At 43.3% G+C, this 57,671-nt stretch carries 51 protein-coding genes and 1 other RNA gene (2 of these 52 only partly in view); 33 read left to right on the forward strand and 19 right to left on the reverse strand.

Translation table 11 applies throughout. The annotated features are described in order from the left end of the window. From PNC201_RS06200 to PNC201_RS06245, 10 genes are all read left to right on the forward strand, one after another. A protein-coding gene (locus tag PNC201_RS06200; RefSeq protein ID WP_102056508.1) for a fumarate hydratase crosses the window boundary here: on the forward strand, positions 1-223 show its 3' end. The gene continues 1,304 nt to the left of window position 1, outside the view; 223 of the gene's 1,527 nt are visible here — the last part of the coding sequence; the start codon falls outside the window, past its left edge; its stop codon occupies positions 221-223. 428 nt (positions 224-651) lie between these two features. Continuing rightward, complete coding sequence (locus PNC201_RS06205) at positions 652-1,692, forward strand: Leu/Phe/Val dehydrogenase (RefSeq protein ID WP_102056509.1); 1,041 nt, start codon at positions 652-654, stop codon at positions 1,690-1,692. Positions 1,693-1,741: 49 nt separating this feature from the next. Continuing rightward, positions 1,742-2,386 (forward strand): CatA-like O-acetyltransferase, encoded by a 645-nt coding sequence (locus PNC201_RS06210; RefSeq protein WP_102056510.1) that lies wholly within the window; start codon positions 1,742-1,744, stop codon positions 2,384-2,386. Positions 2,387-2,789: 403 nt separating this feature from the next. Next, a complete protein-coding gene (locus PNC201_RS06215; RefSeq protein WP_010606401.1) occupies positions 2,790-3,560 on the forward strand; it encodes a DUF3450 domain-containing protein in 771 nt (256 codons plus the stop codon). Between the two features lie 6 nt (positions 3,561-3,566). Further along, positions 3,567-4,928, forward strand: coding sequence for a MotA/TolQ/ExbB proton channel family protein (locus tag PNC201_RS06220; RefSeq protein ID WP_029215858.1), 1,362 nt, complete (start codon positions 3,567-3,569; stop codon positions 4,926-4,928). After that, positions 4,928-5,452: a MotA/TolQ/ExbB proton channel family protein gene (locus PNC201_RS06225; protein ID WP_010606403.1), complete on the forward strand. Its 525-nt coding sequence runs from the start codon at positions 4,928-4,930 to the stop codon at positions 5,450-5,452. The genes PNC201_RS06220 and PNC201_RS06225 overlap by 1 nt, the downstream gene beginning before the upstream one ends. 14 nt (positions 5,453-5,466) lie before the next feature. Then, entirely contained in the window at positions 5,467-5,871 is a 405-nt protein-coding gene (locus PNC201_RS06230; protein ID WP_010606404.1) for an ExbD/TolR family protein, read from the forward strand. Next, a complete protein-coding gene (locus tag PNC201_RS06235; RefSeq protein ID WP_010606405.1) occupies positions 5,871-6,485 on the forward strand; it encodes an energy transducer TonB in 615 nt (204 codons plus the stop codon). Before PNC201_RS06230 ends, PNC201_RS06235 begins: the two co-directional genes overlap by 1 nt. 11 nt (positions 6,486-6,496) lie before the next feature. After that, positions 6,497-7,756, forward strand: a complete 1,260-nt coding sequence (locus PNC201_RS06240) for a tetratricopeptide repeat protein (protein WP_102056511.1) — start codon at positions 6,497-6,499, stop codon at positions 7,754-7,756. A gap of 51 nt (positions 7,757-7,807) precedes the next feature. Beyond that, a complete protein-coding gene (locus tag PNC201_RS06245; protein ID WP_199539687.1) occupies positions 7,808-8,812 on the forward strand; it encodes a hypothetical protein in 1,005 nt (334 codons plus the stop codon). Here PNC201_RS06245 and PNC201_RS06250 read toward each other — a convergent pair. After that, the gene (locus PNC201_RS06250) at positions 8,775-9,149 is read right to left on the reverse strand and encodes a TraR/DksA family transcriptional regulator (RefSeq protein WP_102056512.1); all 375 of its coding nucleotides are present in this window, start codon (positions 9,147-9,149) and stop codon (positions 8,775-8,777) included. The two genes, PNC201_RS06245 and PNC201_RS06250, sit on opposite strands and share 38 nt — an antisense overlap. 37 nt (positions 9,150-9,186) lie before the next feature. Beyond that, positions 9,187-10,173 carry a tRNA-dihydrouridine synthase gene (locus tag PNC201_RS06255; protein ID WP_102056513.1) on the reverse strand — a complete coding sequence of 329 codons (987 nt, stop codon included), beginning with the start codon at positions 10,171-10,173 and terminating at the stop codon, positions 9,187-9,189. A gap of 268 nt (positions 10,174-10,441) precedes the next feature. Here PNC201_RS06255 and PNC201_RS06260 point away from each other — a divergent pair, with 268 nt between their 5' ends. The 9 genes from PNC201_RS06260 (at position 10,442) to PNC201_RS06300 (ending at position 19,158) form a co-directional block, all read left to right on the forward strand. Next, positions 10,442-10,981: an HvfA family oxazolone/thioamide-modified RiPP metallophore gene (locus PNC201_RS06260; RefSeq protein ID WP_039492461.1), complete on the forward strand. Its 540-nt coding sequence runs from the start codon at positions 10,442-10,444 to the stop codon at positions 10,979-10,981. Positions 10,982-11,136: 155 nt separating this feature from the next. After that, positions 11,137-11,973, forward strand: coding sequence for an HvfB family MNIO-type RiPP peptide maturase (locus tag PNC201_RS06265; protein WP_102056514.1), 837 nt, complete (start codon positions 11,137-11,139; stop codon positions 11,971-11,973). A 2-nt stretch (positions 11,974-11,975) separates the two neighbouring features. After that, complete coding sequence (locus PNC201_RS06270; protein ID WP_102056515.1) at positions 11,976-12,725, forward strand: HvfC family RiPP maturation protein; 750 nt, start codon at positions 11,976-11,978, stop codon at positions 12,723-12,725. Positions 12,726-13,367: 642 nt separating this feature from the next. Next, positions 13,368-13,913 (forward strand): adenine phosphoribosyltransferase, encoded by a 546-nt coding sequence (gene apt / locus PNC201_RS06275; protein ID WP_010606415.1) that lies wholly within the window; start codon positions 13,368-13,370, stop codon positions 13,911-13,913. Between the two features lie 2 nt (positions 13,914-13,915). Beyond that, positions 13,916-16,243 (forward strand): DNA polymerase III subunit gamma/tau, encoded by a 2,328-nt coding sequence (gene dnaX / locus PNC201_RS06280; RefSeq protein ID WP_102056516.1) that lies wholly within the window; start codon positions 13,916-13,918, stop codon positions 16,241-16,243. A gap of 63 nt (positions 16,244-16,306) precedes the next feature. After that, positions 16,307-16,633, forward strand: a complete 327-nt coding sequence (locus PNC201_RS06285) for a YbaB/EbfC family nucleoid-associated protein (protein WP_010368987.1) — start codon at positions 16,307-16,309, stop codon at positions 16,631-16,633. A gap of 309 nt (positions 16,634-16,942) precedes the next feature. Then, positions 16,943-17,485 (forward strand): hypothetical protein, encoded by a 543-nt coding sequence (locus PNC201_RS06290; protein ID WP_102056517.1) that lies wholly within the window; start codon positions 16,943-16,945, stop codon positions 17,483-17,485. A 12-nt stretch (positions 17,486-17,497) separates the two neighbouring features. Continuing rightward, positions 17,498-18,478 (forward strand): restriction endonuclease, encoded by a 981-nt coding sequence (locus PNC201_RS06295; protein ID WP_102056518.1) that lies wholly within the window; start codon positions 17,498-17,500, stop codon positions 18,476-18,478. Between the two features lie 104 nt (positions 18,479-18,582). Next, positions 18,583-19,158, forward strand: a complete 576-nt coding sequence (locus PNC201_RS06300; RefSeq protein WP_102056519.1) for a rhomboid family intramembrane serine protease — start codon at positions 18,583-18,585, stop codon at positions 19,156-19,158. Between the two features lie 50 nt (positions 19,159-19,208). Here the strand turns inward: PNC201_RS06300 and PNC201_RS06305 are convergent, their stop codons facing one another. Continuing rightward, positions 19,209-21,284: a M13 family metallopeptidase gene (locus PNC201_RS06305; protein ID WP_102056520.1), complete on the reverse strand. Its 2,076-nt coding sequence runs from the start codon at positions 21,282-21,284 to the stop codon at positions 19,209-19,211. Positions 21,285-21,554: 270 nt separating this feature from the next. Here PNC201_RS06305 and recR point away from each other — a divergent pair, with 270 nt between their 5' ends. Continuing rightward, positions 21,555-22,154, forward strand: coding sequence for a recombination mediator RecR (recR, locus tag PNC201_RS06310; protein WP_010606421.1), 600 nt, complete (start codon positions 21,555-21,557; stop codon positions 22,152-22,154). Positions 22,155-22,320: 166 nt separating this feature from the next. Next, positions 22,321-24,234 (forward strand): molecular chaperone HtpG, encoded by a 1,914-nt coding sequence (htpG, locus tag PNC201_RS06315; RefSeq protein ID WP_010606422.1) that lies wholly within the window; start codon positions 22,321-22,323, stop codon positions 24,232-24,234. Positions 24,235-24,329: 95 nt separating this feature from the next. On the opposite strand, the gene tpx is transcribed toward htpG, so the two are convergent. Beyond that, positions 24,330-24,911 (reverse strand): thiol peroxidase, encoded by a 582-nt coding sequence (tpx, locus tag PNC201_RS06320; protein ID WP_102056521.1) that lies wholly within the window; start codon positions 24,909-24,911, stop codon positions 24,330-24,332. A gap of 201 nt (positions 24,912-25,112) precedes the next feature. Here tpx and PNC201_RS06325 point away from each other — a divergent pair, with 201 nt between their 5' ends. Further along, on the forward strand, positions 25,113-26,117 hold the full coding sequence (locus PNC201_RS06325) for a response regulator (protein ID WP_010606424.1): 1,005 nt from the start codon (positions 25,113-25,115) through the stop codon (positions 26,115-26,117). Positions 26,118-26,119: 2 nt separating this feature from the next. After that, the gene (locus tag PNC201_RS06330) at positions 26,120-27,094 is read left to right on the forward strand and encodes a sensor domain-containing diguanylate cyclase (RefSeq protein ID WP_010375394.1); all 975 of its coding nucleotides are present in this window, start codon (positions 26,120-26,122) and stop codon (positions 27,092-27,094) included. Between the two features lie 148 nt (positions 27,095-27,242). Here the strand turns inward: PNC201_RS06330 and PNC201_RS06335 are convergent, their stop codons facing one another. Beyond that, complete coding sequence (locus PNC201_RS06335; protein ID WP_102056522.1) at positions 27,243-27,728, reverse strand: DUF2269 family protein; 486 nt, start codon at positions 27,726-27,728, stop codon at positions 27,243-27,245. Next, positions 27,710-28,369, reverse strand: coding sequence for a hypothetical protein (locus tag PNC201_RS06340; protein ID WP_102056523.1), 660 nt, complete (start codon positions 28,367-28,369; stop codon positions 27,710-27,712). The genes PNC201_RS06335 and PNC201_RS06340 overlap by 19 nt, the downstream gene beginning before the upstream one ends. Before the next feature lie 537 nt (positions 28,370-28,906). Between PNC201_RS06340 and tnpA the strand changes: the two genes are divergently transcribed. The 4 genes from tnpA (at position 28,907) to PNC201_RS06360 (ending at position 31,439) form a co-directional block, all read left to right on the forward strand. Further along, positions 28,907-29,209 carry an IS66 family insertion sequence element accessory protein TnpA gene (tnpA, locus tag PNC201_RS06345; protein WP_102056524.1) on the forward strand — a complete coding sequence of 101 codons (303 nt, stop codon included), beginning with the start codon at positions 28,907-28,909 and terminating at the stop codon, positions 29,207-29,209. After that, positions 29,206-29,550 (forward strand): IS66 family insertion sequence element accessory protein TnpB, encoded by a 345-nt coding sequence (tnpB, locus tag PNC201_RS06350; RefSeq protein ID WP_102056525.1) that lies wholly within the window; start codon positions 29,206-29,208, stop codon positions 29,548-29,550. Before tnpA ends, tnpB begins: the two co-directional genes overlap by 4 nt. An 89-nt stretch (positions 29,551-29,639) precedes the next feature. Beyond that, positions 29,640-31,115, forward strand: a complete 1,476-nt coding sequence (tnpC, locus tag PNC201_RS06355) for an IS66 family transposase (RefSeq protein WP_102057852.1) — start codon at positions 29,640-29,642, stop codon at positions 31,113-31,115. Positions 31,116-31,139: 24 nt separating this feature from the next. Then, positions 31,140-31,439 (forward strand): DUF4870 domain-containing protein, encoded by a 300-nt coding sequence (locus PNC201_RS06360; protein WP_102056526.1) that lies wholly within the window; start codon positions 31,140-31,142, stop codon positions 31,437-31,439. A gap of 166 nt (positions 31,440-31,605) precedes the next feature. Here PNC201_RS06360 and PNC201_RS06365 read toward each other — a convergent pair whose 3' ends face one another. From PNC201_RS06365 to PNC201_RS06380, 4 genes are all read right to left on the reverse strand, one after another. Beyond that, positions 31,606-33,111, reverse strand: a complete 1,506-nt coding sequence (locus tag PNC201_RS06365; protein WP_010606429.1) for a SpoVR family protein — start codon at positions 33,109-33,111, stop codon at positions 31,606-31,608. Positions 33,112-33,129: 18 nt separating this feature from the next. Continuing rightward, positions 33,130-34,413 (reverse strand): YeaH/YhbH family protein, encoded by a 1,284-nt coding sequence (locus PNC201_RS06370; RefSeq protein ID WP_102056527.1) that lies wholly within the window; start codon positions 34,411-34,413, stop codon positions 33,130-33,132. A 25-nt stretch (positions 34,414-34,438) separates the two neighbouring features. Further along, entirely contained in the window at positions 34,439-36,361 is a 1,923-nt protein-coding gene (locus PNC201_RS06375) for a PrkA family serine protein kinase (RefSeq protein WP_010606431.1), read from the reverse strand. Positions 36,362-36,546: 185 nt separating this feature from the next. Then, entirely contained in the window at positions 36,547-37,128 is a 582-nt protein-coding gene (locus tag PNC201_RS06380) for a Fe-Mn family superoxide dismutase (protein ID WP_010375405.1), read from the reverse strand. Positions 37,129-37,514: 386 nt separating this feature from the next. Here PNC201_RS06380 and PNC201_RS06385 point away from each other — a divergent pair, with 386 nt between their 5' ends. The 4 genes from PNC201_RS06385 (at position 37,515) to PNC201_RS06400 (ending at position 45,142) form a co-directional block, all read left to right on the forward strand. After that, positions 37,515-37,859 (forward strand): Grx4 family monothiol glutaredoxin, encoded by a 345-nt coding sequence (locus tag PNC201_RS06385; RefSeq protein ID WP_010375406.1) that lies wholly within the window; start codon positions 37,515-37,517, stop codon positions 37,857-37,859. Between the two features lie 612 nt (positions 37,860-38,471). Then, a complete protein-coding gene (gltB, locus tag PNC201_RS06390; RefSeq protein WP_102056528.1) occupies positions 38,472-42,929 on the forward strand; it encodes a glutamate synthase large subunit in 4,458 nt (1,485 codons plus the stop codon). 9 nt (positions 42,930-42,938) lie between these two features. Continuing rightward, positions 42,939-44,354 (forward strand): FAD-dependent oxidoreductase, encoded by a 1,416-nt coding sequence (locus tag PNC201_RS06395; protein ID WP_102056529.1) that lies wholly within the window; start codon positions 42,939-42,941, stop codon positions 44,352-44,354. Positions 44,355-44,746: 392 nt separating this feature from the next. Next, positions 44,747-45,142 (forward strand): DUF1801 domain-containing protein, encoded by a 396-nt coding sequence (locus tag PNC201_RS06400; protein WP_102056530.1) that lies wholly within the window; start codon positions 44,747-44,749, stop codon positions 45,140-45,142. A 28-nt stretch (positions 45,143-45,170) separates the two neighbouring features. Here PNC201_RS06400 and recN read toward each other — a convergent pair whose 3' ends face one another. From recN to nadK, 3 genes are all read right to left on the reverse strand, one after another. Further along, positions 45,171-46,847, reverse strand: coding sequence for a DNA repair protein RecN (gene recN, locus PNC201_RS06405; protein ID WP_102056531.1), 1,677 nt, complete (start codon positions 46,845-46,847; stop codon positions 45,171-45,173). Positions 46,848-46,942: 95 nt separating this feature from the next. Then, the gene (locus PNC201_RS06410; protein ID WP_102056532.1) at positions 46,943-47,524 is read right to left on the reverse strand and encodes a hypothetical protein; all 582 of its coding nucleotides are present in this window, start codon (positions 47,522-47,524) and stop codon (positions 46,943-46,945) included. 62 nt (positions 47,525-47,586) lie between these two features. Beyond that, positions 47,587-48,471, reverse strand: coding sequence for an NAD(+) kinase (gene nadK / locus PNC201_RS06415; RefSeq protein WP_045990546.1), 885 nt, complete (start codon positions 48,469-48,471; stop codon positions 47,587-47,589). A gap of 90 nt (positions 48,472-48,561) precedes the next feature. Here nadK and PNC201_RS06420 point away from each other — a divergent pair, with 90 nt between their 5' ends. Next, positions 48,562-49,497, forward strand: coding sequence for an HrcA family transcriptional regulator (locus PNC201_RS06420; RefSeq protein WP_171039494.1), 936 nt, complete (start codon positions 48,562-48,564; stop codon positions 49,495-49,497). Positions 49,498-49,562: 65 nt separating this feature from the next. Further along, the gene (grpE, locus tag PNC201_RS06425; RefSeq protein WP_102056533.1) at positions 49,563-50,180 is read left to right on the forward strand and encodes a nucleotide exchange factor GrpE; all 618 of its coding nucleotides are present in this window, start codon (positions 49,563-49,565) and stop codon (positions 50,178-50,180) included. Between the two features lie 73 nt (positions 50,181-50,253). Here grpE and PNC201_RS06430 read toward each other — a convergent pair whose 3' ends face one another. The 6 genes from PNC201_RS06430 to PNC201_RS06455 form a co-directional block, all read right to left on the reverse strand. After that, entirely contained in the window at positions 50,254-51,294 is a 1,041-nt protein-coding gene (locus PNC201_RS06430) for a tetratricopeptide repeat protein (protein WP_102056534.1), read from the reverse strand. 97 nt (positions 51,295-51,391) lie between these two features. Then, a complete protein-coding gene (locus PNC201_RS06435; RefSeq protein WP_227387232.1) occupies positions 51,392-52,072 on the reverse strand; it encodes a substrate-binding periplasmic protein in 681 nt (226 codons plus the stop codon). 221 nt (positions 52,073-52,293) lie between these two features. After that, positions 52,294-55,002 carry a CHASE domain-containing protein gene (locus tag PNC201_RS06440; protein ID WP_102056536.1) on the reverse strand — a complete coding sequence of 903 codons (2,709 nt, stop codon included), beginning with the start codon at positions 55,000-55,002 and terminating at the stop codon, positions 52,294-52,296. A 329-nt stretch (positions 55,003-55,331) separates the two neighbouring features. After that, positions 55,332-55,688: a transfer-messenger RNA gene (gene ssrA, locus PNC201_RS06445) on the reverse strand. A 204-nt stretch (positions 55,689-55,892) separates the two neighbouring features. Beyond that, a complete protein-coding gene (locus tag PNC201_RS06450; RefSeq protein WP_102056537.1) occupies positions 55,893-56,360 on the reverse strand; it encodes a hypothetical protein in 468 nt (155 codons plus the stop codon). Between the two features lie 328 nt (positions 56,361-56,688). Then, positions 56,689-57,671, reverse strand: the 3' portion of a protein-coding gene (locus PNC201_RS06455) for a Card1-like endonuclease domain-containing protein (RefSeq protein ID WP_102056538.1). The gene runs 169 nt beyond the window's last position; the window shows 983 of its 1,152 coding nt (coding positions 170-1,152); its start codon lies off the right edge, out of view; it ends in the stop codon at positions 56,689-56,691.

Below are 57,671 nucleotides of genomic sequence, written 5' to 3' on the forward strand. Positions count from 1 at the left end.
ATACCTTATGGCTGTAGGTGGCGCAGCGTACTTAGTGGCTAAGGCAATTAAGAAATCTCGTGTTGTGGCGTTTGAAGACTTAGGTATGGAAGCTATTTATGAATTTGAAGTAGAAGACATGCCGGTGACGGTTGCCGTTGATAGCAATGGTGAGAATGCGCATACCCAAGGCCCTGCAATTTGGAAAGCACGAATTGAAGAGTTAGATAGCAAACTTAGTTGATCAGTTTTGCGTTAGTGGAGAGCATATAGGTACTTTCCACTTAAATATTTGTCTTCGGTGTTAAAGTGACGATCCGAAGCATTATTGAGGAGGCTAGCAGCCTCCTTTTTTGTACTGATATGTTTACAATGCTTACTAGCCTTCCGTTTACGTAAACAGTAACTTCAGAAAAGCTCAATAAGTTAAATTAAAATTCCTTTAAGTTTTTTATTTTTGGTTTGTTTTTTCTTTCTTTTCTTTCCTTTTGAATTAAATATTTGTATTTGCTTTGAATTGGGTTTATATCATCTCAATTTGTGGAATGGTGCTAGAGTTAGTGATAGAGTCTTGCCAATTTCAGCGCTATTTGCCCTTAGTGTGGTATTGAACGCAAAGTCACACCTAAGAGCTTACCCGTATGGGATAGATAATTTTTGGAGAAGAAGAAAGTGGCTGTATTTAACCAAGTTGAATTTGATAACCATGAACAAGTCGTATTCTGTTCAGACGAAGCATCAGGCCTTAAAGCTATTATCGCGGTACATAACACTAAGCTAGGTCCAGCTGTAGGTGGCTGTCGTCTATGGAATTATGCCTCTGATGAAGACGCAGTATATGATGTACTGCGTCTGTCTAAAGGGATGACATATAAGAATGCGGTTGCACGTTTACCATTTGGTGGTGGCAAATCTGTCATTATTGGCGATGCTAAGACTATCAAGTCAGAAGCGCTATTCAGAGCATTTGGTAAACACCTAGACCGCCTAGGTGGTAGTTACTATTCAGCTGAAGATGTAAACATCACAACCGGTGATGTAATGGTAATGCATAAAGAAACTAACTACGTAATGGGCCTCGAAGGTAAAAGCGGTAACCCTTCTCCATATACTGCGTTAGGCACATTCCTTGGAATTAAAGCAGCTTACCAACACAAGTATGGTCATCAAGATTTGGCTGGTATCAAAGTTGCCGTGCAGGGCTTGGGTGCAGTTGCTTACACTTTATGTAAGCACCTCCATGAAGCGGGTGCAGAGCTATTTGTTACTGATATCAACGAAGAGTCAGTACAAAGAGTGGTCAATGATTTCAATGCTACTGCTGTTGGTATTGATGAAATCTATGATCTAGATGTTGATGTATATGCGCCGTGTGCACTAGGTGCTACGGTAAATGACGATACTATTCCACGTATCAAAGCCACAATTATTGCAGGATGTGCAAACAACCAGCTTGCAGAGTCTCGTCATGGTGAGATTATTCGTGAAAAAGGTGTTCTTTATGCGCCAGATTACGTGATCAACGCTGGTGGAATCATCAATGTTTACTATGAAACAAAACCTGAAGGTTATGATGAGGCTGCAGCGACTAAACACGTAGAAGGCATCTACGACACGCTAACTGAAATCTTTAAGCGTTCTGAAGATGAGAAAGTTTCAACGCATATTATTGCTGATAAATTAGCTCAAGAGATTATTGAAAACGGTCTATAATAAAAGCGCCGTTTAATTACCAGAGAGGGGCATGAGCCCCTTTTTTTGTATGAAAAAGAAATTATCTCTTGATACTTGGCCCCGCCAAGAACATTTTTCCTTCTTCAATGATTTTACCCAGCCATATTTTACAGTCACCGTCAGCTTACAAATGGAAAGAGTTTATGAAATGAGTAAGCGTAATACAGTGCCGTTTTCTCTTAGCTGCCTGTATGCACTGCAGTTGGCTTTGCAAAGCTATGCGCCCATTCGTTACCGAATCGAAGCGGGGACAGTAGTCGAATATGATGTGGTAGAAATTAGCAGTGTTTTTCTGCGGAAGGATGAAACCTTCAGATTTGTAAGGCTTGCCCCTGAAACCGATTTCAAGCGCTTTATTAGTGCCAATTTGCATAGTAAAACTGAGCAATTAAATGGGCCGCTTGTCAGCGAGCAATTTTTAACGGAAAGTCAGGTGCCAAATTGCGTTCATGTATCTATACTTCCATGGCTATCTTTTTCCAGTTTTGGTCATGCAAGGCACAGTAGAGATGACTTCGGTATCCCAAAATTTGTGTTCGGAAAATACAATAAAGCAGATGGTACGATGCCATTTTGTATCGAAGTCCACCACGCCTTAATGGATGGCCTACACGTCGCTGAATTCGTTCAAATTCTACAGGAAAAAATAGATCAAGCGATTTGGGACAGATAAACAAATTTTGCGTTAGTTCGCAGAAGATGAAATAATTTGCGTTCTGTGCAATGAGTAATTTTGACTATACTACTGTTTTTATAGATTATTCATAAGTTCTATTTGGAATATCTATTCAATTTATTGGAATAAATCCGATGTAAAATATTGTAAACAGCGTATGCAAAAGGTTGGTTTTGCGAGGGTTGTGTATATTTTGCTGTGTTTTTGATGTTAATTTTTTGTTTTGTATATAATTATTACTTATTTATAGACAAAAAATGTTTTCACAGTGAAGTTGACACATCGTGTTGCATTTAGCATTATTGGACAGTTGATATCTGTCAAATGATATCAGGGTTGCTCTTACGTTGGTGAGAGCGCGAAAATTATAAAAGTAACATTACTTAATTGGTTGGGAACTATGTCTGTTAAAATCAGAAAGAGCCTTGTAGCTACGGCGCTTTTAGGCGCGACAGCTTTTGCAAGCAGCAATGTGATTGCAGATCCTTTGAATGACATACAAAAAGTAGGTCAACAAACTCAAACGGCTGCTAAAAAGTCTCAAGAAAAGATTGATAACCTTTACGGTCAGTCTCAAGAAATGATCGCGGAATACCGTGGTCTAGTTGAAGAAGCAGAACTGCTTAAAGTGTATAACGATCACGTTGCACGTCTTGTAGCGGATCAAAATGCAAGTATTGAGTCTCTTGAGCGTCAAATTGGTACTATTGACAAGACAAAACAGGACGTTGTGCCTTTGATGTATCGCATGATCGATACGCTTGAGCAATTCATCAAAGCGGACGTTCCGTTTAATCAAGAAACACGTCTAGATCGCGTTGAGAAACTTCGCAGCATCATGACTAACTCATCTGTAACTACTTCTGAGAAGTTCCGTCAAGTGCTTGAAGCTTACACGATTGAAACTGACTACAGTGCAACAATGATTGCGAGCCAAGGTTCTCTTGAACAAAACGGCAAAAACATCAATGTTGACTTCGCACGCCTTGGCCGTATCGCATACGTAGCTCAGTCGTTCGACCAAAAACATGCTTGGGTTTGGAACAACAACACTAAGCAGTGGGATCAACTTGGCGAAGAATATCTTAAGCCAGTTAAGAGCATGATCCGTATTGCACGTAAGCAAGCGGCTCCTGAACTTGTAAACCTACCTATCTTTGGCGCGGAGTAATTAATGATGAAGAAACTATTTAAAGGTTTTGCAGTTGCTGCAGCGTTAACAGTTTCTGCTGGTGCCGCGCTAAATGCACACGCAAACACTGAAGCCTTAGACAAAATCCTAGAACAGGTTAAACAAAACCGTATCTCTGAAGGCAAAATCAACAAACAACGTGAGCAAGAGTTTTTAAACGACCGTGCTGACAAACAAGCATTGTTGAACAAAGCGAAGCGTGAATTGGCTGCTGAGAAAGCACGTGGTGAGCGTTTAAATGAACAATTCAAGCAAAATGAAATCACACTTGCTGAAAAAGAAGTTGAGCTTGAAAATGCCAAAGGTACACTCGGTGAAATGTTCGGTGTTGTACGTCGTTCAGCTGCTGATGCCATCGGTTCAATCGAAGCTTCACTTGTAAGTGCTGAAAAGCCAGGACGTGCTGAAGTTCTTCGTTCACTAGCTGAAGCGAAAGAGCTGCCAACTACTCGTGAACTTGAAGATCTTTGGATTGCTTTCCAAACTGAAATGACTGAATCAGCTAAAGTAACTAAGTTTGAAGCTGAAGTTGCTGAGCTAAACGGTGACGTAAACGTTAAAGAAGTAACACGTGTTGGTAACTTCAACCTAGTCACTAAAGACGGCTACGTTATTTACGATCCTGAGAACAAGCAAATTGTTCCTCTTGGTAAGCAGCCAAGCGGTGAACTAGGTGGTGTTGAGCGTCTAATCGGTGCATCTGCTGATAAGTTTGTTATGTTTGCAGTTGACCCAACTCGTGGTTCATTATTACGACTTAATACTCAACGTGCAACGATGGAAGAGCGCTGGCACCAAGGTGATACGGTTGGTTACATCATTACAGCACTACTTATCTTAGGTGCATTGATTGCAATCGTTCGTATGCTAGACCTATTCATTGTTAGTGGTAAAATCAAAGCGCAAATCAAAAATGCAAATAACCCTAACACTAACAACCCACTTGGTCGTATCTTGAAAGTTTATCACGACAACAAAGACCAAGACGTTGAAAACCTAGAGCTTAAGCTTGATGAAGCTATCCTACGTGAAACTCCGCGTATCGAGATGGGCGTAAACATCATCAAGATCCTAGCGGCCATCGCGCCACTACTAGGTCTACTAGGTACGGTTGTTGGTATGATCATGACATTCGAATCAATCACACTACATGGTACTGGTGATCCGAAGATCATGGCAGGTAACATCTCTCTAGCGCTAGTAACAACAGCACTAGGTCTTATTGCAGCTCTACCTCTGATTCTACTTCATGCTGTTGTACATGGTCGTAGTAAAGCGGTTCTACACATCCTAGATGAGCAAAGCGCAGGTATTGTTGCTACTCACGCGGAGAAGGAGAAAGCCTAATGTTAGTCCTGATGGAGATATGGGAATCTATCAGGGATTTTGTTGCTACAGGCGGCGATGTATTGTACGTGGTCGCAATGGCACTCTTTCTAATGTGGGTTTTAATGATTGAGCGCTATTGGTTCCTACTCGGCGAATTTCCTAAAATGCATAAGGAAATCGTCGCTAAGTGGGACGCCCGGCAAGATACTACGTCTTGGTACGCACACAGAATCCGCGATGCTTGGATTTCTGAAGTGTCTGAAAAATTAGATGAGCGCATGTTGATTATCAAAACATTGGTTGCAATGTGTCCATTAATCGGTCTTTTAGGTACAGTGACAGGTATGATCACCGTATTTGAAACAATGGCTACTCAAGGTACGGGTAACGCGCGATTAATGGCTTCAGGCATTTCAATGGCTACGGTACCAACAATGGCTGGAATGGTTGCGGCACTATCAGGTGTTTTCTTTAGCACGCGTCTAGAAGCACGTGCGAAAATGGCTAAAGAGAAGCTAGTTGATAGCTTGCCTCATCACTAGAGAGAGATTGAACTATGGCACGTAAACAACGTTTTCGTGAAGAGGAAGATGCAGCAGTAGATATGACGCCGATGCTAGACATCGTATTCATTATGCTTATCTTCTTCATCGTAACCACTTCTTTTGTTAAAGAAGCTGGTATTGAGGTTAACAAGCCAAAAGCGGCACAAGCACAAAAAACCAAAAACGCGAACATCTTTATCGCAATCCGTGAAAACGGTGAGATTTGGATGGATAAGCGCCAGGTTGATGTTGAGCGTGTAAGTGCAAACCTTGAAAGTCTAATGGCTGAACAGCCTACTGACGTGATTATTATTCAAGCCGACAAAGGTGCGAAACACGGCGTAGTTGTTAAGGTTATGGACCAAATTAAAGCGACTGGCGACAACTTGAAGATTTCAATAGCTGGAGATCAGTAATGATTCGACTTCTGTTTTCACTTCTAGCAGGTGGGGCAGTAACTCTCGGCTTGTTCTTTTTCATGTCATATCTTATCTCCGGAGGAGCAGATAGGGCAGATGTACAAAAGGAACAAATCGTAGTCGAGATTATGTCGAATCCGCCTGAATCAAAGGTGCAGCAGCGGAAGCGTGTCCCGCCTCCGCCGCCGCCACCGCCAAAGCAGCCGCCTAAACCGCAGCCGCCTCAGCCTGACACGGCTGATCCGACTGCAGGAAATATCGGCTTTAATATGCCTAGTATTGATCTAGGTGGAACCGCAGGTGGTTTATCTGGACCTGGTGAGTTTGGTCGTGACGGTGATGCAACACCAATCGTTCGAATCGAGCCAAAATATCCACCTCAAGCTGCTCGTGATGGCAAAGAAGGTTGGGTACGTTTATCATTCACAATCAATGAGCTTGGTGGAGTTGACGATATTGAAGTTATCGACGCTGAACCGAAGCGCATCTTTGACCGCGAAGCAAAACGTGCACTACGCAAGTGGAAATACCGTCCTAAGGTTGTTGACGGTAAGCCACAAAAGCAACCTGGCATCACAGTTCAGCTTGACTTTAAGTTAAACCAAGATTAAGGAGGCAGGACATGAAAAGTTTACCTAAATTTACAGCTCTTGCTCTCTTGATAGCGTTAACTGGTGGTATTTACTCAAGCTCAGTTTCTGCAGCGCCTAACTATGAAGAAATAGAAAAGCGCAAAGCGGCAAAAACTAAGATCATGGGTGAGCGTGTAGGTAAAAAAGTTGCTAAAGCGTTCGAACTCTATAATGAAGAAAAGGTCGATGAAGCAATTGCAATGCTTCGCGAACTTGATCCTTCAGATGATTTCGATAAAGCGACAGTCAACCGTTACCTCGGCCAGCTTTATGCTCAAAAGGAAAACTACGCCGAAGCGATTAAATACTCACGTCTAGCCATTGCGCCTGACGCGCTTAACTTCAAAGAGCAAGGCGATTTGATGAAGCTGTTAGGTGACCTTTTGCTTGGTACTGAAAAGTACGCAGAAGGCATTAAGGCTTATGAAGCGTGGATGGACTTTACTGGTGAAAATGACGCCAAAGTATATGGTCGTATCGCTCAAGCTTATTATGAGTTAAAGCAATATACGAATGTGATTGCTCCAGCTGATAAAGCGATTGCGGGTGTAGAAGAGCCTAATAAGCAATACTACCTGATGAAAGTTGCGGCGTACTTTGAATTAAAACAGTTCAAAAAGGCTGTAGAGGTTGGTGAAGAGTTAGTACGTGTTTTCCCTGAAGACCCGAAAGCTTGGACACAGCTGGGTGGTTTTTATTTGCAAACCGAAGATTACAGCAAAGGTATGACTGTAATGAAGGTGGCGTATAAAAAAGGTTATTTTGAAAAAGAGAATGATTATAAGATTCTTGGAAGCTTATACTCTTTAACAGAAGATCCTTGGCGTGCAGCTCAAACGTTCGAAAAAGCGATCAAAGATGGCAAAATTGAACGAACAAAGCAGAACGTAACAGCGCTTGCAAGTTACTACCACCAAGCTAAACATATCAGCGATGCTGCTAAATATTACGAAGAAGCTGCGAAGTTTGACAATGACGCAGAACTTTATGGTAAAGCAGGTAGTCTTTTACTTCAGGATCAGCAGTTTAGTGCAGCTATTGTGAGACTAAACAAGGCGTTAGAGCTCGGTACTGATAAAAAAGGCAATACCTATACAGACTTGGCTGAAGCTTATTTCTATCAGGATAAGTTTAAGCAAGCTTACTCTGCAATTTTGAAAGCGCAGGAAGATCCTCGCACTAGAAAATTTGCGAAAAGTTGGTCTGGTTTTATCAAAGATAAAGCACAGCGTAGAGGCGTAAGTCTCTAGTAAAAAAGCCCCGAAAGGGGCTTTTTTGATTCTAAATTTTAATGTGGAACTATGAAAAAGCATTTACTGATCTGTTTTACTTTGGCTACGCTTATATTCCTTTTTGGCTGTACTGAACAGAAGCAAACTGTAAGTTACCAAGAGCTCAGAACTTCACTACTTTCTCTTAATAATGGTTTAAGCAAGCCCTCCGACGATGAAATTAGTGTATTACCATTCACAGAAGCTTACTTACAACTAAGGCATGCCTTATTATCTAGTGAGTTGAATGAACCAGATGTTATGGCTCATAAAGAGTTAGATTATTTAAGAATTCAGGAAAGATATCCTGAACGCTACTTGCCTTGGCCTGCTTACATATCAGTGCTGGAAAATGTTAAAAATAAAGTAAGTAGCAATGAACTTGGAAAGTGGCTTGCGTTTGTAGAAGTAAAGCTAAAAGAGGCCGATGAAAGTAATATTCGCTTGAACAGGTTAGAGCGAGATACTTTAATGCTCCAACTTGAAAGTTCGGATATTGACGCACCATCACGTTCGGCCTTGTTAGCTTATCTGAGTAATTATAAACCAAGAGCTATGCTTGGACTCCATCAACTACCCAATGGAAAAGAATGGTATCAATCAAAGCTCAATTTTTATGGGGCTATTCAAGATTCACCTACTAAAGTTTTGGCGATGTTATCAAAGTTTGATGATCAAAATAGCAAAGCGAGTGTGCTCAAGGTAATGCCTGATACTCAACAACCTTATATTCTGGAATTATTGCCGGCTAACTGCCAAAGAATTGCAGGGCTCAACTGGCGAGATGGGTTTATTAATGTGCCTTCGACCGTAGCAAAATGTACAAAGGCAATAGAGCAACATAAGGCGCTAATCGTGACTTTGATGGCGGTGGATTTGGGAATTCATTATCAAGGGTGGTCACAAAAGCAAGCATTTGTTGCGCTTAACTCAAAACTAGCGCTGAATGAACAACAAGCACAACAATTGATTGCTAATCTTGTCTATTTCCCAGCGACTATTTTTGCTGCATATCCCCACTTTTTAAAGCCTTAGTCTTACAACTGCGACAGCGTTGGGTTGCTGGATCGTGTTCTAGCAACTCAAGTTCTATTGTCTGCTCGCAATCACAGCAATACCCGAACTGACCGATTTCCATTTGGCATAATGCCGCTTCGACTTTCATCAATCTATCATAGAGTGGAAATTGCTCAGGATTTATCTTCTCCATCACAATATCAAGCCACTTATTAGGTGGGTTAAGCTCTAAGGTATTGGCAAGATTATGAGTAAACTCATTGGGTGAAGCTTTTAACTCTCCCAAGAAGTCGCTTCTAAGTGTGGTAAGTTCTGCTTGTAGGCTTTGTTCGTAGTGTTGTGTGTTTTCATTCATGGGCGCTCTCCTATCCGACACCCCATTATCATTTCAGTCAAACTTCACTGTTATGATTTGAATCAATGTCTGGAGACATTGCATATTTCTGCAACACCTTCATGACGTCATCTTTGCTTTTAAGCGTTTTGATTTCATCAAAAAGAACATGTGCGCCGTCATACTGACGTTTCAGATAACTGAGCCATTGTTTTGTTCTAGCCGAAAAGTACTTTTCACTCATATTCTCATCTTGATGCATGGAAGAGTGGAGGATATGGTAGACCACGTTTTCCCATGTAAGCGGAGTATAATGAGTTCCGCTAACATGCGCTTTGATTTTTGCTGCCAAATCGGGGGTGGCTAGCGCACCGCGACCAAGCATCAAATCTTGGCATTGGCTACGTGTTTGGCAGAGTAGTGCATCTTCAACTTGCCAAATTTCACCGTTAGCAACGACAGGAATGGTTAACCTTGATAATAAAGAGGGGATCTTTTCCCAGTACGCTGGCGGTTTGTAGCCATCTCGCTTGGTCCGTGCATGTATTGCCAAACTCGACGCACCACCTTGCTGGACCGCATCGACAATTTCAGTGCTATTGGCATCATCATCAAAGCCAAGGCGTATTTTGGCACTTACTTGATGCTTTTCTGGTACCGCATCTCTAACCGCTTTAATGATTTGATAGATTTGCTCAGGCTCTTTCAGTAAAACCGCGCCGCCACGGCTTTTATTCACGGTTTTTGCAGGACAACCAAAGTTCAAATCAACACCATGAGAGCCAAGCTTTACGGCCTTTCGTGCATTTGCAGCAAGCGCATGGGGAACCTGACCTAGAAGCTGTACTCTAACCGGTGTTCCGGCTCTGGTATAACCACCATTTAATAGTTCAGGACAGTATCTAGTAAATACCCTACGTGGAAAGGTGAGATCAACGACGCGAATAAATTCAGTGACACAAAGATCAAAGCCGCCGAGATCTGTGAGTAATTCGCGCATTTTAAAATCAACTACACCTTCCATCGGCGCCAGAACAAGCTTCATGTGTTAACCTTCAGATACAACAAAAATAAAATGAGTCACTGATGACTCATCGAAAAGCGCGACATTTTAGCTAATTGTTTGCTGCAAGTCATCAGCAGCCCCTAGTTATCCGCAAATAGCAAAAAGACAACAGATGGACTATAACTGGATGTAAACCAAAACTTAGCGAATTGGTATTACAGCTAAAATTTTTAAACGTTTAGCGAAATAAATATTTAGACGTTTGGGTCTACTTATTGAATCTACTATTTCTGAGAGAGCAAACATTATGAATACCGTTAAAAAGAACTCTATTGCCCTTACTTTAAGCGCTGTTGTTGCGGGTACCGCGGGGTTAACCGCGACGGACGCAAGTGCTAATCCATTTAGTTTTGAAACAATGACTGCCGGTTATCAACTTGACGCTGGTGAAGGCAAATGCGGCGAAGGCAAATGTGGTGGCGACGCTAAAGGCAAAAAAGAAGGTAAGTGCGGCGAAGGCAAATGCGGTGGCGATGCTAAAGGCAAAAAAGAAGGTAAGTGCGGCGAAGGCAAATGCGGTGGCGATGCTAAAGGCAAAAAAGAAGGTAAGTGCGGCGAAGGCAAATGCGGTGGTGACGCCAAAGGTAAGAAAGAAGGTAAGTGCGGCGAAGGCAAATGTGGTGGCGACGCTAAAGGTAAAAAAGAAGGTAAGTGCGGCGAAGGCAAATGCGGTGGCGACGCCAAAGGCAAAAAAGAAGGTAAGTGCGGCGAAGGTAAATGTGGTGGCGACGCCAAAGGCAAAAAAGAAGGTAAGTGCGGAGAAGGTAAATGCGGTGGTAACCACTAAATAGGAATACCATTGTATTCGACCCAATAGCGCAGCTAGTTATGTTAAGGTAAGCGGCGCTATTGGGTAATTCCAAAGTGAAGCCGTGCATACAGTAAAGCCTTTGTGATGCGAGCTTCTGATTATTTCAAAATAATGTCTAAAGTGAGAGAAGTATGACAGTGCAGTTAGGCAACTTAGGACTTGGTTTACGCCGTGAAATGGTCGATGATGTGCTTAATACACCACCAAAGCAAGTAGACTTTTATGAGGTTGCACCAGAAAACTGGCTAAAATTTGGCGGTAAGCTTGCAAAGCAATTTCAAGCATTGACGCAACAACATACCTTTATCTGTCATGGCTTATCGTTATCGCTAGGTTCACCTGCACCGCTTGATCGTGAATTTTTATCACAACTAAAAACATTTTTTAAACAGCATAATATCGCTACGTACAGTGAGCATCTGAGTTATTGTTCGGGAGAGGGTCATATGTACGATCTGATGCCAATCCCTTTTACGGAAGAAGCAATCCATCATACAGCTAAGCGGATCCGAGCGGTCCAAGAACATCTAGAACGTCGAATTGCTGTAGAAAATGTGTCTTACTATGCGGCTCCTGGACAACAAATGTCGGAGTTAGAATTTACCCTTGGGGTATTGGCTGAGGCCGATTGCGATTTGCTACTCGATGTCAACAACATCTATGTCAACGCTATTAACCATGGCTACGATGCTGAACAATTCTTAGCGGCTATGCCAAGCGAGCGTATTGTATATGGCCATATCGCAGGCCATTATGTGGAAGCCGAAGATTTACTCGTTGATACTCACGGCGCTGAGGTATCTTCGCCAGTATGGGACTTGTTAGATAAAGCCTATGAGCTTCATGGGGTATTCCCGACGTTACTAGAGCGAGATTTTAATATTCCTCCTATGGCAGAATTACTGGCAGAAGCGGGGCAAATTTCTTCAATACAGGCCAAATACGCCAAGCGCTTGGAGCAGGTATAGTTATGTCTTTTGTAGAAACTCAGCGGCAGTTTATGGCGCATATTAGAGATCCAGACAACCAACCTGCGCCTGATGGCGTAGAAGCTCGGCGATTAAAAATCTATCAAGAGCTGTTTTTTAATAATGTTGAAGGCTTCGTGAGCAGTGCGTTTCCTGTACTTAAAAGCTTGTATACTAATGAAGATTGGTTGACGTTAATTAGGCTATTTTTTGTTAAGCACGATTGTCATTCGCCATACTTTTTAGAGATTAGCAAAGAGTTCTTGCAGTTTTTACAAACAGAATACGAGCCCTCTGAAGCTGATCCTGAGTTCTTGTTAGAGCTTGCTCACTATGAATGGCTAGAGCTAGATGTAGCAACGACCGTTGAAGCAGAGCATGAGCTTTCGATTAAGGTACAAGCGCTTGCAGATGTTGAAATTAGCTTGGCAAGTACAGCCAGAGTTGCACATTATCAATATCCGGTTCATCAGATCAGTGAAACCTTTAGGCCAACTAAAACAGCAGGGCAAACGTTTAGCTTTGCATTGTATAGAGACGAAGAGGACGAAGTTCAGTTTGTCGCACTAAATCCGATGACGGCCTTAATGTTGTCGGTGATTGAAGCCAATGATGGTATGCAACTCACTGACACTGTGGATGTTATAGCGCAGCAAGTGCCTCAGTTTACCGTTGAACAGCTGCAGCAAGGGGCACGGCATACACTAGCTGAATTCGCAGATCTTGGCATTATCAAAACAAAAAACCTTTAAGCTATTGGCAACATCGACTATTATACGGCCTGTTTTTGTCGTGCTTAAACTCGGACTAGGGCGCTAGTCAATGCTTTCTGCTGCTATGCAGTTGGCGCGAGTTGTAAAATTAAAGGTAGTATCTATGTCTAAAGGTGACTTTAAAGATCCGTTCAATGCAAAGTATTTCCTTGCATTTGTTGCTGTATTCGCTGGAATTGGTTGTTTAAACGCGATTCTAGGCTGGGCAACAGCGCTTGCATAAGTCAAGCTGAACGTATTTACCTAGAGGCTGCTTTTCGCAGCCTTTTTCGATTCTATACAGATATATACCAATTAGTCTTAATACTTGCTCAATTTGAAGGAGCAAATCTGACGCTAACTGCGTTAAAAATTTCTCATTTAGAACAACTAAATCGCAAAACTTTCGCCTTGCCTATATGGATGTAGGTACCTTGGCGTGAGCAGGATGCGGAAGCGGTGTTATCGACAAGATTTTCTCGCCTCAAAATAGATCACTTAATTAAGCTAATTGGTATAAAATACTCACTAAATTGTTCGCTTTTCCCCCATCCTGACACACAAAGTCACTCAGTCGGTTTCAACCGGATAGAAAATTGTTATAATCTCACTCTTTTGTAATAAACTTAAAGCAAAGCAATTATGACGACAGAGAATATGTCATTGATCAAAAATAGTATCGCGACGGTTCCTAATTACCCAAAACCAGGGATCATGTTCCGTGACGTGACTTCACTTCTAGCAAATCCAGCTGCGTTTAAGGCAACAATTGATGCATTCGTTGCGGCTTATAAAGATGGCGGCTTCACTAAAATCATCGGTACTGAATCGCGTGGTTTTATCTTCGGTGCACCATTGGCGTATGAGTTAGGTATTCCTTTTATTCCAGTAAGAAAGCCGGGTAAATTACCGCGTGAGGTGATCAGCCAGTCTTACCAGCTTGAATATGGTGAAGATACGCTTGAATTACACTCAGATGCAATTGAAACAGGTGATAAAGTGCTACTTGTTGATGATTTACTTGCAACAGGTGGTACTATTGAAGCAACAGCAAAACTGGTTAAGCGCTTAGGCGGTGAAGCCACTGATGCTGCGTTTGTTATTTCATTGCCTGAGCTTGGTGGTGAAAAGAAAATCAACGATCTTGGGATCAAAATCCTTTCACTTGTAGAGTTCGAAGGCGAATAAGCATGAGCTATCAGGTTCTGGCGCGAAAATGGCGTCCGCAAAACTTCCATGAATTAATGGGGCAAGAGCATGTTAAACAAGCTCTGGTTAACGCACTCAATGAAAAGCGTTTACACCATGCCTATTTATTCACCGGAACACGTGGTGTGGGCAAAACAACCATTGCTAGGATCTTTGCCAAAAGCCTTAACTGCGAACAAGGCGTTACTTCAACGCCTTGTGGTCAGTGTAGTGCCTGTACTGAGATTGAAACTGGTAAGTTTATCGATTTAATCGAAATTGATGCGGCTTCTCGCACAAAAGTTGAAGACACGCGAGAAATCTTAGACAACGTACAATATGCACCAACCCGTGGTCGCTACAAGGTTTATCTCATCGATGAAGTGCATATGTTGTCGAAGCACAGTTTTAATGCGCTCCTTAAAACCTTAGAAGAGCCGCCAGAGCACGTAAAATTTTTGCTCGCCACAACCGATCCACAGAAGTTGCCTGTGACTATTCTGTCTCGCTGTTTACAGTTCAACCTGAACGCAATGACACAAGGGCAAATAGTTGAACAGCTAGAAAAAATTCTGCCGCTAGAGCAAGTTGCCTTTGATCCGGTAGCGCTACAAACGTTAGCTAAAGCCGCTGATGGCAGTATGCGTGACGCTCTAAGTTTGACCGATCAGGCTATTGCACAAACAAATGGCAATTTAACGGTGCCTGCAGTGCAATCTATGCTGGGACTGATGGATAGTGCGCATGCGGTCATTTTGCTGTCTGCAATTTTATGTCACGACGGTGATGCCTTACTCAATGCGATTGAAAAAATAGCACTACAAAACGGTAATTTTGTCAGTGTGCTGGACGATTTAATTGCGTTATTGCATGTTATTCAGCTTACTCAACTTGTGCCTAGTGCTGCGCGGTTATCAAATTTTGATAACAACGACATTAAGCTATTTGCCGAGCAATTAGCACCGCAACAGGGTCAGTTGTTGTATCAACTGCTGTTAAATGGCAAAAAAGACCTAAAGTGGGCACCCGAGCCTAAACTTGGGTTTGAGATGGTAATGCTGCGCTTAATGGCGTTCGAAAAAGAAAGTCATAGTGTAGTGCCTAGCGCTCCTGTGAGCCAAGAGACTTCTGAAAAGCAAAGCAAAGTAGGGGATTTACGAGCGCTGTTAAAAAAGCCAACAGAAGATAATGCTACGGTAGCGGCATCACCTCAGGTACAGCCGACAGCAACACCTACATATGCACCAGAAGCAACGACATCAACCACGCAACAAACAACACAGTATGAGCCGGTGTCGCCAACGCCTGCTGCGCAAAGCCAAGCACCAGTCGCCTCTGTGTCATCTGAGGCGGAGATGGCCAACCAATACGACAGCATCATGTCACAGGCGGTAGAGCAGGGGTTCCAAGAACAAGTTCCTGCACATCATCATGAAAGTGCGCCAGTTGATGATGCTGCATACGCGCAAATGGCATCACAAAACCAAGAGGATTGGTCTCGACCTGAGGTGCAAAACCAAAACGCTTCAGAACCTGCTGCTACAGCAAGTGTTACCGAGCAGCAAAATCAAGCCCAGTCAGCAATAGCACGAATTTTAAAAAATCGTAATATCTCTGGGGCGGGTCGATTGGTGGGAGCCAATGGTGAGGTAAAAAAGTCTGAGGCGCCTAGTGCGCCAATGCCAATAGAGCAAGCGCCAGCCACCACGGTAACCACACCTGAGTATCAGCCTGAACCGCAACGCGCACAGCCGGCAGCACCTCGCTTGGCACCAAAAAAGCAAAAGAAAGAAGCGTTTCAAGAGCGCCATAAACCTATTACGGAAAATTTAGCGCCAGAATTGCTAGAGCAGTTATCACCGGTAAAACAAGATGATAACGAGCAAAGTATTCAAGTGGAGATCCCCGCACCGGAAAACTTTGTTAGTCCAATCAGTGGCATTAAGTTTGCTCACCAGAGCGACGATTGGGCAAACATGATTGAAAAGATGCAATTAGGTGGCCGAATTCGCCAGTATGCATTACACAGTGTGATAACGCAGCAAGGCGCGCAGGTACAATTGCAAGTAGATGCGAGTCAACAGCACTTGGATTCAGCAGTGCTGAGAGAGAAACTAACTGAAAGCCTAAGCGCATTACTTGAGCAGCCAATCGCGCTTGAGATTAACTATATCGACACGGTAAATAACACGCCGTTTTTGGTACAGCAACAGTTAGATGAACATAGGCTTGTCCAAGCTAAAGCGGCGATGCGTGACGATCCTCTCGTCAGCGCGTTTGTCCAAGAATTTGACGCAATGCTTGACGAAAATAGTGTTCAGGCATTGTAATTAAGGGCGTTAGCCCTTATCTTTTATCACAGTAAACCAAATTGAAGTATAAGAGAGCAGAATATGTTTAAAGGCGGAATGGGCAACATCATGAAGCAGGCGCAGCAAATGCAAGAGCGCATGGAAAAAGCCCAAGAAGAGATCAAGAGCCTAGAAGTAACAGGTGAAGCAGGCGCAGGTTTAGTTAAAGTAACTATGCTTGGTAGCCACAACGTACGTCGCGTAGAAATCGATGAAAGCCTAATGGAAGACGACAAAGACATGATCGAAGACCTACTAGCCGCTGCGGTAAACGACGCAGTGCGCCGTGTAGGTGAAGAAACGCAAAAGCGCATGTCAGAAGTCACCGGCGGCATGCAAATGCCTCCAGGCTTCAAAATGCCGTTTTAATAAGAATCCTATAAAAATAGCGCCTAAAGGCGCTATTTTTTTGTCTGAAATTTAGGGATACCTAATAGATACCACGGATTCGGTGAGGGCTGTTACTTTATCTGATCCCTTAAAATTATCATCGTAATCTACTTTTTTGAAAAAAGAGGGTTCTAAATGGATTTAAACCGATTCTATAGCACGAGATTTTAGCATTTTCACACTAAAAGTTAGTTTTATCTATTTGAATAATAAAGCTTTTATTTTCTGTGGAAATGTTCTAACTTAAGTGTGTCAGTATCGAACGATTCTAAATATGGAGGTGGATTTATGAAGTTTCAAAATCAACTTGACCAGCTAAAAAGTGGCAGTTTAACGCGAGCTCAAATGGCCGTTTTACAGGAAAATGCGCTACGCATTTTCAACAAAGGAGATAAAGACGCAAAGTTAATACTTGATGCGATCCCATATAGTAAGCCTGCAGATACATCAATTTTATTTATGGGCTTTTGTCCCGAAGCTGATTTTTCAAATAGATTAGATATTTTTTGGAAAGAAAATGGGATTTGTCGTTTTGACTATCTAGAGAGTGAAGTTCAGATAAATCGATGGTATGAAGTGTGTGCAGGTGACCTTCTTGTCCTTAAAAAGCGTGAACAATTTGGTAAAACCATGAAGCTATACGGTTTCGGTAGAGTAACTAAGATATGCCATGATGATGAAAATGTTCGTTACTTTGAAGTTAGCTGGGCTGAGCAATCAAGAGAAATTGAAGTACCTCTGATGGGTTGTAACAGTACTGTCGATATCAAAGCCATGGAAATGGTAGAGCAAGAAATGCCCGAAGCGTTTTGGCATTGGCTTAACCTGTAAAGGACGAACAAAATGAAAAACATAATATTAGTTAGAGGCCCAGAGTACTTAGCCGAGCAGGCTTTAGTTGGTTATGGTTGGCGTGAAATTAATTTGAGTAAATTTAATTCTTTTTTTGAAATTGATGAGTTTATTAAAGAGAGGGGAATCGATGTCGGCAGACAAAGAAATCAAATCAAACGATTTTTTGAAATTTCAGCAGGCGATATCGTAGTAGTTCCGATAAATAGGGCTGTGTTAATAGGGGTTGCAGTTGGTGAAAAATCATTCGCTGAAACACCTTGGAATGGAGCTAATAGAGTCGCGGTCAATTTTTTTAAAAAGTCTAATGGTAATTTGGTTAAGATCCCAAGGTATCAATTAACCGAGGGCTTACAAAGCAGATTAAAGATAAGGATGTCGATTGCCAACCTTAATGAATTTAAAGAAGAAATTGCCGGCTATATTGAAAAACTACAGCAAAACCTAGAGATAAAATTTGACTCAGAATTTCAGACTCGAGTAGAAATTGAATTAAAACATATTGAACGTAGTTTGCTAGATAGATTGATAACAGGGCAATCTAGACTAGAAAGTGGTGGGTATGGTCTAGAAAAGTTAATTGCTGAACTCTTAGAAATTGAAGGTTATCGAACGCATATTATGTCAAAAAGTCAGACAAATGATCATTCTGATATTGATATTAGGGCGGAAAAAAGTGATGACTTTTCTGGGACAAATATCGTGTATGTTCAGTGTAAGCATCACTCAGGTACAACTAGTAATTGGGGAGTTGATCAGTTAATTGAATTTGAAAAAGAAGCACCGAATGTAAGTTTATGGTTGATTACCACAGGTGTTGTTTCAGATGAAGTTAAAGAATATGCAAGTGAACATGGGGTAAGTGTTATGGAAGGAGAAGCATTAGCTGCAAAAATAATCTCTCAAGTTGATAAGTTGTCTGTTTCAACTAAAGAAAAGCTAGGGTTATCTGTACTTCCTAAGTTACTCTAATCGACCTTAGCCAAGATGTTGTGACATGCCCTTGGCTTTAACAGGTTAATAAAATTTAGCCACCTTATCAGCGGTGTGCCATTAGCGGGGATGTGGACAATAAGATGAGTAAACGTGCACTAGTTTTTCCGCCCAATTTTAAGCTGGTTTTGTACGCGATGGCAGTGATGTGCCTCGTACAGGTGTTGGGTGGTATTTTTGGCTTACCCGTCTACCGTTTTGGGATTGTACCGCATAATGTACATCATTTGAGTGGTGTGTTAACCGCGCCTTTTGTACACGGTAGCTGGGGACATTTGCTGAGTAATTTGCTCGGCTTAAGTATTAGCGGCTATTTGGCAGCGAGATTACCGAGGTTTAAGCGAGCAACTTTTTTTATTGTGGTTGCTACAGGGCTGTTGGTGTGGCTGTTTGCTGGACATGCTAATCACATTGGCGCATCAGGTATTGTAATGGGTTACTTTGGCTTACTGCTGGGTGCTGCGCTATTCAATCGCGATGTGCTTGGCATTGTTAGTTTTGTAGCTCTGCTGGTATTGACTTACTATGCCAATATTAGCTTTTTAGCGACATTATTTGATTTTTCGGCACAGACGAGTAGTTCAAGTCATATTTTTGGCTTTTTAAGCGGATTATGCGGGGCATACTTAACCAAGCAAAAGCGTATTGCTCGGCGTTAAAGCAGCATAACCTACCAGTGACGGCAGGTTATGCTTTGGGATTTAAGTTATTACCAAATACGCACGCGTTCTTCAGGTGCTAGGTACAGTTTGTCGCCCGGTTTAACGTCAAACGCTTTATACCATGCATCATGGTTGCGAGGCGCAAGGGCTCTAAATTGACCCGGTGCGTGTGTACCTGCGCGTAGTTGGTTTAGCATGCTTTGCTCAGTACGCTTTTCTTTCCATACTTGTGCCCAGGCAAGGAAGAAACGTTGGTCGCCAGTCAAGCCATCAATCACAGGTGCTTCTTTGCCGTTTAGGCTCAGTTTATAAGCATGGTAAGCCATTGCAAGGCCACCTACGTCACCGATGTTTTCGCCAAGGCTGTTACGACCGTTTACGAAGTTACCTTCAATAGGCTCATATTTGTTGTATTGTGCCGCGAGCTTGTCTGCTTTTTCTTCGAAAGCAGCGCGGTCAGCATCGGTCCACCAGTTACGCTGAATACCATTGGCATCGGATTTTGAGCCTTGGTCGTCAAAGCCGTGGCCCATTTCGTGGCCTATCACCGCGCCAATACCGCCGTAGTTTACTGCAGGATCTGCATTTGGGTCGAAGAATGGCGGTTGTAAAATTGCCGCAGGGAAAACGATTTCATTAAACGAGCTGTTGTAGTAGGCGTTTACGCGTTGCGGTGTCATACCCCAGCGGTTACGATCGGTTTTTTCAAGCTCTTTGGCGATACTGTCATTGCGGAAAAACTCACGTAGGTTTTTCACATTCGTCATTAAGTTATTGCGGGTTAAGGTTAACCCATCAAATGATTGCCATTTATCAGGGTAGCCAATCTTAGGCGTAAATGCGGCAAGTTTTGCTTGAGCATTTACTTTTGTTTCTTCCCCCATCCAGTCTAAGCTTTCAATCCTTTCACCAAGCGCGGTGCGTAGGTTTTCAACCAATTCTGACATTTGTTTTTTAGAAGACTCTGGGAAGTAACGGGCAACGTAAACTTTACCAATTGCAAAGCCAAGCGACGTAGTGCCAGACATTTCGCTTATTGCGCGTTTCCAACGAGCACGTGGTTCTTGTTGACCACTTAAATGTTTGCCATAAAATTCAAAGTTAGTATTGAAGATATCTTCAGACAACAGCGACGCATTGCCGCTAATTGCATGATAAGTTAGATAGTCTTTCCAGACGGCCAAGTCTTCAGAGTTGATAAGCGCAATCATTGCTTTAATCGGCTCTGGCTGAGACATATTTAGCTGAGGCACTTTGTAGCCTGTTTCAGCAAAATATAAATCCCAATTAAAGCCTGGGTACTGTGTTGCTAGTTCGTCACGTTTGACTTGATTTAATGTCAGGTCGCGATTTCTGCGTTTTTCACGTGGCCAGTGTCCCTCAGCAATTTTAGTTTCAAGTGCAAGAATGGCCTCTGCGCGCTCAGTCGGCTTGTCTTTACCCGCAAATTTAAGCATATCTGCAATATGCGTAACGTATGCTTCTCGAGTTTTAACAAAACGCTCAGCCTCTTCTAAATAGTAAGAGCGATCTGGTAGTCCAAGTCCGCCAGCACCCATCGACATCTCATATTTATTTGGGTCTAGACGGTTAAACCACATACCGCCGCCGATCGGCGCATTTACGCCAGTTAACCAAGATTGTCCGAATGCTTTGGTGAGGCCGTCAGTGTTGTTAATGGCGTCAATGTCAGCAAGTAGTGGCTGAATAGGTTTAATACCAAGCTTATTTAGGGTTTCAACATCCATATAAGCATTGTAAAAATCGGCAATTAGCTGCTCTTCGGCGTTTAGGTTTTTACCGTTAGCAATCTCTTCGATAATGGTTTTTACTTGCTCTTCACTGCGTTCAGCAAGTGCAGAGAATGCACCAAAACGCGTTTTGTCTGCTGGCATCTCGTAGTTTTTGTACCAAGTGCCGCTGGCGTACATAAAGAAATCATCGCCTGGTTTTACACTTTCATCGCGTGCACTGAGGTCAACACCAAAGTTGCCAAGTTCGGCCTTACCAGTGGCTACCGCTGCGTTTTCTGTTTTTTGGGTTTCACTTGTTGTGACTTGTGGCTCAGAGCAAGCCGTCAGCATAACGGCTGCAAGTGCACTTGCTATTATCGTTTTTTTCATTATGTAGTCTCTATCTAGTTCGAGAAGTGAGCCCGACAGTCGTCCTATTGTATTTACTATCGGGAATGGAACCATTGTCGAGCGAATACCTGTTTGCTGCAAGCATTTGAGTCGAATTGTTGAAAAATTCATGGTAAATGCGTTTTTAAACTTCACAATGCGTGAAGGGAATTGAAATTGCTTCAAGCTTTAAATCAATAGAAATATCCCTTATCATTTCGGCATTGTTATCGGTGCGTTTGCACTGCATGGGCCACAAGAAACGAATTTATGCAATTATCACCAAGTTTAACGGCGCTTATTGAAGCGCTGCGTTGTTTACCTGGCATTGGGCCTAAGTCTGCGCAACGTATTGCCTTTCATTTATTAGAGCGAGACAGAGAGGGCGGCAGCCAACTGGGGCAAAGCCTTACTCATGCGATGCAAGCCATCGGTCATTGCTCAAGCTGCCGAACATTTAGTGAGGTTGAGGTGTGTGATATTTGCCAAAGTATCAAGCGCCAAGACACAGGGCTGCTTTGTGTGGTTGAATCACCAACGGACGTATTGGCGATAGAGCAAACGGGCCAATTTAATGGCTTGTATTTTGTGCTGATGGGGCATTTATCGCCTCTGGATGGAATTGGCCCTAATGAAATCGGCCTTGATGTCCTTGAGCGTAAGCTAAGTGCTGGCAATATTAATGAAGTTATCTTAGCGACAAACCCAACGGTGGAAGGCGAGGCAACGGCACATTATATTTCTGAGTTATGTCATAAGTATCAGGTTGAAGCGTCACGTATTGCCCATGGTATGCCTGTCGGCGGTGAGCTTGACCTTGTAGACGGTATGACGTTAATGCATGCGTTTAGCGGGCGTAAGAAGCTCTAATCTTAACGCTTCTTGCTAAAAGCCCTGTTTTTGGAGCAATTGAATCTAAAAAATAGGGCGATTTGTTAAAAATTTTGTTCAGTCTCTTGAAAGTTTTTTCTCCTCCCCCATATACCTAGCATATTGATAAAGAACACTGCATTAATTGCTTATATTGGAGAGAACAATGTCCGCAGCTCAAAAAGAAACATTAGGCTTTCAAACAGAAGTCAAACAATTATTAAACCTAATGATCCACTCTTTGTACTCAAACAAAGAGATCTTTTTACGCGAATTAGTATCTAACGCTTCAGACGCGGCTGACAAACTACGTTATTTAGCTTTGCAAAATGGTGACCTTTACGAAGGTGACGCGGAGCTACGTGTTCGCTTAAGCGTAAACAAAGATGCAAAAACCATTACCATTTCTGACAATGGTATTGGTATGACGCGTGACGAAGTGATCAGCTCATTAGGTACCATCGCAAAATCAGGTACAGCTGATTTCTTTAAAAACCTAACTGGCGACCAAGCAAAAGATTCACAGCTGATTGGTCAGTTCGGTGTTGGTTTCTATTCTGCATTCATTGTTGCTGATAAAGTAACGGTTCGTACGCGTAAAGCGGGTGAGTCAGAGGCGGTTGAATGGGAATCGCAAGGTGAAGGCGACTTCACGATTGCTGAAATCGAAAAAGCAGAGCGTGGTACAGAGATCACACTACATCTTCGTGAAGAAGAGAGTGAGTTCCTTGAAACTTATCGCCTTCGCGGTATTGTGACTAAATACTCAGATCACATTTCAATTCCTGTTGAACTTTATAAAGACCCAGTTCCTGAATCTGAAGGCCCAGATGGCGAGAAAATTGAAGCGCAACCTGGCGAGTGGGAAGCGATCAACAAAGCCACAGCACTTTGGACTCGTGATAAATCAGAGATCAGCGAAGAAGAATATAAAGAGTTCTACAAGCATGTTGGTCATGATTGGGAAGAGCCACTCACTTGGGCACACAATAAAGTAGAAGGTAAAACTGAATACACCAGCCTACTTTATATCCCTAAAAAGGCACCTTTCGATTTATACAATCGTGAGCGTCAAGCTGGCCTTAAGCTTTATGTACAACGCGTGTTCATCATGGATGACGCCGAGCAGTTTATGCCAAGCTACCTGCGCTTTGTTAAAGGCTTACTAGATTCTAACGATTTACCGCTTAACGTATCTCGTGAGATCCTACAAGACAACAAGATCACTCAAGCTATTCGTAAAGGCTGTACATCTCGTGTACTTAAAATGCTTGAGCGTATGGGCAAAAACAAACCAGAAGATTACCAAGCATTCTGGAATGAATTTGGTAATGTGATCAAAGAAGGTCCTGCTGAAGATTTCGCAAACAAAGATGCTATTGCAAAACTATTGCGCTTTAGCTCTACACATACTGACGAGAAAACGCAAAATGTTTCTCTTGAGCAGTACATTGAGCGCATGAAAGAAGGCCAAGATAAGATTTACTATGTTGTGGCTGATAGCTTTGAAGCAGCAAAGAGTTCACCGCATCTTGAAATCTTCCGTAAGAAAGGCATTGAAGTTTTACTGTTGTCGGATCGTGTTGACGAGTGGATGATGAGCCACCTCACTGAATTCAACGAGAAGCCACTTCAGTCAATCACGCGTGGTGATCTTGACTTAGGTGATATGGATGACGAAGAGACGAAAAAAGCACACGAAGAAAGTGAGAAAGAAGTTGAAGGCCTAGTTGAGCGCGTGAAAACAGCACTTGGCGATAAAGTGAAAGAAGTACGCTTTACGCACCGCTTAACAGATTCTCCTGCGTGTGTGGTTGCAGACGATCACGACATGAGCTCTCAGATGCAAAAGCTAATGGAGCAGGTGGGTCAAGCCGTGCCTGAGTCTAAGCCGGTATTTGAACTTAACCCTGAGCACCAATTGGTTAAGCACTTGAATAACGAACAAGACGAAGACAAGTTTGGACAATGGGCAGAAGTACTGCTAGACCAAGCAATGCTTGCAGAGCGTGGTAGCCTGAAAGATCCAGCGGGCTTTGTAAGCCGTCTTAATAAGCTAATGCTAGATCTACAAAAGTAAAATTAATGAAGTAAATTGGTATAACGAATTGAAAAAGCCGGTCGTTGTTAAGTGACCGGCTTTGTTGTATTTATTGATGAGAGTATATAGTGAGGCTATAGACTCTTCAGTGCGCCAACGACTTCTTCGTAGTTTGGCTCTTTTGCTAAATTTTCTACCAGCTGCTTGTAAACAACCTTGTGTTCCTTGTCTAGCACAAAAATCGCGCGACTGAGCAGGCCCATATCTTTAATCAACAAACCATAATTTTCACCAAAAGAATGCCATACGGCGTCTGATAATGTTTTAACCTTGTCGATATTTTCTGCTTTGCAAAAGCGCTTTTGCGCAAACGGCAAGTCCGCACTAATCGTCAACATGGCAACATCAGGAAATTGGCTTGCTACTTTCTCATTAAAATGTTTTGTTTGTAGGCTACAAGTACCAGTATCTAGGCTTGGAACAACGCTAATTAAAATTGCACGACTTTCAAAGTCTTTCAGGGTAACTGGGCTGAAGTCAGCATCGGCAACCTTAAAATCCGGTGCAGCCTGACCTTGCTTTACACCATTACCAAGTAATACCACCGCTTTACCTTGTGCTTTTACCTTGCCCATATCTACCGAGTTTTCAGGTAAATCATAAGCCAATGATACCGCACTAAACAGACCACTCGCTAAAACTAACGCTTTCAGCATAAAGTATTCCTTTTGAAGTTAACTTAATTGATTTGAGTGTATTATACTGACAGTAACTAACCAAGCTTAAGTGACATTTAGATTGTCAAGATGGCGTCGTTTTATTAACATATGTCGCAATTTTAAGCTTTAATCTCATAATTATAACTAAAACTTCCCGACATCGTGCCGATACGCATGGGAAACAGAAAGAGAGCTTGTATGTCAACACTAGTCCTAATTTGTGACGATTCAAAACTTGCCCGTCGGCAGCTGGCGCGTTCATTGCCAGACGACTGGGATATTAAAGTAGAATTTGCAGAGAATGGACTCGACTGTATTAAACAAATAAAAGCACTTTCTCCAGAGATTCTATTCCTTGATCTAAATATGCCGCAGATGGATGGCTATGAAGTGCTACAGGCCATTACCGAGCAAGATTTATCTGTGCTTACTGTCGTTGTTTCCGGCGACATCCAGCCTAATGCGCACCAACGAGTGATAGAACTTGGCGCTATTGATTTTATCCGTAAGCCCTGTGATGCAGCTAAGCTTGCTGAAATTATTGAGCATCATGGAATAAAAGACAAAGCAATCAGAGAAAGCTTGGTTCATAAACTTGGTGAGCAGCTAGACCCTGAGATCCGTGATATCTATCAAGAGCTTACCAACGTTGCTATGGGGCAGGCGGGGGATTTGTTGGCGCGATTGCTAAACGTATTCGTTGAATTACCTATTCCAAACGTCAACGTGCTCGAAGTCAATGAGCTGCATATGGCACTGCAAGCAATTGATGCTAGCGCAACTACGTCGGGCGTTTGCCAAGGCTTTATTGGCGGTGGTGTTTCCGGAGAAGCGCTACTACTGCTCAATGATTCTAGTTTCAAAGAGATCGCATCTTTGATGAATTATCATGGCGATCTTAATACCAAAGTTGAGCTCGAGCTCCTAATGGATATTAGCAATATCTTGATTGGCGCAATTTTAACGGGACTATCTAAGCAGCTCGATATGTCTTTCAGTCAAGGCCACCCCGTGGTGCTTGGTCAACATTGTGATGTTGCTGAGCTTGTGAAAGCCAACAAGGCGAGATGGCAAAGAACGCTAGCTATAGAGATTAGCTATGGCATTGAGCATCACAACATTAACTGTGACCTTATGCTGTTATTCACAGAAGACTCACTTAAAACATTAAAATACAAAGTAGCCTATTTATTGGATGATTAACTATGCCTGCAGCCGATTTTGATATGAATGAAATCCATTGGTTAATGGATATGTTTAACACCGTAGATGTTGGCTTGGTGGTACTCGATCGCGACTACAAGGTATGTATATGGAATGGTTTTATGGAAAATCATTCTGGTTTGTTACCGAGTGCGGTTAAAGATAAAGACATTTTTGATTTGTTCCCAAGTATTGATGAGCAATGGTTTAGATCAAAAGCTGAGCCTGTATTCGTGCTAAAAAATCGGTCGTTTACCATTTGGGAGCAGCAGCCGTATATTTTCCGATTCAAAAATTATCGACCTATCACAGGCAAAGCGGATTATATGTATCAGAATGCAACTTTCATCCCATTGACCACAGTGACGGGGGATGTAGGGCATATTTGTGTGATCATATACGATGTAACCGACGAAGCAATCAACAAGTTAGAGCTTGAGTCGTTGAATAAACAATTAGAAAAAATTAGCCGAACAGACAGTTTAACGCAGTTGCATAATCGCGGCTTTTGGGAAGAAAGCCTAAAGCAAGAGTTTAAACGCTTGAAACGTAATCAAGGCCAAAGTGCATTGCTTATGTTTGATATTGACCACTTTAAGCGTATCAATGACGAATACGGGCACAGTGGTGGAGATGAGGCAATCCGCCATATCTCTGACTTACTACGCAAAACACTACGCGAAACGGACACTGCAGGCCGCTACGGCGGTGAAGAGTTTGCAGTGACTTTGCTCGACACAGACGTAAAGGGTGCAATCACTTTCGCCGAAAGACTGCGCTCGTTAATAGAAAACTCATCTATTTACTACGATGAACAACAAATAAAGATTACGGTTAGCCTTGGTGTTGCCGTGTACGAAGAGTCTTTTGAAAAACATGAGCAATGGATTGAAGCCGCGGACAGCGCTTTGTATGTTTCTAAAGAGGGCGGAAGAAATCGGGTAACTGTATACTCTGAAGACATGGCCAGCGAGTAAATTTATCTTTATATGGTGACTTTAGCGCGATGCGGTTCTATTCATATTGCCACTTTATAATTCTTACCCCACTAACTTTTTAGTATCGGTGTGGAATGAACAGCGGTCTGTTAGACAAATCAACAGTATCGTTCGGTTATTCCGCGAATTAAAGTGATAAAAGTGGCATCTTACTCACCGCTAAATACATCACGATAACGACTGAAACCGGTATGGTTAAGAGTGCAAGTTTAGTAAAAGGGCCGTGGTAGAGCGCTAACCAACGCCGTTGCTGAGCGCTTGCAATGCCCAAGTGGACACTTTTAGATGCCTTTGCTGCTAACCAATTTCCCAAGAAAATATCCACAATCTCTAACGGGATAATCACGAGACCGACCACAAGTAGCTTTTGCTGGAGCCATGGAGATGTAAACCATCCAGCTAAAAAAGCCATAGAAAAGCCTGTTAATAAGAGGACAATAAATGCTACATGTTCCAGTGTGACCATAAGAAAAAATACATGAGCCACCTTCGCGGTCACCGGTCCTATATTTTCATTTTCTATTGCTTTTAACACAAGCCAAGCACCAAGAGCTGGGCCGAGCCAAAAAATCAAGGCGCCTATGTGCACTAATTTTAAGATTGCGTATTCCATCTAGGCCTCAAAACTTGATGTGCAAAGATAATCATCCAAAGTGTACTAAGAGTCATGCTTGATGCAGTAAATATCTCAGCAGCTTTAAGTTGACCAGCAGCGATAGATACAGACAGCAATAAACCTAAAATCCAAGCGGTGACCCCCCACACTGACACCCATGTTTTAAATATACCTTGCTTAATGGCTAGACAGGTTAACGTAAGCCCTCCTAAATTATAAAGGCCATTACCTAAGTAACCGGTTAGATGGGTTGCAATATGCTCAAACAGTAAAAATACAGATTCGCCCATGGCTAAATGAACTACTTTTGGTAAAACAAAGGCATAAATCACTTCAGCAATGAGATCTGGGGCCACACCCAATGCGACTAATAGCAGGGCAACACGCTTTCTAAAGTCTGCTTTGAGCTCATCTGCTAAAATAACACTAAATACTAAAAGACCTAGTGCAGAGAACATCCAAGCTATCCAAGACCACTGCCACAATACTAAGTTTTCGGCAATAAACTCCATACGCATTATTACCGTATTATCAAGAGGCAAGCCAGGACGCATCGGTCCATTCATTAAAAGGCATGCCGCAGTAATTATTGCAGCAATTAGATAAACAACAACAAATTTGGTTTTGTATTGATCCATTGGTTTTATGTCTGGATTAGAGTCCTTTGGTTCATCTTAAATCTATACCCAAAATTGGTAAAGTCTTAGTCTGAATAGACATTATTTACTCGGTGAAAATTGAATAACCCTTTTCTTTAAACTATAGCGGTTAACCGGAGTTGTGATGTCTACGCTCATGCTCTCGATATCAAAAGACTTGTAAATCATGGCTTATCTAGCTTTAATGGAGGAGTGGAGAGTTGAGTTCTCAATTAGAGGTCTTTAGCCATTGATTTTAAGATGAGGCAGGTGAATAGTAGTTCCTTAAATGATTTTAACTCATTAGGAATGAATTCCATAGACTTCAGTCAATATGAAACACTTGCTTGAAATGCGTAATCACTTACAACAATAAAAGGGAATGAAAAATGAACGATAATGATGAATACTGGGGGATGCCGCTAAATACATACTGTATGTTATTACATTTGAGCGTAAGCGTCGCCTGAACCACACCTAGCTACTGAATACGCTCAGCCTATAAAGTACAACTCTGACCTCAATTCGGAGCTGACCATGCCTAAACACAAAACCGCAGAGCAATGGCTGCAACTTATCGAACAACAGGAACTCAGTGGTTTGTCTGTCACTGACTTCTGCACGCAGCACAACCTTAGTACCAAGTCTTTTTATAATCGCCGAAGTAAACTTCGCACTAAAAAACCACCTGAGTCATCTTTTATTGCCGCTAAGCCTGCTGCATCTGAGTCCGTTTCTCTGCCTGAGTTGTTACAGCTCAAGCATGGTCAGAATACGGTGTTGTTGCCATCAAACACAGATGCTCTGTGGTTGGCTGCACTGCTCAGGGCGCTGTCTTGATCTGCTGGCACAATGAGTCTGTTTACTTGCACCGCCAGCCAGTAGACTTTCGTAAATCCATCAATGGCCTCTCGGCGATTGTTGAGCAAGAAATGGCAGCACACGCGATGAGCGGTCAGGTGTTTGCGTTTTGCAATAAAAACAAGGACAAGCTGAAGGTGTTATATTGGGATAAAACCGGCTTTGCCTTGTGGTACAAGCGCCTTGAAAAAGACAAGTTTAAATGGCCCGACAAAGAAGACGATGACGTCATTACACTCAGCGCCGAACAATGGCAGTGGTTATTGTCTGGCTTATCGGTCATTGCCCACAAGCCGCTCAGCTATGGTTATAACGTATGATCATAACAGGGGTTTTTAGATCACGAATTAATCTAAGCTATTAATTTAAAAACAGTTACTCTGTTGATACAGTAGACTGYATGAAAGAAATGAATAAACTGCCTGATGATCCTCAGCAGTTGAAGCAGATCATTGCTCAGCTTCAGGCGCGTAATAACTACCTCGAAGAACAATTCAGACTGGCCCAGCAAAAACGCTTCGGGGCCAGCAGTGAGTCGCACCCTGCACAAGCTGACTTGTTCAATGAAGCCGAAACGCTGGTTGAAGAAGCACCTGAGCAAGACGTGGAAACCATCGAATATCAGCGCAAAAAGCCGACACGTCAGCCACTGCCAAAAGATCTGCCCCGCGAACGTGTTGTGCATGACATCGACAACAAACAATGTGACTGCTGTGGCGGTGAGCTGCACAAAATGGGCGAGGATGTGAGCGAAAAGCTGGAGTTTATCCCGGCCCAGGTCAAAGTCATCGAACATGTCAGACCAAAATACAGCTGCCGGCACTGTGAAAAAACACAAACCCGGGTTGAGATAAAACAAGCCCCAGTCCCACCGAGCCCGGTCCCGAAAGGTATTGCCACGGCCAGTTTGCTGAGCCAGATCATCACCAGTAAATATCAGTATGGCTTACCGCTGTATCGGCAGGAAAGCCTGTTCAAACAATATGGTATCGCACTGAGCAGGCAAACCATGGCGGATTGGGTGATCCGCTGCGCCAGTTTATTCAAGCCGCTCTATGACAGGCTGCACGAAGTGTTGCTACAGCAACCGGTACTGCACGGCGATGAAACCACGGTTAAGGTGGTGAAAGAAGACAAACAGACCGGTTACATGTGGCTGTATTGCAGCGGCACGGACTCGCCTGTGGCAGAGGAAAGCATCCCCAATATTGCCCTGTTCGACTATCAGAATAGTCGTGCGGGTCGCTGTCCTGTGGCATTTTTACAGGGCTACAACGGCTATCTGCAAGTTGACGGCTATGCAGGCTATGAGCAAACGCAGGCGACACTGGTTGGTTGCTGGGCGCACGCAAGACGCAAGTTCAAAGAAGCCGCAGATGCGCAGGCCAAGGGTAAAACTGGTAAAGCGAACTGGGCGCTCAACCATATTCAAAAGTTATATCGAGTTGAGACTGCAAACAAAACAGCAAGCGCAGAGGAGCGGCAGGCTGCACGGGTACAACAAAGCGCACCGCTGCTGGCCCAGTTTAAAACCTGGTTAGATAAATCAGCACAAACGGTGGTACCAAAATCGAAGCTGGGCGAGGCCGTCCACTATACGCTAAGGCAGTGGCCGAAACTCATTCACTACCTCGATGACGGACATCTAAAGATAGACAACAACCGGGCAGAGCGCGCTATCAAACCGTTCGTCATAGGGCGAAAGAACTGGCTGTTTAGCTTCACCACAAGTGGCGCTGAGAGTAGCGCAATCCTCTACAGCGTGATCGAAACAGCCAGAGCAAACGGCCACACCCCATTCGATTATGTGATGCATTGCTTAAACGAATTAGCCCAGCCACAGTACGATATCGACAGTTTACTGCCCTGGCATGTTAGCCTCTAGGTGTAGTTAGCCGTACGCTTACATTTGAGCCAGCTGGCGAGCTTTGTTGCTCCGGGACTAGGGCTTGTATTACCGGTGGTTATGTGGGCAACCAATAAGGATAAAAGCGAAACAATCGACCAACACGGAAAAGCCACTATTAACTGGTTAATTAGCTTAATCATCTATTCCATAATTTGCGGTATTTTAGTTTTTGTCGCGGTTGGTATTTTAGGGTTCGTTGTGTTAGCTATTCTTAATATTATATTTGCCATCATTGCTGCGATGAAAGCCAATAATGGGGAAGTATGGATTTATCCACTTAGCTTCAATTTTTTTAAGTAACCGGCACTTTGAATAGCGAAGCTCTGCAGTTGGAAGTGTTTACGTGCAGTCTAGAATTTAATAACACACCTCACTGTAGAGTAGTTGCAGCTAAAGAGTCTAAGCATTAGCAAGGAGTCACGGCAAATACAACCTGTTTGCCGGCTCCTAAGTCAAACCAACAGAGTTACGATTCACTTTCCTCTTCAGGGCATTGAGCTATCTGCTCAATATTGCCATTTTCATCTACTTGTTCAAGTTTCACTTTAAATCCCCATAAGCGGTAGAGGTGCTTTATCACTTCTTGCTTTGAAGCGGCAAGTGGGATCCCGCCTTGCGGTACATACCTTAGCGTAAGTGAACGATCTCCCCGTACATCGACGTCATAAACTTGAATATTAGGCTCATGGTTACTCAAGTTGTACTGCGCTGAAAGGGCACTGCGAAGTTGTTGATAACCCATTTCGTCGTGAATAGGGCCAACTTCTAAGTGCGGAGATTTTTGTTTGTCGACAATCGTAAAAAGCTTAAAGTCGCGCATGAGTTTTGGAGATAAAAATTGGCTGATAAAGCTCTCGTCTTTAAAATTTTGCATCGCAAAATGCAGTGTATCTAGCCAGTTGCTCCCCGCAAATTCCGGGAACCATTGTTTGTCTTCTTCCGTTGGGTTTTCGCATATACGGCGAATATCGACCATCATATTAAAGCCGAGCGCATAGGGGTTTATCCCTGAATAAAATTTACTATTGTATGGCGGTTGATACACAACATTGGTATGGCTTTGTAAAAACTCCAACATAAAGGAATCACTTAGTTTTCCCTCGTCATATAAGTGGTTCAAAATAGTGTAATGCCAAAATGTAGCCCAGCCTTCATTCATGACTTGAGTTTGTCTTTGCGGGTAGAAGTACTGTGATACTTTACGCACAATACGAATAATCTCGCGTTGCCAAGACTCCAACAATGGGGCATTTTTCTCGATGAAATACAGTATATTTTCCTGAGGTTCCGATGGGAAACGAGCACGGTTGTCGGTTTCTTCATCTTCACCTTTAGGAATGGTTCGCCATAATTCATTAACTTGGGACTGCAAATAATCTTCCCGTTCTTTTTGCCGTTTTTGCTCTTCAAACATAGAGATCCGTTGCGGCCTTTTATATCGATCAACCCCGTAATTCATTAACGCATGACAAGAGTCAATCAGGTTTTCTACCTCATCAATACCGTACTTTTCTTCACATTTGGCGACATAATTTTTAGCAAATACCAAGTAATCAATGATGGATGATGCGTCTGTCCAGGTTTTAAATAGATAGTTACCCTTGAAGAAAGAATTATGACCATAGCACGCATGCGCCATTACCAGTGCCTGCATAGGCATGGTATTTTCTTCCATTAAGTACGCAATACAAGGATTAGAGTTAATCACAATCTCGTAGGCAAGACCCATTTGACCTCGTTTGTAGGTTTGCTCAGTCTGGATAAATTTTTTACCGTACGACCAATGTGCATAACCAATTGGCATGCCCACACTTGAGTAGGCATCCATCATCTGCTCAGCTGTGATCACCTCAATTTGATTTGGGTAAGTGTCAAGTCTGTAATGCTCAGCTACACGAGCAATTTCCTGATGATAAGTATCAAGTAAATCAAAGGTCCAATCTGGACCATCGTCAATTGGCTGATATGTCATCGCGCAACCCTCCAAAAATTATGCCGCACTTTGCTTATTTTTGTTCTTCTTGAACAATTCTCTAAAGATAGGGTAAATATCTTCTACACCTCGAATGTGCTGCATAGCAAAGTTGTCAAAGGAGTTGGCTACTCCTTGATACTCCCGCCACAGACTTTGGTGTGCACGGGTCGTTATCTCTATATATGCATAGTAGCGGACAATTTTAAGTAGTTTGTTAGAGAGTATTTGGGTGCATTGTGGAGAATCATCTGCCCAGTTATCACCGTCAGAGGCTTGTGCTGCGTAAATATTCCAATCGCCTTGGGCATAACGCTCTTGAATGATTTCATCCATTAATTTCAGCGCACTAGAGACAATTGTGCCACCTGTCTCTTGCGAGTAGAAAAACTCTTGCTCGTCTACTTCTTTTGCTTGGGTATGGTGGCGGATATAGACTACCTCAATATCTTTATAAGTGCGGGTTAAGAACTGATAGAGCAAAATATAAAAACGTTTTGCCATGTCTTTGGTGGCTTGATCCATTGAGCCAGACACATCCATCAAGCAAAACATGACCGCTTTGCTGGTGGGGTGCGGACGCCTTTCGTAATTACGAAAGCGTAGGTCGTAATTGTCGATGAAAGGCACCGCGGCTATTTGCTCTTTTAGCACTTGGATCCGCAGTTCTATATCATTGATTTTTTGTTGAGGAGGAACCGGTTCAGCGAGCATATTCGCCAGTTCTTCCTCCAAATCCCTTAACTCTCGGCGTTTACTCGAGGTCATCGCAATGCGGCGTGCCATTGAGCCTTTTAAACTACGTACAATATCTAGGTTACTAGGCATACCATCATTACAAAAGCCAGCTCGATGCGTTTTCAATTGCATTAATTTATCTAACTGGCTTTGTTGTAAATTGGGTAACTCCAAGTCTTCAAACAATAGGTCTAAGTATTCGTCTTTTGAAATAGAAAATACAAAGTCGTCTTGTCCTTCGCCTTGGTTACTTGCCTCGCCATCACCTGACCCACCGCCTTGCCCAGAAGGAGGGCGCTGGATCCGATCGCCCGTTGAAAATTGATCGTTACCTGGGTGAATGAGCTCTCTGTCACCCCCTTTTCCCTGATGGAAAGTGGGCTCGCTGATATCTCGTTGTGGGATAGAAATGCTTTCGCCACTGGAGATATCAGTCACACTACGTTTGTTGATGGCCTCTGAAACCGCTTTCTTTATCTGCTTTTTGTAGCGGCGGATAAAACGTTGGCGGTTCAGAGTGCTCTTATTTTTGCCGTTAAGACGGCGGTCAATAAAATGCGCCATATAACACCCTCTTCATACTAACAAGTTACTGTGACTTTCTAACTCTTAAATACCATTCTGAAAGTAGGCGAACTTGTTTTTGGGTATAGCCTTTATCAACCATACGATTGACAAAGTCCTCGTGCTTCTTCTGATCTTCGGCAGAGGTTTTTGCATTAAACGAAATCACAGGGAGTAAGTCTTCGGTATTAGAGAACATTTTCTTCTCGATAACCGTTCTTAGTTTTTCATAGCTGGTCCATACTGGATTGTCACCATTGTGATGGGCTCTTGCTCTTAAAACAAAGTTGACTATCTCGTTACGGAAATCTTTGGGATTGGAAATACCGGCTGGCTTTTCAATCTTTTCCAGCTCGCCGTTAAGTGCGGCTCTATCAAACAGTTGGCCAGTATCTGGGTCACGATATTCTTGATCTTGGATCCAAAAATCTGCATAGGTAACATAGCGGTCAAAAATGTTTTGGCCGTACTCAGAGTACGACTCAAGGTAAGCTGTTTGTAGCTCTTTACCAATAAATTCGACATATTGCGGAATTAGATACCCTTTAAGGTGGCTTAGGTAGCGCTCTTGTACTTCTGCGTTAAATTGTTCGCGCTCAATTTGTTGCTCAAGTACATAAAATAAATGAACTGGGTTTGCTGCGACTTCACTATGGTCAAAGTTAAACACACGAGAGAGGATCTTAAAGGCAAAGCGAGTTGAGAGGCCGCTCATGCCTTCGTCCACGCCAGCGTAGTCTCTGTATTCTTGATAGGACTTAGCTTTTGGATCTGTGTCTTTTAAGCTTTCACCATCGTACACCCGCATTTTTGAATAGATACTGGAGTTCTCTGGCTCTTTAATCCGAGACAGTGCTGAAAACTTCGCTAAAGTTTCTAAAGTGCCAGGCGCACAGGGGGCTTCCCTGAGCTCACTATTTTCAATAAGTTTCTCGTAAATTTTGACCTCTTCGGACACGCGTAAACAATAAGGCACTTTAACGATGTAAACACGGTCTAAAAATGCCTCGTTGTTTTTATTGTTCTTAAAGGTTTGCCATTCAGATTCGTTAGAGTGAGCAAGTATTAGGCCGCTAAATGGTAGGGCGGAAATACCCTCCGTACCATTGTAGTTGCCTTCTTGGGTTGCAGTTAGTAGCGGGTGTAGCACCTTAATGGGTGCTTTAAACATCTCGACAAACTCCATCAAACCTTGGTTCGCAAGGCATAGCGCGCCAGAATACGCATAGGCATCGGGGTCATTTTGAGCGAAATGCTCCAGTTTACGGATATCTACTTTGCCCACCAGTGCTGAGATATCTTGGTTGTTCTCATCCCCAGGCTCCGTTTTCGCGATAGCAATTTGATCAAGAATGGAAGGGTAACGTTTTACGACCTTAAATTGCGTAATATCGCCATTGTACTCATGTAAGCGTTTGGTCGCCCATGGAGACATGATCGTTTTAATATAGCGCCCAGGAATGCCGTACTCTTTTTCAAGTAGGTCAGCATCTTCTTGTGGGCTAAACAAGCAAAGCGGGTGGTCATTAACGGGTGAGCCTTTTAAAGAATAAACCGGCACCTTTTGCATCAAATACTTGAGCTTTTCTGCGATAGACGATTTACCACCACCTACCGGGCCGAGTAAATAGAGTACTTGTTTGCACTCTTCAAGCCCCTGTGCGGCATGTTTGAGATACGATACGATTTGTTCGATGGCATCCTCCATACCGTAAAACTCATTGAAGGCAGGGTATCGAGCTATTACTCTATTCGAAAACAGCCTGCTAAGTCTGGCATCTTTCGACGTATCGATCATTTCTGGTTCGCCTATTGCCATCAGAAGTCGCTCAGGTGCGCTGGCATAGGCTGATTTGTCATTTTTACAAATTTCAAGAAATTCCGCGATGGTGTACTCTTCTTCTTGCGCGGCTTCATATCTGGCCTGATAATGTTCAAATATTGTCATAACGACCTCCAATAAGCTACTTGGTGTGGTTTGCGGATCACAGATTTGGAAAGGTTACTTAAAGCTTAGTCGCGATATGAAGAATACCCAAAAAAAACTAGATTTTTTATGTATTAATGTTGAGTTACAGACATAAAAAAGGGCGCTGTTGCGCCCCATTGTTGCATCAATACTGATAGTTGATGTTAAGCTAGGTTGCTGTTTGCGAAATCCCAGTTAACAAGTGCCCAGAAACCTTTAAGGTAATCAGGACGAACATTACGGTAATCGATGTAGTAAGCGTGTTCCCACAGGTCAACTGTGATGATAGGTGTAACACCTTCTTCAGTCAGCGGCGTTGCTGCATTTGAAGTGTTAACGATATCTAGAGAACCGTCAGCTAGTTGTACTAACCAAGTCCAGCTTGAACCAAAGTTGTTAACTGCTTTGTCGTTGAAAGCTTCTTGGAATGCTGCGAATGAGCCCCATTTTGCATTAATTAGTTCAGCAACTTTACCTGTTGGTTCGCCACCTGCATTTGGCGCAAGGCTGTGCCAGTAGAAAGTGTGGTTCCAGATTTGAGCAGCATTGTTGAAAACACCACCTTCAGAGCTACATACGATCTCTTCTAGTGATTTACCTTCAAAGTCAGTACCTTCGATAAGACCGTTAAGCTTTACAACGTATGTGTTGTGGTGCTTACCGTGGTGGAATTCTAGCGTCTCTTGAGAAACGTGCGGCTCAAGAGCATTTAGTGCATAAGGTAGTGACGGTAGTTCAAATGCCATATTAATCTCCATTTTTTGGTTGATTTGCCAATAACGCATACGAAAGGTAGCTAACATCAGCCCACTTTTCTATACCATTGGCCTATATAGTGATACTATAATTCCTGACTATTTTACTCAAGTTTTGGCAAACAGCAATGCGTGCCAGTGACTTAATGACTTATAATACACATTCTTTGTGAACATATGCCGAATAGAAGTCAAAGCGTAGAACATCGTGACAGGCGGTTATGCTTATTTTAGCCATGGCAGCTAAGGTTCTATCGCTGCTTAAAGTTTGGCATTATGAATGCAACAGGTGTTGTTAAGGTGAGTAGCAAGCTAAAACGCCGATGCTAAACTAAATATTGATAAGCATTGGATGAAACGTCATTTTGAGGTAACTAATGGAAACTATTGACAAGATTAAACAGCAGATCGAAGAAAATCCAATTATTCTATATATGAAAGGGTCGCCAAAACTCCCTAACTGTGGTTTCTCTTCGCAGGCATCTCAGGCTTTGATGGCGTGTGGTGAGCAGTTTGCTTATGTTGACATTTTATTAAATCCAGACATTCGTGCTGAACTACCGCATTATGCGAACTGGCCAACTTTCCCTCAGCTTTGGGTAGAAGGTGAGTTAATCGGTGGTTGTGACATCATCATTGAGATGTTCCAAAAGGGTGAGCTTCAACCTCTTATTGCTGAAACAGCAGCTAAATATAAGAAAGACGAAGCAGCAGCGGAATAAGCTAACCGCTAATGGCAGAGTAGATACTCTGCCATGCTTTATTTTCTAAAATATTCTAATATCTTCCTACCTACTTTTCTTAGCAAGTCTTTTTGTCTGCTGTTTGGTTGAAAACCGGCAGTTCATTGAATTTAATGATATCGACACTTTCATTAACGCTATCCGCGCTTATCTAACTCAGAGCTACTCGCTTATTTTTATCAACTTAAGTTGACGTTAGCGTCAAGCTAAAAACGCGCTCTGTTTTGCATACCTATATAAACAGTGTAATCGAACGCGCTCCGATATTGAGTTTTATAAAATTCAAAAAGTGAATAATTATTCATTTTTTGTGTGGTTTACGTTTACGTAAACGTTTATTGCTGATTATGTTTTATTGCATTCTTATTGGCGTGATACCGGTGTCATTTTACAAATTTATATTCACTATTTTCAAAGTGGCAAATTTATTACGATTTTGGCTAACTTGTCTTACCAATGAGAAATATTCAAGTTTATGAATATGTATTCATATTTGTGTTGACTCTACTTTCAATCAAGGCTAATTTTGAATATCTGCCAGCATTTCGTCGTACCGTCATGGGCTGGCCGTTGTAGCAAGGGGAGGAGTCTATGTTATACGACTCAAAATTAGAAAAAGATAACTGTGGATTTGGCTTGATTGCGCATGTAAGCGGTCAGCCAAGTCACAAATTGATCCGTACAGCAATCACAGGTTTGGACCGCATGCAGCACCGAGGTGGTATTTCTGCAGATGGCAAAACCGGTGATGGTTGTGGACTGTTATTACAAAAACCGGATAGTTTTTTCCGTGCCGTCGCAGCTGAAAACGATTGGCATGTGGGCAAAAACTATGCGGTAGGTATGCTATTTTTAAATCAGGACCATGAGCTTGCAGCTGCGGCTGAGAAAGTGATCAGTGAAGAATTAGAAAAAGAAACATTGACGCTCATAGGTTGGCGTGAAGTACCCACCGATCCATCTATGTTAGGACCTATTGCTAAAGCACAATTACCGCAGTTTAAACAGGTTTTTGTCGGTGCGCCTGAAGGGTGGCGTCCTAAAGATTTAGAGCGTCGTCTATATATAGCAAGACGACGCATCGAAAAGCGTTTAGAACAAGATGAGCAGTTTTATATTTGTAGTTTGTCTGGTTTAGTGACTATCTACAAAGGCTTAATGATGCCAGCGGATTTACCGAATTTTTATACGGATCTGGCTGATATGCGGATGACCAGTGCGATTTGTGTATTCCATCAGCGCTTTTCAACCAATACACAGCCTCGATGGCCGTTGGCGCAACCGTTCCGCTATTTAGCTCACAATGGTGAGATCAATACTATTGAAGGTAACCGTCAGTGGGCGAGAGCACGAGCTTACAAGTTCGCGTCACCGTTGTTACCAGACTTGCAAAATGCGGCACCGTTTGTCAATGAAACGGGTTCTGACTCGTCTAGTTTAGATAACATGCTAGAGCTATTTTTAGCTGGTGGCATGGACTTATTCCGCGCTATGCGTATGTTAGTGCCACCTGCATGGCAGAAAAATCGCGCCATGGATGAAGACTTACGCGCATTCTATGACTTTAACTCCATGCATATGGAACCGTGGGATGGACCAGCTGGCATCGTGATGTCTGATGGGCGCTTTGCTGCCTGTAATTTGGACCGCAACGGTCTTCGTCCTGCCCGTTATGTGATCACACAAGACGGCTTTATTACGCTTGCCTCAGAGGTGGGCATTTGGGATTACGCGCCAGATGAAGTTATCGAAAAAGGTCGCGTGGGTCCCGGTGAATTACTGGTGGTTGATACCTTACATGGCAAGATTTGGCAGTCCGATGAAATCGATCAAGATTTGAAATCCAGGCATCCATACAAAACTTGGCTTGAGCAAAACGTTAAGCGTTTAACGCCATTTGAAGCACTAGATGAAAAAGCGGCTGGCAAGCGCGATCTTGACGATGAAACCTTGTTGACCTATCAGAAGCAGTTTGGTTATACCAACGAAGAGCTCGACCAAGTTATTCGCGTGATGGGTGAAAATGGCCAAGAAGCAACTGGTTCAATGGGTGACGATACGCCATTTGCAGTGCTATCTGAAGGACACCGTTCGATATTTGACTATTTCCGCCAGAAGTTTGCTCAGGTCACGAACCCGCCAATCGATCCGTTACGAGAAAATCATGTAATGTCACTGGCGACTTGTATTGGTCGCGAGCAAAACGTTTTCAACGAAACCACAGGTCATGCTAAACGGTTGCAGTTTGCCTCGCCGGTACTGACTTATTCTGATATGCAGCAGCTATTAACCGCCGATGATGACCATTACTGTGCGTGTAAAATTTCATTGATTTACGAGATTGAAGAGTCTTTGCAAGATGCAATCAAGCGTATTTGTGATGAGGCTGTTGCAAAAGCAGGCTCCGGGTGCGTGATGTTAGTGCTCAGTGACCGAGAAATTGCTGCAGGTAAACAAGTTATCCCAGCGGCGATGGCCGTGGGGGCAGTACAAAGGCGACTAGTGGATGGCAACCTGCGCTGCGATACCAATATTTTGGTTGAAACAGGTAGCGTGAGAGATCCGCACCAGTTTGCTGTTCTGTTAGGTTTTGGCGCAACAGCGATTTATCCTTATCTGGCCTACGAAACCCTTGTGGCAATGTGTGATAAGAAGATCATTAAAAAGTCTTACCGCGAGGTGACTCTGTCTTATCGCGGCGCGATTAACAAAGGTTTATACAAGATCATGTCGAAGATGGGGATCAGCACCATTGCTTCCTATCGTTGTTCGATGTTGTTTGAAGCCGTCGGTTTATCCGATGAGGTGGTTGAATTGTGCTTCAAAGGAGTTGCAAACCGTATTAAAGGTGCGTGTTTTGACGACTTTGCCTTGGAGCAACAACAACTCAATAAATTGGCATTTAGCAAGCGTAAACTACTATCACACGGTGGATTATTAAAGTATGTGCATGGTGGTGAATACCATGCTTATAACCCTGATGTCGTGCAAACTTTGCAGACCGCAGTTCGTTCGGGTAACTATCAAGACTACGTTAAATATTCGGAGCTGGTAAATAACCGTCCAATTACGAATTTGCGAGATATGCTTAAGCTTAATACGGCGCAACAAGCAATCGACATCAACGATGTTGAGCCTGCGACCGAGCTATACAAACGTTTTGACTCGGCCGCAATGAGTATCGGGGCTTTATCTCCGGAGGCACATGAGGCGTTAGCGATTGCGATGAATCGCCTCGGCGGTTGCTCTAACTCTGGTGAGGGTGGTGAGGATAAGCTACGTTTTGGTACAGAAAAGAATTCGCGTATTAAGCAAGTTGCTTCTGGCCGATTCGGTGTGACACCACATTATTTGCGTTCAGCTGACGTTATTCAAATCAAAGTTGCGCAAGGGGCAAAGCCGGGCGAGGGGGGTCAGCTGCCGGGTGAAAAAGTCACCCCTTATATCGCGAAGTTACGCTATTCGGTTCCTGGTGTTACTTTGATTTCGCCGCCGCCGCATCACGATATTTATTCGATTGAAGACTTAGCTCAGCTTATTTTTGACCTCAAACAGGTCAACCCTGAAGCGATGATCTCGGTCAAACTGGTTTCAGAACCCGGTGTCGGCACGATTGCGACTGGTGTTGCTAAAGCGTATGCCGATCTCATTACCATTGCCGGTTATGACGGTGGTACTGGGGCGAGTCCGCTGACATCGGTAAAGTATGCAGGTAGCCCATGGGAGCTTGGCCTTGCTGAAACGCAACAGGCGTTGGTTGAAAATGGTCTACGCCACCGCATTAGGTTGCAAACAGATGGCGGCTTAAAGACCGGATTAGATATTATTAAAGCGGCAATTTTGGGTGCTGAGAGCTTTGGTTTTGGTACCGGCCCTATGGTTGCGCTTGGCTGTAAATACCTGCGGATCTGTCACCTTAATAACTGTGCAACCGGTGTTGCTACGCAAGATGATACGCTGCGTCAAAAGCATTATCACGGATTGCCAGAAATGGCGATGAACTACTTTAAGTTTATTGCACAAGAGGCTCGTGAACTGATGGCGGCTTTGGGAGTCACAAAACTCACCGATTTGATTGGGAGAACGGATTTACTTGAAGCCATTGAAGGTAATACTGCGAAGCAGAAAAAGCTCGACTTGAGTCCGCTTCTAGCGAAGCCGAACAATCCGTCAAATGAAGCGCTGTACTGCACGCATACTAATCCGTCACATTACAGTGGTGCGTTGAACGAAAGCTTACTTGCGAAAGCGAAGACGGCAATCGACGAAATGACAGGTATCTCGCTGGTGAGCCGTATATCCAATACGGATCGCTCTATCGGTGCAATGTTGTCTGGTTATATCGCCAGCAAGCATGGTAACCAAGGTATGGCAGCGGATCCAATCGCACTTGAGTTACATGGTACAGCAGGGCAATCGTTTGGGGTTTGGAACGCCGGTGGCCTTGAAATGACATTAGTCGGTGATGCTAACGATTACGTTGGTAAAGGGATGGCTGGTGGAAAGCTAGTCGTGCGTCCTCCTGTCGGCTCAAGCTTTGCCTCTCATCAGGCGGCTATCATTGGTAACACCTGTTTATATGGCGCGACTGGCGGCAAATTGTTTGCTGCAGGCCGAGCAGGCGAGCGTTTTGCCGTACGTAACTCGGGTGTACAAGCGGTTGTTGAAGGGCTTGGTGATAATGGTTGCGAATACATGACGGGAGGCGTGGTGTGTGTGCTTGGTCAAGTTGGCGTTAACTTTGGCGCAGGCATGACCGGTGGTTTTGCCTATGTACTTGATGAAGAAAGTGATTTTGATAAGCGGATCAACCCTGAGTTGGTCGAGCTGGTAGACCTCAAAGCGCTGGCATCGCACCAAGAGCATCTACGCGGTTTGATTGCAGAGCATCTAGATTTAACGAGCTCAACTCGAGCTGAGCAGATCTTAGCTAACTTTGAGTTGTATTTGCCAATGTTTAAATTGGTAAAGCCAAAGTCGAGCGATTTAAACAGTTTACTTGGCCACCGAGCGCGTAGTAGCGCTGAGCTAAGAATTCAGGCGCAGTAGGAGAGAGCAATGAGCGAGAACGTTTACCAATTTATCGATGTACAACGTGTAGATCCGCGCAAAAAGCCTATTTCTACGCGTAAGCAATCTTTTGTTGAAATTTATGAGCCATTTTCTGAGCAGCAAGTTCATTCACAGTCCGACCGTTGTTTAGATTGTGGTAACCCGTATTGTGAATGGAAGTGTCCAGTTCACAACTATATTCCGCAATGGCTCAAACTTATTCGTACGGGCAGAATCATTGAGGCAGCGGAGCTATCTCACCGTACCAATAGTTTGCCTGAAGTGTGTGGGCGAGTATGTCCGCAAGATAGGCTTTGTGAGGGATCGTGTACGCTGAACGAAGAGTTTGGTGCAGTGACCATAGGAAATATTGAAAAATATATTACCGATACGGCGTTTGCACAGGGCTGGAAGCCTGATCTTTCTTACGTTACTTGGACCGATAAGAAAGTCGCAATCATAGGTGCGGGCCCGGCGGGACTTGGTTGTGCGGATATTCTAGTGCGAAACGGCGTGCGCCCAGTGGTGTATGACCGCAACCCTGAAATTGGCGGTTTGCTGACCTTTGGGATCCCGTCATTCAAATTAGAAAAATCGGTAATGGAAAACCGTCGCGAGATTTTCACCGAAATGGGCGTTGAGTTTAAACTCAATACCGAGGTTGGTCGTGATATTTCAATGGACGAGTTATTGTCGCAATACGACGCGGTATTCTTAGGTGTGGGGACGTACCAAAGCATGAAAGGCAATCTTGAAAATGAAGATGCCGATGGTGTTTATGATGCGCTACCATTTTTGATTGGTAACACCAACCGAGTTATGGGCTATGACGAAAGTCAGCATAACTATGTGAACATGGCTGGTAAGCGCGTGGTGGTACTAGGTGGTGGGGACACAGCGATGGACTGTGTTAGAACGTCAGTCAGACAACATGCGCAATCCGTGATCTGTGCTTATCGTCGTGATGAAGAAAACATGCCAGGCTCCGTTCGAGAAGTTAAAAATGCCAAAGAAGAAGGGGTTGAATTTAGATTCAATTTACAGCCAGTTGGTATTGAGGTCGACAGCTCAGGTAAAGTCACGGGCGTTAAAATGGTGAAAACACAATTAGGTGAACCTGACAAAAATGGTCGCCGTAGTGCTGAAACCGTGGAAGGCTCTGAGCATACACTAGAAGCTGACGCGGTGATCATGGCATTTGGTTTTAAGCCTCACAACCTTGACTGGTTAGCACAATACGATGTCGCAATAAATCACTGGGGCGGCATTGTTGCGCCAGAAAAAGGCGCATTTACACATCAAACAAGTAATCCGAAAATCTTTGCTGGTGGTGACGCCGTACGAGGTTCTGATTTAGTGGTGACGGCGATTTTTGAAGGCCGCAACGCCGCTGAAGGCATTTTGGACTATTTAGAAGTTTAACGCTTTTGTCGTTCACAAACCCCAACTACATTCATTGTAGCTGGGGTTTTTTATTTGAATTTTGCGTAGGGACTGTTTATCTTTTAAGTTTGTTTTTGCAGCAGTTTGATTGGTGTTTATACAAGGCAGAGTCTGCGTAGCATAGTTGTTCTATGTGAGTCAGGCGATAACACAGTAGAAATGCCAATCAAGCGCTGCCCTTTGGGTTCACCTGAGTGTGCTTTGTTCATTGTTGCTCAACTTTTACCTAGATTACTAGGCGGCAAGTTGAGCGTCGCGACCAAAACGCACTCAGAAGAACAAAAATCAAACAGCAAAGGTCAACAGGCCCTTGTTAGCCACTAACTTAATTTTACTCAACATGTATTTATCAATAGTGTTAAGGAAAGATCATGAATGAAACAATAAACTCAGGCGCTGATGCGGTCACTGCAAAGATAGCGAGTGTAAACGATTGGCGTGCAGTGGTATTGCAGCAGGTCAGAAGTCTGATCCTAAGTGTTGATAAAGAGGTAGAAGAAGATATCAAGTGGCGTAAGCCAAGCAACCCAACAGGAGTGCCTGTCTGGTCAAAAGCTGGCATGATCTGCACGGGCGAAGTATACAAAGATAAGGTCAAACTTACCTTTGCATACGGTGCAAAGTTTGAAGATGAGCACCAGTTATTCAATACAGGGTTTGCAGGTAACACTCGACGGGCGATTGATATAAAACAGCAGGACACCATCAATGAAGCCCATTTCTGTACATTGATCCGCGCAGCAATTCGGTATAACGCTGCGCGTTAATCAACAGGAGCAATCAGCCTGATAACGGCTAAGCACTTTGTACTTGTAATAATTCTTTTGCACTCGCTCTTGTCGTGTCACTTATTTTATCTCCACCAATTAACCTTGCTATTTCATCAATGCGTTGGCTTTCTGCCATTGGGGTCATTTTGGTAAAGGTTTCGCCATGTTCTACCCGTTTTGCGACAAAGAACTGGTTGTGACCACTGCATGCCACTTGCGGTAAATGGGTAACACAAATAACTTGCGTGGACTGGCCAAGCTGACGTAGCAATTTACCTACGGTTGCAGCCGTTGGACCTGATATCCCTACATCAACTTCATCGAAAATCAAAGTGGGTGTCGTAACGCGTGTTGCGATAATCACTTGAATGGCTAAGCTTATCCGAGATAGTTCACCACCCGAGGCAACTTTGCCCATAGGCTGTAAAGGTTGGCCTGGGTTAGTAGAGACGTAAAATTCAATGTGGTCATACCCAAGAGGGCTCGGTTTAGCGCCAAGATTAGGCGTTAACTGGATCTCAAATTGACCATCACCCATCGCAAGCTCTTTCATACTTGCAGAAATACGTTCGTTAAGAGATGCACTGGCTTGCTGGCGGCTTTGACTTAATCCTTGTGCAGCTTGGTTATAAGCGTTGATGGCTTCAGCAATTTCCTCCTCTAATGCATCCAGTCGTGCAGAATCAGAGCTAATAGACTCAAGCTCGTGTTGTAGTGCTTGATGGTGCTGATATAGCAATTCTGGCTGAACTTGATGCTTTCTAGCTAAATCTAGAGCTTGAGAGAGTCTATCTTCTAGCTCTTGTAGTCGCATCGGATCTTGTTCGACTGAATCAGAATAACTGCGGATCTCTCTACTGGCTTCTTCCACTTGTACTGCTGCCTCTTCAAGCACTTGCGCAATATTCTCAAGGGTTTTGTCAAAACTGGTGAGTTCAGAGAACACTTGTGCACTTTGTTGTAGCTGCGATAGCACAGTCTGCTCGTCATTTTCATAAAGGCGAGAGAGCTCACGGTGGCATTGTTCTAAAATGGTTTGGCTATGGCTTAGGCGTGAATGTTCGGTCTCAATATCTTCATATTCGCCTTCTTGTAGGGCAAACTCGTCAAGCTCCGCTACTTGGTACTCAAGAAGTTGTTTTTTTGCGGCTTGTGCCTGCTGTGACTTTTGTAGTTCGGCATATTCTTTTTGCAGTTTATGGTAGTGATTATATTGCCCCTTAACTGCTTGTAACAAAGTCGTGTGGTTAGCATAGGCATCTAGCAAGTGCAGTTGATATTCTGGCTTTAGCAGTAGCTGATGGGCGTGTTGTCCATAGATTGCAATAAGATGTTGCCCAAGCTCTTTTTGCTGGCCAGCAGTAACAGGGGAGCCATTGATGTAGCTTTTACTACGCCCACTTTTACTAATAACACGACGAAGAATACATTCATTCTCTTCGTTATCTAGCATATGCTCCGTTAGAAAGCGTTTGGCAGCTGGGAGATTTGAAACATCAAACTGAGCAGAGATATCCGCTTTGTCGGTACCTGGACGAATAGCAGAAGGATCAGCGCGCTCACCGAGACATAAAGAAAGCGCATCAATTGCAATGGACTTACCTGCGCCTGTTTCACCTGTAATTGCGGTCATGCCACAATGCCAGTCAGTATTTAGCGCACTAACAATAGCAAAATTTTGAATATTTAAAGCTAAAAGCATACTGTACACCCTAACAGAGAATTACTGTTAATTTATACAGTATTTTGTTGTTTAGCAACTCAAATTAAAAAATTCTGCTAAAAATAATAGCAAGATTAACCGACGGCATGCTCTTTTACTAAGGCTGCTGCTTGCTTTTGTTGGTTGGATGGCTCTGAGCTAGTTAGTTCTGGTGAGTCTAATACATCTTCATCTTGCTGTTGTGCTGGTGTTTCAGGTGTTTGAATGCGAGCAATGAGGGCCGGGAGCATCTCGCGATAGAAATCGCGATTATAGGCAATGCCTGCCGTGGGTAATTCGGCAACAAAATATTGTAATTGCTCAGCAAGCAAATCCATATTGCCATTTGAGCGACACTTGTTAAGCTCGTTTGTCACTGAATAGATAAATAACTCAGACACTTTTTCCAGTTGCGCTAAGTTTTCTTCCGAGTGGACTTGAACGACAAAAAAGTTGCCAACAATTGCATTGATCTGCGGTGCGTATTTTGGCCTTAAAATCTTCGCTTCGACGAATTCAGCAACTTTAAGTTTAAAGTTGCTACTAATCACTTTTAAACGATCGTTAAAGGCTTTTTTTTCCGCTTCACGGGCTTTTCTTCTGTTATTTTCAATCACTAAATACACTGAAAGTATAGTGATAAGCAGCGCCAATGTGAAAAATACAACGTAAGCCATTTTATTGTTATTTACCTAAATTAGAAAAATTAACCAAGGTTATTTTGCGTAACTTTGCGTGCTTAGTAAAGCCTACTGCCCCAATTTAATTTCTGTCTAAGAACATTGTAGTAGGAGTAGCATTTAGGGTGGATCAATCTTAGTCTTTTCTCCGCTTTTTTGATGATAACCTCGTCGCCAGGTAGCACAGCCAGTACAACATGGCTGTCACAACTTACTTGTAAGCTGTCGGTATTTTCTAGACTTAACTTAAGTTTGACTTCTTTTTCTGCATCCACCACTAAAGGCCGGCTGGATAAGGTATGCGGAAACATAGGCACCAAAGAAATAGCGTCGAGTTCTGGGGTTAAAATAGGCCCGCCACCAGAAAGCGAGTAAGCGGTTGACCCCGTCGGTGTCGAGACAATTAAACCGTCTGAGCGCTGGGAAAATACAAAGTCGTCGTTGATAAAGGCCTCAAATTCAATCATATGAGCAACCTTATCAGCGTGTAATACGGCTTCGTTCATTGCTAAATTTGCGCTTTTAAGTTGGTGATGTCGATATACTGCCACCTCTAACAGAAATCTCGATTCTTCAATAAATTGGCCGCTTAACACCGCTTCTAGCTGCGCTTCAAAGCCTTCGGGGTTCAAATCTGTCAAAAAGCCTAAGTTACCGCGGTTAACCCCAATCACGGCGACATCAAAACGAGCTAGTACTCTCGCCGCACCAAGCATGTTACCGTCACCACCAACAACAATAGCAAGATCGCAGCGTTTACCTAGTTCAACTAACTCGACAACAGCGTCTTCGTCTAACGACTTTATTTGCTCCGCAACGCGATCTTCTACGAGTACTTCATATCCTAATGCTTGCAAAAATGTGTAGAGTCGTTGTAAGGTCGTCCCCGCGCCTTCGTGGTTGGGTTTGCCAATTAAGCCGATGGTGTTAAACGTGGTCGTCATTCAGTCATTTGTCCTTGGTATCTTTGTTGCAAGATTATATTAAAAGCGTAGTGCTTGAAACTGGCAATTGACACCCATATTAAAATAATTATGAAACTAAATCCCAGAGATGAACAAATTCTGTGTGCGGTCATGCGCCATTATTGTAATGGTGAAGGGCAGCCTGTTGCATCCAGCAAAATAGCAAAGCAGGACGGCCTTGCTATTTGTTCTGCAACCGTACGTAATGCAATGGCAAGACTTGAAAATCAAGGCTTATTGTATTCGCCGCACACGTCAGCTGGCCGCGTGCCCACCGATCAAGGTGTAAAATTCTGGCTACAGGAGTTTTTTCCTCTGGCTGATGTTGCCGTTCATTGGCAACCAGATCAATCCGCAATAGTCTCTTTTGCCCACTTATTGAGCCAAAACTTCCAGGTCTGTTGCTGCGTTGGATTACCACAAGTTAGCAGCAAACAAATGTTCCGTGTCGAAGTGCTCGATTTTGATCGTAAAAATTGGCTGGTCCTGCTGTTAGACAGAGCGGGGCAATCACACAATATTTGTATAGATAAACCCGTTGATGACTCCGACGCGTTGCGTTACCAGTTCGCGGCTTGGATGAATACTGTATTCAGTCAACAAACTTTAGTTGAAGGGTTGCACCGAATGCGCGCCATGGCACACAGCGCACCGCCGAGTTGTCATCATATTTTGGCCCAGTGGACTAAGCAGTTAAGCCAGCAATTAGGCTCAGATAATGCGATTGTTGTGGGCGAGCGCTACTTATATAACCGCCTAGAGTTGGATAGAGAGATTAATCTTGGCGTCGGATTTTTAGACCAAGTTGAAGACCGCTTGGCGTTTAAAGACGGTGTATCCGTGTTACTTGGCGAAGAGCTAAGCATGCTCGGTTTACATCGCGTAGTGGTGCTTAGTGTGCCGTATTTCTCCAAAGGAGAATATCAAAGTCGCTTTTGCGTCATTTGCCCTGCGGATTCAAAGATCGAAGCTATCTTGTCGGAATTCAAAAAATTGCCGCAATAAAGGGTTGAAACTCTCATTTCAATCCCCATAATTACCGCAGTTGTAAAGAATCGGAGAATCACCACATGTCTGAGCAGACAAAAGCCCCAGAGCAAGAGCTTGAACAAGAACAAACACAAGCGGAAGCGGAAGTTGTAGAAGCACAAGCAGAACAACAAACTCAGGAAGAGCAGGCAGAAAATGCGGGTGAGTTGAGCCCAGAAGAAGAAATCGCTGGTCTGTATGCTGAGCTTGAAACCGCTAAGCAAACTATCGACTCACAAAAAGATAGCGTTGTTCGCGCCGCTGCTGAGCTTGAAAATGTTCGTCGCCGTGCAGCGCAGGATGTTGAAAAAGCGCATAAATTTGCGCTAGAAAAGTTCTCAAACGAATTACTACCTGTAATCGATAACCTAGAGCGTGCGATTGAGTTTTCTGACAAAGAAAACGAAACGTTAAAGCCAGTGCTTGAAGGTATTGATATGACTATCAAGACATTTGCTGATGCCCTTGCTAAATTTGGTGTTGAAGCGGTAAACCCACAGGGTGAAGCATTTAACCCAGAGCTACACCAAGCAATGTCAATTCAGCCGAGCAATGATGTATCACCAAATACTGTGCTTGCTGTGATGCAAAAAGGGTATACCTTAAACGGTCGTCTATTGCGCCCTGCTATGGTGATGGTCTCTAAGGCTGCTGAATAAGCAAATTCAATTTAAAAAAGCAGCAAGCCGCTCATTGAGCGGCTTTTTTGCGTTTAGGAACGAATGTATTCGCTTACCAGCTACACTGCTTCACTCTATCAAACCAAGAGCTTGAAAAAGACTTGGCTGTGATGGGGAGGGGAGCCGTTACTTCGACGCCTAACTCTTTTGCTAAATATCTATGTACTAGTAGCTTTACTTTATCGCTTTCTAACTGGGTATATGCCAGTTGTAACGCTTGCTTAGTGCTTTGGTTGGGCATCTCCCCCTCGAGTTGTTTATAGCGCGCCTCAAGCCATTGTAGCCAAGCTTGTTTTGATTCGTTTGGAAAGGCTGTGGTTAGGGTAGACGTGGGCCCTTGTAAACGTTCGTAGTTCACGATTTGTTTTTGAATAAGAAAGACAAACATCAAGTTAATCCCCGCTGAGATTTGACCCGAGCGTTTATCAACGGCTTGATAGCCCAACAGAGCATGGCGAAAATACTGCTCGGCTTCAAATACTCGACCTTGATCAAGCGCGAGGCTACCCAAATTGCTTTCGATCATTGCAAGTACCGGGGTTTGCTTTAACTCCTCAGCCAATTTGCGTGCTTTGGCATACAATGTTCTCGCTTTTTGGTAGTCATCTTGGTTGCGGGCAACTAGCGCCATACTGTTAGTCAGCGTAAGTCGTTGGCGGTCATTTTCTGCATATTTGTAGGCACACTTAAGACTAGTATCAGCATCATCAAGGTATTCTTGTCGGCGTAACCAAATCCCTAGCGCACTCAAAATGGTAGGGAGGTTGGCTTTAAAAAACATGTCATCTGGATACAGAAAGGTCGCGTTTATTGAGGTATAGAGCCTATCAACTTTGTTTGTTGGTACAGATGCACGAGCGCTCAGCAAATGCCACTGAATAAATAACGGTACAGGTACATCTGGCAGTTGCTCTAAACTGTCGAGAATAATCAAGGATTGTGCAGGGTTAACCGTTAAATAGTCGCTGGCCTCGTCTAGCTTACTTTCAAAATATGAGAAGTCTTTCGCCAACGCATGTTGGCAAAAATAAAATGTACAAGTTACAAAGAGTAAAAACCGAACCAAGCAAATCCCAACCACATTTTTGCGCATCTATTAACTGTAGTCGGCAGTAACAAATAGTTCCAAATCAATTACGACAAACAGCATTATACAAAGATAAGCAACAATGTAGAGGTTACCTCTTCAATTATAAATGGGGATCGGAAACGTGATGAAAAGAAAACAAATTGTTGAGTTCACTCTGGTGCAATTCAATTAGCCGATTAATATTTTCAAGGTCTACAGTGGTTAAACTGACTTTGCTAAGCATATAGCTAACCGGAGTTCTATTCGCGTCGATACCAGAATAGATAACATCGGTATACTCTTTGGCTTGAATAAAGTGCTCGCCCGCGAGCTTATCTTCAACAACATAATCAACTCGCTGTTTACCCAACATTTTAAAGCGGCGAGCGGCATTGGGCAGGTGTACCAGCTGATCGTTATAAAAGTCTTGGATCAGTTTTTCAAAGGCAATTCCATAGTAGCTGCCGGCATTCAGAGCAAATGTGTTTCCTGCAAGGATCAACGACTCGACTTCGCCGCCAATTTTTGGTTTTTCTTTATGTTGGAATAATGCCATGACTTCTTGGCGGTAAGGTGTAGTGAAGTAAGCAAACTTAGCTCTAGATGCCGTTTTGGTCGCAGCCATTAGTACATCTACCTTACCTACCTTTAGCTCTGCTAGCATTCTCGCTGAAGTGGGATAAAAGACATATTCCAAGCAATAAGATGAGTCGTTAAACAAGGTGTTTAGCGCATTAATCTCTAAACCAGAGACATTACCTTCTTTACGGGAAATATAAGGAGGCCACAGTGTTTCGTTCATTCCTATGCGCAAAGTTTTGCTACATTTCGCTAAAGTTTCAAATGCCCAAAATGTGATAAGTAAACTAAGTAAAAGTGATATAGAACATTTCATGGCGTAAATCTCTGAGCGTTTTATAAAGCATGCTTATTTTATCAGCAAAGGAAGACTGGTACACGTGTTTTGTTAAACGATTAAGAATGTTTAATGTATCCGCAAAGTGTTTTTTGCTTCTTAATTTATTATTGTACATTGCGGCTCTGTGCGAGTACGGTTGCTATGGTATTGATAAGCTCAAGCTGCTCTATGGGTTTGGCAACATAACCATCAAATCCGACGCGCTCATACAAGGCTTTGTCTTCCGCAAAGGCATTTGCAGTCAATGCGATTATTGGGATATTGGGATCCTTTCTTTTGAGACGCTTGCAGGCTTCAACGCCATCCATTTCAGGCATTTGAATATCCATAAGTATTAAGTCGGGTTTGTTTAGCTCGAATTGTTCAATGGACTCTTTACCATTATTCGCAATCGTAATATCACCATTGGCTTTACTGATCATAGAACGCACTACCAGCTGGTTTACTGGATTATCCTCAGCCAGCAATATGGACGTACCGCTCAAGTCTGCTGCTGTTAGCGGATCGCCTTTTGGTTGCTCTGATGTACACTTAGCCTTTTGCAAGGGCAACTCGATGCTAAATTGACTGCCTTCTCCGACAGTACTTTCTACTTTTATCGTGCCGCCCATCAGGTCGATTAGGGAGCGGGTGATTGAAAGGCCGAGCCCCGTACCACCAAATTTTCTGGTGGTGGACTTATCCGCCTGCTCAAATCGTGAAAAGAGTTTTTTGATTGTGGCTTCTGTCATTCCTATGCCGGTGTCGGCAACGGTGATAAGCATACCTGAATCATTTTGGAGTGGTTTTATATGGGTAATAATACTACCAGTTTCAGTAAACTTAATGGAGTTTGACAAGAGGTTAAGCAACACTTGCCTGACTCTGACTTCGTCTCCAAGCCAAAACTTATGCTCAAGTTCAACGTAGATCTTAAGTTTTAATCCCTTGTTTTTTGCCAACACTAAGAAATCTGAGCGTAGGTGTTCAACCAACACCTCAATATTAAATGGTCGTTCTTCAAGCTCAATTCTGCCGGCTTCAATTTTAGAGAAATCCAAAATATCGTTGATGATAGTATTAAGTGCCTTAACCGAGTAAGTCGCCTTCTCAAGTAGGTTGGTAGCGGTGCTGTTAAGTGGTTCCGACTTTAATAGTTGTAATGTGCCGTATAAGCCATTCATGGGAGTTCGTATTTCATGACTCATATTCGCCAAAAAGACGGCTTTGGCTTTGGCTGCTTGCTCAGCTGCTTCTTTGGCGTGCGAGAGTTCTCGCTCATGTTTGAGCTGCTCAGTGAGATCTAATGCGATGCCCAAAAACCCATCAATATTGCCGTGTTCGTCGGTCAAGGTTGTTACATTTAACTTAATTTGAACGTGTTGATTCTGCTTAGTAACGTAAGTCCATCGACTAGTATCTACCACACCTTGTTTGGCTTTGGCGACAAACACTTCAAACCCAGGTTCAATGACTCTGCCAAGCTCTTCCGTTAACGCTTTTGCTCTTGCTATGACCTCTTCCTCAAGATGGAAAATGGCAGGGGATGATTTACCAATGAGTTCATCTTTTTTGTACCCTAATAAACGCTCAGCTGCAGGGTTAAACTGGGTAATGATACCGTCAGGATCGGTGGCGACAATGGCATAACCCGAACCTTCAACAATGCTGGTGTGAAGTTGGCTGTATTTTACGATTTCTTTAGTTCGTGCTTTTACTTCCTGTTCTAATGAAGAGTTCAGTTTAGCAAGGGACTGTGCTTTTTCTTCTTCGGCTGCTAGCTTTTCCTTTTCTGCTAAGCGCTGACGCGTAAAACTTAAAAGCAGAATATAAGTGATGATTGCCAATAGCGCAGACACCAACAGCGCAACTTGCAAAATGGTATTAGGAGAGACGAGATTGAGTGAACGGATAAATTGCGGAGTTGGCCAAATTTTTACTTCCCAAGAGCGACCAAACAAGGTGACCTGTTTAGCCACTGAGTTATCCAACTCTTTAATATCTTCTTTTAGCACCTGATAAAATGGTGTGTTTTCATCGTTATTGGTTACATCGGAAATTTGAATTGAAACATCTTGTCGAAAAGACAGCAAAGTCGACAGGATCTCATCGATAAGTAACGGGGAATAAGTCCAACCAACTAAGTTGTCTAACCGATTTTCTTCATTTGTTGCCATACCAATAGAGGTATAAATTGGCGCGAGTATCAAAAAGCCGTATTTAATTTTATTGTCGGCTTGCACTAAGGTAATTGGGGCGGTAAGCCTCGGCTCATTGGCAGTTGCAGCTTCTATTGCCGCTGTTCTACGACTAGCTTCGGAACCTATATCCAAGCCGACGGCTTTATCGTTGTTTACTTCGGGTTCAATGTACTGGATAACAAATTTGCTGGTGCTATGTGGGTTTAGCGTTTTGATGGAGAATGTTCTGTCTGTACGCTCAGCTTGTGCTTGTTGCACAAAGCTGCTTACGCTATCAACGGGGACATATTTGATGATCCCCACGCCACGAGCCCCAGAATATTCCGCTTGGAAGTCAAACGACCTGATATAACGCTGCATCGCCTGATAGTCAAAGCTGTGTTGTTGATTCGCATAAATTGCAGTGCGAAGCCCTAAAATACCGTACCAATACAGCGTAACGCGCTCGTTTACACCCTCAGTCACATGGTCAAGCCGTGAGGCAAGTGCCGCCGCTACCTTTTCAGCATGATGCTCCTTTTCTTGCTCATATAACACCAACCCATAAAGCATACTGCCAACTAACACGAGTAGTGCAGCAACAAGTGGCAAAAATCGGCTCTGGCGAACTGTGTGAGCATTCGCTAACGACACGCTATATTCCTTACGCTTTAAATCTAATCAATATGTTAGTCCAGATAGCATAGAATTGATAGTGATTACGGTGAAGTGACAATCCCGAATTTATGCCTAAATTGGCTCATGAAAGACACATTATGAATTGTTATTTGGATAAATTGTAGATTGAAATCGGCTAAGCCATGTGGCAATAAAAGCTAAAATAAATATGCGGATTTTGGGCTTTATATAAATGTGGTCACGATGTGGACATTTTTTAGGATGAAATGTGGATGTTTGCCCCGAAAACAAAAAAGCCAGTTAAAGCATGCTGCTCTAACTGACTGTTTTAAAACGCTAAAATTTGGTGGAGCTGGGGGGATTTGAACCCCCGTCCGGAAAGCGTCGACCTTCGGTCCTACATGTTTAGTATCGTCTTTTGGTTAACCTTTAAATCTCGGACGAACACGATAAGTAAAGGCGAGGCCGCTTAGTTTTAGCCCTTCAACCCCGGCCAGGGTTTCCGTAGCGATCTTGTGTAGGGTGACACTCCAGAACCAGATCCACAAGAATATCATGGAGGAGTGCTAGCGGGCTATTATGCCGCTAGAGCGTAGTTATCGTCGTTTGCGATTACTTTAAATACGGCTTTTTTACGAGGCCAGCCGCACCTCGACATGCACCTTAGGCTTCTTGAATCCCGTCGAATCCTAATCAGCCCCTGAATAAATTCAGTACTGTTAGTGTCTATACATCTAACTATGTCTCGCATTATACATAGGATTAATGTCATTACAATGGCTTATCATGCCATTTGCTGATGATTTAACGAAGCAGAGGCGTGTTTGATTAATTACTCGCCGATTGCTGAACAAGACCGTAAGCGTTGATTATATGTATAACGGGTTGGCTTTTGATTTGTGCGACTAGGCACTTGCAAAGAATCGTCCTTTACCACCATATTGATAGTTCTCTAAAGTATTGAGCAGCTTTTCAGAAAATTGAATTTCTGTCTCTGAACGGCCACTCCGGCGGGCCTCTCTTAAGTTGGCTTTTTGCATGGCGATAACGTCGATTTTTTCATTCTCGGCTCGTGAAATATCGGCAGGAGAGGGGAGTCCACTCCTCTGACTTAGACCTTGCTCAACAGCAAAATAATGTAAAGAAAGCGAAGCATGCTGCCCTAAATCCAATATTCCTTCGTCATACAGCGCTTTGGATGCTTGAGAAAGCTCTTTTTTGGTGATGTGGGTAAAGTCGAATTGCGCTTCTTTGGTATGGCTATCTGTTGCCTCTGACGCTGGCAAAACGCTTCCCTTCGCTTCATTTTCGATTGATTGCGCGCGTCGCACCTGAGCCTGATTATATAGCATTGCCTGGTGTTGAACTTTCATTTAGCAAATCCTTCTGAAATATGTATAACAACTTCAGCAAGGTTTATGCCCAAAAGTGGCTCAATAAGCTTAAACCTTCTAGCCAAGGAGTGCGTTTTCACTTATCCCGATATGAACCATAAAGGTCGAAACGCAATTTCGCTGTTAAGGTGTTGGAGGCATTGATACCAGACAGAACTCAGCTCTAAAGTCATGTTATAGGGTTGTGCTAAAAGGAAAGTGGATTATTGTACGGCGACAGAAAGCGGCGCACTCGCTACCGCTTTTGTGTGTTTGTAGGGTTGATAAACGCAGCGCCAACAAACGCTGGATATGTTGCCTTTTGTGTTTACGCTCCGCGCAACCAGTTGCGTAGTCTATCTTTAAGTTGGCTAAGGTCGTCTTCGCAGAACAGGCCAATTTCTAGTGCTTTGGCGCGCAGTCTTTCCGAGGTTCTAATGCCTTGATAGCTCACCAGTAGGCCTCTTGCTTGTACGCCGCCAAACAGCTCGCTGAGGGAATCAAGTTTGTATATCACTTGGTTGCCTTCCCCTTTACTAAACTTTTTGGTTTTGCATTCAATAAGGTGAAGCTTATTGTTAGCGAGCGCCACAATATCTAGCTCGTTATTGACATAGCCTTGCCCCACGCGACGTTTAATCGCAACGCCTTGAGCGACATCTTGTAAAATGGTGAGTTCTTTTTTTAGGCTGAGGAGCGTGGCGTAAACATATTCTTCTAGCCAGCCACCGTTGGCAAAAAAACGAGCGCCTTCATTAGCAAACTTTAATTTGTCGTCTTGCCTTGTGGCGACGTTAGCATCTTCTAAATCGTCAATGAGTGTTTGCAAACTTGGGCTATTCATTTGGCTGCGACTCAAAGGCTCACTAATAAGTGCATTATCTTCGCTGCTGGCAGCGAGGTAGTTGAGCTGGGCGAGAGCATGACTAAAATCTGTTTGACTGGTTGCCCATTTGGCACCGAGCTGGCGATAGCGAATATCAACGATACCCTCATTTGCAATTTCGGTGATATCGCCGTCGATGAGGTTAAAAAAATCGCGTATCTTTAATTTATCGGCAAGGATGGTGTTGACTCGCTCTGTTGGTACAAGCCAGTGAAGTTCGTCGCGCTCGGGTTCAATGATAAAACATTCTATTGGATAGGCGCGGATCACCTCATACATCGCAAGTAAGTGTTGGCGGTCGCCGCAACTGGCATTAAACACAAATTGGGTATCTGGTTGTTCACTAATTAGGGTATCAATGAGCTGGTGGAAGCTGTCGATTAAGGTGTCACTATCTCGGCTGGTAGGAATAAGGGCGTGATGTA

This window comes from Pseudoalteromonas sp. NC201 (assembly GCF_002850255.1).
Lineage (GTDB): Bacteria > Pseudomonadota > Gammaproteobacteria > Enterobacterales > Alteromonadaceae > Pseudoalteromonas.

Excerpts from the sequence above, each read along its gene's own strand:
- recN (WP_102056531.1), bottom strand. The coding sequence starts at position 46,847 with ATGCTTTTAGCTTTAAATATTCAAAATTTTGCTATTGTTAGTGCGCTA.
- gltB (WP_102056528.1), top strand. The coding sequence starts at position 38,472 with ATGTTATACGACTCAAAATTAGAAAAAGATAACTGTGGATTTGGCTTG.
- PNC201_RS06410 (WP_102056532.1), bottom strand. The coding sequence starts at position 47,524 with ATGGCTTACGTTGTATTTTTCACATTGGCGCTGCTTATCACTATACTT.
- PNC201_RS06330 (WP_010375394.1), top strand. The coding sequence starts at position 26,120 with ATGCCTGCAGCCGATTTTGATATGAATGAAATCCATTGGTTAATGGAT.
- PNC201_RS06300 (WP_102056519.1), top strand. The coding sequence starts at position 18,583 with ATGAGTAAACGTGCACTAGTTTTTCCGCCCAATTTTAAGCTGGTTTTG.
- PNC201_RS06215 (WP_010606401.1), top strand. The coding sequence starts at position 2,790 with ATGTCTGTTAAAATCAGAAAGAGCCTTGTAGCTACGGCGCTTTTAGGC.
- PNC201_RS06340 (WP_102056523.1), bottom strand. The coding sequence starts at position 28,369 with ATGGATCAATACAAAACCAAATTTGTTGTTGTTTATCTAATTGCTGCA.
- PNC201_RS06380 (WP_010375405.1), bottom strand. The coding sequence starts at position 37,128 with ATGGCATTTGAACTACCGTCACTACCTTATGCACTAAATGCTCTTGAG.
- PNC201_RS06285 (WP_010368987.1), top strand. The coding sequence starts at position 16,307 with ATGTTTAAAGGCGGAATGGGCAACATCATGAAGCAGGCGCAGCAAATG.
- tnpA (WP_102056524.1), top strand. The coding sequence starts at position 28,907 with ATGCCTAAACACAAAACCGCAGAGCAATGGCTGCAACTTATCGAACAA.
- PNC201_RS06210 (WP_102056510.1), top strand. The coding sequence starts at position 1,742 with ATGAAAAAGAAATTATCTCTTGATACTTGGCCCCGCCAAGAACATTTT.
- PNC201_RS06260 (WP_039492461.1), top strand. The coding sequence starts at position 10,442 with ATGAATACCGTTAAAAAGAACTCTATTGCCCTTACTTTAAGCGCTGTT.
- PNC201_RS06295 (WP_102056518.1), top strand. The coding sequence starts at position 17,498 with ATGAAAAACATAATATTAGTTAGAGGCCCAGAGTACTTAGCCGAGCAG.
- PNC201_RS06420 (WP_171039494.1), top strand. The coding sequence starts at position 48,562 with ATGAAACTAAATCCCAGAGATGAACAAATTCTGTGTGCGGTCATGCGC.
- PNC201_RS06235 (WP_010606405.1), top strand. The coding sequence starts at position 5,871 with ATGATTCGACTTCTGTTTTCACTTCTAGCAGGTGGGGCAGTAACTCTC.
- PNC201_RS06430 (WP_102056534.1), bottom strand. The coding sequence starts at position 51,294 with ATGCGCAAAAATGTGGTTGGGATTTGCTTGGTTCGGTTTTTACTCTTT.
- PNC201_RS06365 (WP_010606429.1), bottom strand. The coding sequence starts at position 33,111 with ATGACATATCAGCCAATTGACGATGGTCCAGATTGGACCTTTGATTTA.
- PNC201_RS06385 (WP_010375406.1), top strand. The coding sequence starts at position 37,515 with ATGGAAACTATTGACAAGATTAAACAGCAGATCGAAGAAAATCCAATT.
- tnpC (WP_102057852.1), top strand. The coding sequence starts at position 29,640 with ATGAATAAACTGCCTGATGATCCTCAGCAGTTGAAGCAGATCATTGCT.
- grpE (WP_102056533.1), top strand. The coding sequence starts at position 49,563 with ATGTCTGAGCAGACAAAAGCCCCAGAGCAAGAGCTTGAACAAGAACAA.
- PNC201_RS06305 (WP_102056520.1), bottom strand. The coding sequence starts at position 21,284 with ATGAAAAAAACGATAATAGCAAGTGCACTTGCAGCCGTTATGCTGACG.
- PNC201_RS06240 (WP_102056511.1), top strand. The coding sequence starts at position 6,497 with ATGAAAAGTTTACCTAAATTTACAGCTCTTGCTCTCTTGATAGCGTTA.
- nadK (WP_045990546.1), bottom strand. The coding sequence starts at position 48,471 with ATGACGACCACGTTTAACACCATCGGCTTAATTGGCAAACCCAACCAC.
- PNC201_RS06245 (WP_199539687.1), top strand. The coding sequence starts at position 7,808 with ATGAAAAAGCATTTACTGATCTGTTTTACTTTGGCTACGCTTATATTC.
- PNC201_RS06395 (WP_102056529.1), top strand. The coding sequence starts at position 42,939 with ATGAGCGAGAACGTTTACCAATTTATCGATGTACAACGTGTAGATCCG.
- PNC201_RS06400 (WP_102056530.1), top strand. The coding sequence starts at position 44,747 with ATGAATGAAACAATAAACTCAGGCGCTGATGCGGTCACTGCAAAGATA.
- PNC201_RS06265 (WP_102056514.1), top strand. The coding sequence starts at position 11,137 with ATGACAGTGCAGTTAGGCAACTTAGGACTTGGTTTACGCCGTGAAATG.
- PNC201_RS06220 (WP_029215858.1), top strand. The coding sequence starts at position 3,567 with ATGAAGAAACTATTTAAAGGTTTTGCAGTTGCTGCAGCGTTAACAGTT.
- PNC201_RS06370 (WP_102056527.1), bottom strand. The coding sequence starts at position 34,413 with ATGGCGCATTTTATTGACCGCCGTCTTAACGGCAAAAATAAGAGCACT.
- PNC201_RS06325 (WP_010606424.1), top strand. The coding sequence starts at position 25,113 with ATGTCAACACTAGTCCTAATTTGTGACGATTCAAAACTTGCCCGTCGG.
- PNC201_RS06230 (WP_010606404.1), top strand. The coding sequence starts at position 5,467 with ATGGCACGTAAACAACGTTTTCGTGAAGAGGAAGATGCAGCAGTAGAT.
- apt (WP_010606415.1), top strand. The coding sequence starts at position 13,368 with ATGACGACAGAGAATATGTCATTGATCAAAAATAGTATCGCGACGGTT.
- PNC201_RS06335 (WP_102056522.1), bottom strand. The coding sequence starts at position 27,728 with ATGGAATACGCAATCTTAAAATTAGTGCACATAGGCGCCTTGATTTTT.
- PNC201_RS06435 (WP_227387232.1), bottom strand. The coding sequence starts at position 52,072 with ATGAACGAAACACTGTGGCCTCCTTATATTTCCCGTAAAGAAGGTAAT.
- PNC201_RS06255 (WP_102056513.1), bottom strand. The coding sequence starts at position 10,173 with ATGAAGCTTGTTCTGGCGCCGATGGAAGGTGTAGTTGATTTTAAAATG.
- recR (WP_010606421.1), top strand. The coding sequence starts at position 21,555 with ATGCAATTATCACCAAGTTTAACGGCGCTTATTGAAGCGCTGCGTTGT.
- PNC201_RS06375 (WP_010606431.1), bottom strand. The coding sequence starts at position 36,361 with ATGACAATATTTGAACATTATCAGGCCAGATATGAAGCCGCGCAAGAA.
- PNC201_RS06250 (WP_102056512.1), bottom strand. The coding sequence starts at position 9,149 with ATGAATGAAAACACACAACACTACGAACAAAGCCTACAAGCAGAACTT.
- htpG (WP_010606422.1), top strand. The coding sequence starts at position 22,321 with ATGTCCGCAGCTCAAAAAGAAACATTAGGCTTTCAAACAGAAGTCAAA.
- PNC201_RS06270 (WP_102056515.1), top strand. The coding sequence starts at position 11,976 with ATGTCTTTTGTAGAAACTCAGCGGCAGTTTATGGCGCATATTAGAGAT.
- PNC201_RS06225 (WP_010606403.1), top strand. The coding sequence starts at position 4,928 with ATGTTAGTCCTGATGGAGATATGGGAATCTATCAGGGATTTTGTTGCT.
- PNC201_RS06450 (WP_102056537.1), bottom strand. The coding sequence starts at position 56,360 with ATGAAAGTTCAACACCAGGCAATGCTATATAATCAGGCTCAGGTGCGA.
- PNC201_RS06290 (WP_102056517.1), top strand. The coding sequence starts at position 16,943 with ATGAAGTTTCAAAATCAACTTGACCAGCTAAAAAGTGGCAGTTTAACG.
- tpx (WP_102056521.1), bottom strand. The coding sequence starts at position 24,911 with ATGCTGAAAGCGTTAGTTTTAGCGAGTGGTCTGTTTAGTGCGGTATCA.
- dnaX (WP_102056516.1), top strand. The coding sequence starts at position 13,916 with ATGAGCTATCAGGTTCTGGCGCGAAAATGGCGTCCGCAAAACTTCCAT.